Origin of the sequence: Bradyrhizobium sp. (assembly GCF_004799405.1) — a bacterium.
Lineage (GTDB): Bacteria > Pseudomonadota > Alphaproteobacteria > Rhizobiales > Xanthobacteraceae > Bradyrhizobium.
The window spans coordinates 1-56495 of sequence record NZ_SSMW01000042.1; the positions used below are offsets into that span (position 1 = coordinate 1).

59 protein-coding genes (1 of these 59 running past the window's edge) are annotated in these 56495 nt (G+C 61.6%); 52 read left to right on the top strand and 7 right to left on the bottom strand.

Annotation, left to right across the window (positions count from 1 at the left end):
- Positions 1-268 (bottom strand): transposase (locus E7813_RS07460; protein ID WP_291572386.1); only part of this gene is annotated, 268 nt, incomplete at its 3' end.
- 274 nt (positions 269-542) lie between these two features.
- On the opposite strand from E7813_RS07460, the gene E7813_RS07465 reads away from it, so the two are divergent.
- The 3 genes from E7813_RS07465 to E7813_RS07475 all read left to right on the top strand — a co-directional run bounded on the left by E7813_RS07465 (position 543) and on the right by E7813_RS07475 (position 3250).
- Positions 543-980: a hypothetical protein gene (locus E7813_RS07465; RefSeq protein ID WP_291572387.1), complete on the top strand. Its 438-nt coding sequence runs from the start codon at positions 543-545 to the stop codon at positions 978-980.
- A gap of 301 nt (positions 981-1281) precedes the next feature.
- On the top strand, positions 1282-2157 hold the full coding sequence (locus tag E7813_RS07470) for an outer membrane beta-barrel protein (RefSeq protein WP_291572388.1): 876 nt from the start codon (positions 1282-1284) through the stop codon (positions 2155-2157).
- A 349-nt stretch (positions 2158-2506) separates the two neighbouring features.
- Positions 2507-3250 carry an outer membrane beta-barrel protein gene (locus E7813_RS07475; RefSeq protein WP_291572390.1) on the top strand — a complete coding sequence of 248 codons (744 nt, stop codon included), beginning with the start codon at positions 2507-2509 and terminating at the stop codon, positions 3248-3250.
- 90 nt (positions 3251-3340) lie between these two features.
- Here the strand turns inward: E7813_RS07475 and E7813_RS07480 are convergent, their stop codons facing one another.
- Positions 3341-5680, bottom strand: a complete 2340-nt coding sequence (locus E7813_RS07480) for a glycosyltransferase family 41 protein (RefSeq protein WP_291572393.1) — start codon at positions 5678-5680, stop codon at positions 3341-3343.
- Positions 5681-5835: 155 nt separating this feature from the next.
- Between E7813_RS07480 and E7813_RS07485 the strand changes: the two genes are divergently transcribed.
- A complete protein-coding gene (locus E7813_RS07485; protein WP_291572395.1) occupies positions 5836-6630 on the top strand; it encodes a Stf0 family sulfotransferase in 795 nt (264 codons plus the stop codon).
- Between the two features lie 4 nt (positions 6631-6634).
- Here E7813_RS07485 and cysC read toward each other — a convergent pair whose 3' ends face one another.
- The 3 genes from cysC to E7813_RS07500 form a co-directional block, all read right to left on the bottom strand.
- Positions 6635-8524: an adenylyl-sulfate kinase gene (gene cysC, locus E7813_RS07490; RefSeq protein WP_291572397.1), complete on the bottom strand. Its 1890-nt coding sequence runs from the start codon at positions 8522-8524 to the stop codon at positions 6635-6637.
- A complete protein-coding gene (cysD, locus tag E7813_RS07495) occupies positions 8524-9432 on the bottom strand; it encodes a sulfate adenylyltransferase subunit CysD (RefSeq protein WP_291572398.1) in 909 nt (302 codons plus the stop codon). Before cysD ends, cysC begins: the two co-directional genes overlap by 1 nt.
- A gap of 73 nt (positions 9433-9505) precedes the next feature.
- Complete coding sequence (locus E7813_RS07500; protein ID WP_291572399.1) at positions 9506-10375, bottom strand: sulfotransferase domain-containing protein; 870 nt, start codon at positions 10373-10375, stop codon at positions 9506-9508.
- A 201-nt stretch (positions 10376-10576) separates the two neighbouring features.
- Between E7813_RS07500 and E7813_RS07505 the strand changes: the two genes are divergently transcribed.
- The 12 genes from E7813_RS07505 (at position 10577) to E7813_RS07560 (ending at position 28990) form a co-directional block, all read left to right on the top strand.
- Positions 10577-10885, top strand: a complete 309-nt coding sequence (locus E7813_RS07505; RefSeq protein ID WP_291572402.1) for a hypothetical protein — start codon at positions 10577-10579, stop codon at positions 10883-10885.
- A 241-nt stretch (positions 10886-11126) separates the two neighbouring features.
- Positions 11127-11318, top strand: coding sequence for a preprotein translocase subunit SecE (secE, locus tag E7813_RS07510; protein WP_291572404.1), 192 nt, complete (start codon positions 11127-11129; stop codon positions 11316-11318).
- Positions 11319-11341: 23 nt separating this feature from the next.
- Entirely contained in the window at positions 11342-11872 is a 531-nt protein-coding gene (gene nusG / locus E7813_RS07515) for a transcription termination/antitermination protein NusG (protein ID WP_291572530.1), read from the top strand.
- A 99-nt stretch (positions 11873-11971) separates the two neighbouring features.
- Positions 11972-12400 carry a 50S ribosomal protein L11 gene (gene rplK / locus E7813_RS07520; RefSeq protein ID WP_291572405.1) on the top strand — a complete coding sequence of 143 codons (429 nt, stop codon included), beginning with the start codon at positions 11972-11974 and terminating at the stop codon, positions 12398-12400.
- A 5-nt stretch (positions 12401-12405) separates the two neighbouring features.
- Entirely contained in the window at positions 12406-13098 is a 693-nt protein-coding gene (gene rplA, locus E7813_RS07525) for a 50S ribosomal protein L1 (protein WP_291572407.1), read from the top strand.
- Positions 13099-13182: 84 nt separating this feature from the next.
- Complete coding sequence (locus tag E7813_RS07530) at positions 13183-14136, top strand: 2-hydroxyacid dehydrogenase (RefSeq protein ID WP_291572409.1); 954 nt, start codon at positions 13183-13185, stop codon at positions 14134-14136.
- A gap of 570 nt (positions 14137-14706) precedes the next feature.
- Positions 14707-15225: a 50S ribosomal protein L10 gene (rplJ, locus tag E7813_RS07535; protein WP_291572411.1), complete on the top strand. Its 519-nt coding sequence runs from the start codon at positions 14707-14709 to the stop codon at positions 15223-15225.
- A 54-nt stretch (positions 15226-15279) separates the two neighbouring features.
- Entirely contained in the window at positions 15280-15651 is a 372-nt protein-coding gene (rplL, locus tag E7813_RS07540; protein WP_291572413.1) for a 50S ribosomal protein L7/L12, read from the top strand.
- A gap of 493 nt (positions 15652-16144) precedes the next feature.
- The gene (gene rpoB / locus E7813_RS07545; protein WP_291572415.1) at positions 16145-20266 is read left to right on the top strand and encodes a DNA-directed RNA polymerase subunit beta; all 4122 of its coding nucleotides are present in this window, start codon (positions 16145-16147) and stop codon (positions 20264-20266) included.
- Positions 20267-20394: 128 nt separating this feature from the next.
- Positions 20395-24594, top strand: a complete 4200-nt coding sequence (gene rpoC / locus E7813_RS07550) for a DNA-directed RNA polymerase subunit beta' (RefSeq protein WP_291572418.1) — start codon at positions 20395-20397, stop codon at positions 24592-24594.
- A 185-nt stretch (positions 24595-24779) separates the two neighbouring features.
- Complete coding sequence (locus E7813_RS07555) at positions 24780-26837, top strand: FAD-dependent oxidoreductase (RefSeq protein WP_291572420.1); 2058 nt, start codon at positions 24780-24782, stop codon at positions 26835-26837.
- Positions 26838-26968: 131 nt separating this feature from the next.
- On the top strand, positions 26969-28990 hold the full coding sequence (locus E7813_RS07560; protein ID WP_291572422.1) for an ABC transporter ATP-binding protein: 2022 nt from the start codon (positions 26969-26971) through the stop codon (positions 28988-28990).
- Here E7813_RS07560 and E7813_RS07565 read toward each other — a convergent pair.
- A complete protein-coding gene (locus E7813_RS07565) occupies positions 28948-30156 on the bottom strand; it encodes an NAD(P)/FAD-dependent oxidoreductase (protein ID WP_291572424.1) in 1209 nt (402 codons plus the stop codon). The genes E7813_RS07560 and E7813_RS07565 overlap by 43 nt on opposite strands.
- 660 nt (positions 30157-30816) lie before the next feature.
- Here E7813_RS07565 and rpsL point away from each other — a divergent pair.
- The 33 genes from rpsL to E7813_RS07730 all read left to right on the top strand — a co-directional run bounded on the left by rpsL (position 30817) and on the right by E7813_RS07730 (position 52014).
- Positions 30817-31188, top strand: a complete 372-nt coding sequence (gene rpsL / locus E7813_RS07570; protein WP_011473880.1) for a 30S ribosomal protein S12 — start codon at positions 30817-30819, stop codon at positions 31186-31188.
- A gap of 14 nt (positions 31189-31202) precedes the next feature.
- Complete coding sequence (rpsG, locus tag E7813_RS07575) at positions 31203-31673, top strand: 30S ribosomal protein S7 (protein ID WP_291572427.1); 471 nt, start codon at positions 31203-31205, stop codon at positions 31671-31673.
- Positions 31674-31704: 31 nt separating this feature from the next.
- On the top strand, positions 31705-33777 hold the full coding sequence (gene fusA / locus E7813_RS07580; protein WP_291572429.1) for an elongation factor G: 2073 nt from the start codon (positions 31705-31707) through the stop codon (positions 33775-33777).
- 39 nt (positions 33778-33816) lie between these two features.
- Positions 33817-35007 carry an elongation factor Tu gene (gene tuf, locus E7813_RS07585; protein ID WP_291572431.1) on the top strand — a complete coding sequence of 397 codons (1191 nt, stop codon included), beginning with the start codon at positions 33817-33819 and terminating at the stop codon, positions 35005-35007.
- A gap of 132 nt (positions 35008-35139) precedes the next feature.
- Positions 35140-35448: a 30S ribosomal protein S10 gene (rpsJ, locus tag E7813_RS07590; protein WP_011473876.1), complete on the top strand. Its 309-nt coding sequence runs from the start codon at positions 35140-35142 to the stop codon at positions 35446-35448.
- Between the two features lie 58 nt (positions 35449-35506).
- On the top strand, positions 35507-36241 hold the full coding sequence (gene rplC, locus E7813_RS07595) for a 50S ribosomal protein L3 (protein WP_291572434.1): 735 nt from the start codon (positions 35507-35509) through the stop codon (positions 36239-36241).
- A gap of 1 nt (position 36242) precedes the next feature.
- Positions 36243-36863 carry a 50S ribosomal protein L4 gene (gene rplD / locus E7813_RS07600; RefSeq protein ID WP_291572435.1) on the top strand — a complete coding sequence of 207 codons (621 nt, stop codon included), beginning with the start codon at positions 36243-36245 and terminating at the stop codon, positions 36861-36863.
- Positions 36860-37159 (top strand): 50S ribosomal protein L23, encoded by a 300-nt coding sequence (locus tag E7813_RS07605; protein ID WP_079603856.1) that lies wholly within the window; start codon positions 36860-36862, stop codon positions 37157-37159. Before rplD ends, E7813_RS07605 begins: the two co-directional genes overlap by 4 nt.
- A gap of 12 nt (positions 37160-37171) precedes the next feature.
- Positions 37172-38005 (top strand): 50S ribosomal protein L2, encoded by an 834-nt coding sequence (gene rplB, locus E7813_RS07610; RefSeq protein WP_291572439.1) that lies wholly within the window; start codon positions 37172-37174, stop codon positions 38003-38005.
- Positions 38006-38017: 12 nt separating this feature from the next.
- The gene (rpsS, locus tag E7813_RS07615) at positions 38018-38296 is read left to right on the top strand and encodes a 30S ribosomal protein S19 (RefSeq protein ID WP_027536815.1); all 279 of its coding nucleotides are present in this window, start codon (positions 38018-38020) and stop codon (positions 38294-38296) included.
- Between the two features lie 10 nt (positions 38297-38306).
- The gene (gene rplV / locus E7813_RS07620) at positions 38307-38693 is read left to right on the top strand and encodes a 50S ribosomal protein L22 (RefSeq protein WP_291557316.1); all 387 of its coding nucleotides are present in this window, start codon (positions 38307-38309) and stop codon (positions 38691-38693) included.
- A gap of 18 nt (positions 38694-38711) precedes the next feature.
- Positions 38712-39410 (top strand): 30S ribosomal protein S3, encoded by a 699-nt coding sequence (rpsC, locus tag E7813_RS07625; protein WP_291572445.1) that lies wholly within the window; start codon positions 38712-38714, stop codon positions 39408-39410.
- 32 nt (positions 39411-39442) lie between these two features.
- Entirely contained in the window at positions 39443-39856 is a 414-nt protein-coding gene (gene rplP, locus E7813_RS07630) for a 50S ribosomal protein L16 (RefSeq protein ID WP_291572447.1), read from the top strand.
- Positions 39857-39862: 6 nt separating this feature from the next.
- Positions 39863-40069, top strand: a complete 207-nt coding sequence (gene rpmC, locus E7813_RS07635; protein WP_029584556.1) for a 50S ribosomal protein L29 — start codon at positions 39863-39865, stop codon at positions 40067-40069.
- A 9-nt stretch (positions 40070-40078) separates the two neighbouring features.
- Entirely contained in the window at positions 40079-40327 is a 249-nt protein-coding gene (rpsQ, locus tag E7813_RS07640; protein ID WP_079571012.1) for a 30S ribosomal protein S17, read from the top strand.
- An 81-nt stretch (positions 40328-40408) separates the two neighbouring features.
- Positions 40409-40777 carry a 50S ribosomal protein L14 gene (rplN, locus tag E7813_RS07645; RefSeq protein ID WP_011441195.1) on the top strand — a complete coding sequence of 123 codons (369 nt, stop codon included), beginning with the start codon at positions 40409-40411 and terminating at the stop codon, positions 40775-40777.
- Positions 40777-41091, top strand: coding sequence for a 50S ribosomal protein L24 (gene rplX / locus E7813_RS07650; protein ID WP_291572452.1), 315 nt, complete (start codon positions 40777-40779; stop codon positions 41089-41091). Before rplN ends, rplX begins: the two co-directional genes overlap by 1 nt.
- Positions 41084-41641, top strand: a complete 558-nt coding sequence (gene rplE, locus E7813_RS07655) for a 50S ribosomal protein L5 (protein WP_291572453.1) — start codon at positions 41084-41086, stop codon at positions 41639-41641. Before rplX ends, rplE begins: the two co-directional genes overlap by 8 nt.
- Before the next feature lie 44 nt (positions 41642-41685).
- Positions 41686-41991 carry a 30S ribosomal protein S14 gene (rpsN, locus tag E7813_RS07660; RefSeq protein ID WP_291572455.1) on the top strand — a complete coding sequence of 102 codons (306 nt, stop codon included), beginning with the start codon at positions 41686-41688 and terminating at the stop codon, positions 41989-41991.
- Positions 41992-42003: 12 nt separating this feature from the next.
- Positions 42004-42402, top strand: a complete 399-nt coding sequence (rpsH, locus tag E7813_RS07665; protein WP_291572457.1) for a 30S ribosomal protein S8 — start codon at positions 42004-42006, stop codon at positions 42400-42402.
- A gap of 13 nt (positions 42403-42415) precedes the next feature.
- Positions 42416-42949, top strand: coding sequence for a 50S ribosomal protein L6 (gene rplF / locus E7813_RS07670; RefSeq protein ID WP_291572459.1), 534 nt, complete (start codon positions 42416-42418; stop codon positions 42947-42949).
- 11 nt (positions 42950-42960) lie between these two features.
- Positions 42961-43323: a 50S ribosomal protein L18 gene (gene rplR, locus E7813_RS07675; RefSeq protein ID WP_079603846.1), complete on the top strand. Its 363-nt coding sequence runs from the start codon at positions 42961-42963 to the stop codon at positions 43321-43323.
- Between the two features lie 71 nt (positions 43324-43394).
- Positions 43395-43967, top strand: a complete 573-nt coding sequence (gene rpsE / locus E7813_RS07680) for a 30S ribosomal protein S5 (RefSeq protein ID WP_291572462.1) — start codon at positions 43395-43397, stop codon at positions 43965-43967.
- A gap of 34 nt (positions 43968-44001) precedes the next feature.
- The gene (gene rpmD / locus E7813_RS07685; protein WP_291572464.1) at positions 44002-44196 is read left to right on the top strand and encodes a 50S ribosomal protein L30; all 195 of its coding nucleotides are present in this window, start codon (positions 44002-44004) and stop codon (positions 44194-44196) included.
- A gap of 79 nt (positions 44197-44275) precedes the next feature.
- Positions 44276-44773: a 50S ribosomal protein L15 gene (gene rplO, locus E7813_RS07690; RefSeq protein ID WP_291572465.1), complete on the top strand. Its 498-nt coding sequence runs from the start codon at positions 44276-44278 to the stop codon at positions 44771-44773.
- 115 nt (positions 44774-44888) lie between these two features.
- Positions 44889-46220: a preprotein translocase subunit SecY gene (gene secY, locus E7813_RS07695; RefSeq protein ID WP_291572467.1), complete on the top strand. Its 1332-nt coding sequence runs from the start codon at positions 44889-44891 to the stop codon at positions 46218-46220.
- 103 nt (positions 46221-46323) lie between these two features.
- Complete coding sequence (locus tag E7813_RS07700) at positions 46324-47202, top strand: adenylate kinase (RefSeq protein ID WP_291572469.1); 879 nt, start codon at positions 46324-46326, stop codon at positions 47200-47202.
- A 185-nt stretch (positions 47203-47387) separates the two neighbouring features.
- Entirely contained in the window at positions 47388-47756 is a 369-nt protein-coding gene (rpsM, locus tag E7813_RS07705; protein ID WP_291572472.1) for a 30S ribosomal protein S13, read from the top strand.
- 122 nt (positions 47757-47878) lie between these two features.
- Positions 47879-48268: a 30S ribosomal protein S11 gene (rpsK, locus tag E7813_RS07710; RefSeq protein ID WP_072823637.1), complete on the top strand. Its 390-nt coding sequence runs from the start codon at positions 47879-47881 to the stop codon at positions 48266-48268.
- 117 nt (positions 48269-48385) lie between these two features.
- The gene (locus tag E7813_RS07715) at positions 48386-49417 is read left to right on the top strand and encodes a DNA-directed RNA polymerase subunit alpha (RefSeq protein WP_291572476.1); all 1032 of its coding nucleotides are present in this window, start codon (positions 48386-48388) and stop codon (positions 49415-49417) included.
- A 124-nt stretch (positions 49418-49541) separates the two neighbouring features.
- The gene (rplQ, locus tag E7813_RS07720; RefSeq protein WP_291572478.1) at positions 49542-49958 is read left to right on the top strand and encodes a 50S ribosomal protein L17; all 417 of its coding nucleotides are present in this window, start codon (positions 49542-49544) and stop codon (positions 49956-49958) included.
- Positions 49959-50052: 94 nt separating this feature from the next.
- A complete protein-coding gene (locus E7813_RS07725) occupies positions 50053-51066 on the top strand; it encodes an acyltransferase (RefSeq protein WP_291572481.1) in 1014 nt (337 codons plus the stop codon).
- A gap of 153 nt (positions 51067-51219) precedes the next feature.
- Positions 51220-52014, top strand: coding sequence for an SDR family oxidoreductase (locus E7813_RS07730; protein ID WP_291572483.1), 795 nt, complete (start codon positions 51220-51222; stop codon positions 52012-52014).
- A gap of 31 nt (positions 52015-52045) precedes the next feature.
- On the opposite strand, the gene E7813_RS07735 is transcribed toward E7813_RS07730, so the two are convergent.
- Complete coding sequence (locus E7813_RS07735) at positions 52046-53059, bottom strand: zinc-binding alcohol dehydrogenase family protein (protein ID WP_291572485.1); 1014 nt, start codon at positions 53057-53059, stop codon at positions 52046-52048.
- Positions 53060-53270: 211 nt separating this feature from the next.
- Between E7813_RS07735 and E7813_RS07740 the strand changes: the two genes are divergently transcribed.
- From E7813_RS07740 to E7813_RS07750, 3 genes are all read left to right on the top strand, one after another.
- On the top strand, positions 53271-54665 hold the full coding sequence (locus E7813_RS07740; protein WP_291572487.1) for a Do family serine endopeptidase: 1395 nt from the start codon (positions 53271-53273) through the stop codon (positions 54663-54665).
- A complete protein-coding gene (locus E7813_RS07745) occupies positions 54662-55996 on the top strand; it encodes a replication-associated recombination protein A (protein WP_291572489.1) in 1335 nt (444 codons plus the stop codon). The genes E7813_RS07740 and E7813_RS07745 overlap by 4 nt, the downstream gene beginning before the upstream one ends.
- A 68-nt stretch (positions 55997-56064) precedes the next feature.
- Positions 56065-56495, top strand: the 5' portion of a protein-coding gene (locus tag E7813_RS07750; protein ID WP_291572490.1) for an RluA family pseudouridine synthase. The gene runs 739 nt beyond the window's last position; 431 of the gene's 1170 nt are visible here — the first part of the coding sequence; the start codon lies at positions 56065-56067; the stop codon falls past the right edge of the window.

A 56495-nucleotide genomic window follows, 5' to 3' on the forward strand; every position in this document is an offset into this window, starting at 1 on the left:
ATGTGCCGTCATATGTCCACAGATCGAAGTAGTCGTAGACCGAGCTTTTCGGCGGCAGGTCTTTCGGGATCGCGCGCCACTGACAGCCGGTCGAGAGAATGTACATCAGACCGTTCACCACCTCCCGCATAATCACCGTGCGCTTGCCACCGCCACTCTTGCCCGGCGGGATCAGCGGTTCGACCAGTCCCCATTCGTCGTCGGTCAGATCGCTCGGATATCGCAACTTGCTGCGGTCGTAACGGGCGCGGTTATTGCTCGTCCACATCGGTGATCCCTCCTCGAATCAGGCCACCACTCTTGAATCACAGATGATTCATATGATTCGAGCACTCTTCGGACAGACACAAGCGGTTCCGGTGTTGAAATGCCAAAGCGCGTCACGGGGGCTGTCGCCACTTTCAAGGTATTTTCGAACGACAATAGGGGTTCTCATGCCCCGACCTATGTGGTTGTTCCGCGATTGCCGCTCGACCAGACCCGCTACAATACGGAATGGATCGACGCCCGACACGAAATACAAGGGCCAAAACTATTACGTCGTGTTGCGCGCGATGGCGGTCGGGAGCCGTTGCCTTTCGGTGTTTGTGAGGGCGTGCCCGGTCGAACAGGGCGATGCCTCGGTTCACAACACCGATACCCCAGTCGGCGCTGATCTTTGGAATTTTTTCTACCGGACCATTGTGATTCCGCAGATGCCGGCGATTGAATCGCTGTGCGAGAGGATCGCGAACGTCTTCGGGCTTGGGTTTTTTTCGCACGATATTTTGCCGGAACGTGAAACCGGCCGTCTCCTGGTCTGCGAGACCGGATTCAAGTTTGATGACCGTCTGTACAGAACGCATTTGATGCAGCTTGCGGGGCAACTTGCGGCGGACGAGTTTTTGTCTGACCGGTTTCCAGCGCGCTCGGCGGAACTGTTTGCGGATGAGATTAGAACAGCACTCGGGAATATCAGTCCCCGACAGTTAGCCCGGTAAAGCCGTTCGACGGCGAGGGCCGAACTGGTGTCCGGACGGCAAGGGGATTCTCATCAATCTCAAGCCGATGGCGAAAGCCGCGGTCGCTCCGCAGATTGCGAATGCGCCGGGGCTGGAATCAGGCAGCGCCGTTCCGGGCCTCAAGAAGGGCTGACGCCAGGTTAAATGCCGTCAGGGTTTTGTCCGGTATCAGGTAGTCGGCCGGGACACCGCGGGCCGACATGGTGGTTTAGTACCGTCTTTTGTTTCCCAAATGCCACAGTGCCGGGGGAATCGGACGTAAACCCCAGCGAGAATTGCCATGCATCGTTCCCGGCAAGGGAATCGGATGGTAAAGAATCCACACGCGTCAGCGATCGATTTCATTTCCAACTGCGAGGGTGCCATGAGACCTTTATTGCTTGCTTCCGTTTCGATAGCCGCTCTGTTTATCGCCAGCGAAGCGAATGCGGCGGATCTTGCCGTCAAAGCACCCCGGCCGATGATGGTTCCCGCCCCGGTCTATAGCTGGACCGGATGCTATGTCGGCGCCCAGGTCGGTTGGGGTTGGGGCCACAATCAGCACCACCAGCCGGCGCTCGTCGGCGGCAGCGGTAGCGGTGGTTCTATCCGTGACTTCGGCGGCAAGGTCAATTCGAGCGGCGGGTTGTTCGGCGGTCAGGTCGGTTGCAACTACCAGTTCGCCAGCAACTGGGTTATCGGAGCGCAGGGCGACATTGCCGGCACCGACTTCAACGGCCGGAACGACGATCCGCTTGCTCTGTTTTTCGGAACAGGTAATGGCACGATTGCGATCAAGAGCGACTGGCTGGCGAGCGCGACCATGCGGCTCGGTTACACGTTCTACGACAATCGGGCGATGTTCTACGTTAAGGGCGGTGGCGCATGGATCCACAATATTTGGGATCTGCACGATGCGTTCGCCTTCTATTCACCTACAATCCTCGGTGAGACCCGCAGCGGCTGGACCGCGGGCGCCGGCTTCGAATATATGTTGACGCAGAACTGGACGGCCTTTGTCGAAGGCAACTACTACAATTTCGGAAACGGCAAGCTGCTTGAGATCAGTCCAAGCGATCCTGCCGCGTTTTATTCGGGCAAGCAGACAGTTGAAACCGTCAAGATCGGTGTGAACTACAAGTTTGGCGGCGATGCGCCGGTGGTGGCAAAGTACTAAGCCACCTCGCAAATCTGCCTTCATGATATCAGCGCCCCAGTCTTGGTCCGGACTGGGGCGCTGGCTTTTTGGCGTGTTCCCCCAGCCTTTATGGCTTGCAGCAATGGCGACGATTGAACCGAGCGCTTCGCCCAGCCTTACGTTTCCGAACGTTTCCCAAATGCAACAGTGCCGGGAAAATCGGACCTGAACTCCAGCGAGAACTGCAATGTATCATCCCGGGCAGGGGAATCGATGGTAGGTAGTCGAAGGCGTCAGCGTTTCGGTTTTATTAATCCAACTGCGGGGTGTTATGAGACCTTTATTGCTTGCTTCCGTTTCGGTAGCCGCTCTGTTTATAGCGAGCGAAGTGAACGCGGCCGATCTGGCCGTCAAGGCCCCCCGGCCGATGATGGTTCCCGCCCCGGTCTATAGCTGGACCGGATGTTACGTCGGCGTCCACGTCGGTTGGGGTTGGGGCCGCAATCGCCAAAACCAGGCGACGGCCTTCAGCGGCGGCAGCGGTGGTCTTATTACCGGTGCGTCCAGCAGCAAGATCAATTCGAGCGGCGGATTGTTCGGTGCTCAGGTCGGCTGCAACTACCAGTTCGCCAGCAACTGGGTTATCGGCGCGCAGGGCGACATTGCCGGCGCCGACATCAACGGCCGGAACGACGATCCGGGTGTCCCGTTCATAAAAAGATTAATAGGTGGGGCAACGATTGGGATCAAGAGCGACTGGCTGGCAAGCGCGACGGTGCGGCTCGGCTACACCGGCTTCGATAATCGGGCGCTGTTCTACGTGAAAGGCGGCGGCGCATGGATCCACAATGTGTGGGACCTGCACGATACCGTTGTCTTCTATGACCCGACGCAGGTCGCCGAGACCCGCGCCGGCTGGACCGTGGGCGCCGGCATCGAATATGCGCTCACGCAGAACTGGTCTGCCTTTGTCGAAGGCAACTACTACGATTTCGGACACGGCAAACTGCTTGCATTTGGTGACGCGCTTGGTGTCACCACGTTTTCATCGGGCAAGCAGACCGTTGAAACCGTCAAGATTGGCGTGAACTACAAGTTCGGCGGCGACGCGCCGGTGGTGGCAAAGTACTAGGTCGCCTCGCAAATCTGCCTTCGGAATACCAGCGCCTCAGTCTTTGTCCGGACTGGGGCGCTGGCTTTTCCGGCTTATTTCCGCCAGCCTTTATGGCTGCGGCAACGGCGATTTGGAAGATTGAGCCGAGACGTCTGGTTTGACGGCAAAACTGACGGGCGCTTCACCCCGCTGCCAGGCCTCCCACATCCTGACATAGGCGGATTCGATGTTCCGGCGATAAAGATCGCTATCGAATAGCGGCCAGGAGACCTTGTTTCGCTGCAGCCGGTCGCGCAGCTCTTGCAACATCGCCGGCTCGCGCGCGATGCGAAGAATTAAATCCTCGTATTCGCCAAGGCTGCTTGTCACGAGGTCGAGCATGCCGACCGCCCGCAAAAGGCTTGCCGCGACGCGTCCAGCAAAAGACTCGCCCAGACAGCTAACGACGGGCAACCCCATCGACAGGGCGTCGGCAGCCGTCGTATGGGCGTTGTAAGGCAAGGTATCCAGGAACAGGTCCGCCAGCCGGTGCCGGGCGAGATGGTCCTCGAGCGGAACCCGTCTGGCGAAGACCAGCCGTGCCGGGTCGATGCCCCGCGCGGCAGCCTCACGGAGGAGGTTCGCTTCGGCCGACTCCCGGTCGCTCAACAGCCAGAGCACGCTGCCTTCGACCTGCGCAAGCAGTCGCATCCAGACATCGAACACGGGCGGCGTGATCTTGTAAGTGTTGTTGAAACAGCAAAACACGAAACCCTGCTCGGGTAGACCGGACTCCTGGCGCGTGGGCGTTCTGGTGGAAACGGAACGTTTGGTGTCGTTGACGAGGTAAGAATTCGGCAGATGTACGATGCGCTCGGTGTAGAACGGCTGCCTGTCGAACGGCAGCACGGTCGCGTCCGCCAGAATGTAGTCATAAAATTTGGCGCCCAACGTGCCCGGAAAGCCGATATAGTTGACCTGGATGGGAGCGGGCCTGGCGACGAAGATTCCGGGCCTCGCATTGGTTGTATAGCCGCTGCGGTCGACGGCAATATCGACGCGCAAATCGTGCAGGAGTTGCGCGGCCTCCTGATCGGTGTTCGGTTGCACGTCATGGAATTGATCGAACGCGCGAATCAGCCTGGCGCGAATCTCGCTGCCGTCGTCCGGACCCAGCGAAACGCCAATGATTTCGAAACGCGACCGGTCATGGATTTCGAGGAGCTCGGCGGTCAGGTATGCCGTCGGATGTTTGTGGAAACCGCACGAGACATACGCAATCTTTATTCTCTCATTCTTCCATCTCTCGCCGGTCCAAAACGGCGGCCGGCGAACGGTCACCTCTTGAGCGATGAATCGCCTGGCGCATTCGAGCTGCAGGGCGGGGTCGCTGCTGTAGCCGAGAAACCTGAAGGCGTCGAACTGCTTTCCGCTGGCGACATGCGCTGGAACTTCGCGCCACAGCCTTGCGGTTCTGGTCCAATCGCAGCTTGCCAGCGCCGCACCGGCGAGGCCGTCGAATGCGGCATCACAGCTAGGATCGAAATTCAGCGCCGCTTCGTAGGAAGCCAGCGCCTCCTCGTCGCGATTGAGCCGCCGGAGGGCCTGGCCGCGCTTGGTCAGAGCGTTCGCATCGCCGGCTTTGAGGACGAGCACGGCGTCATAGGCCGCGAGCGCCGCTTCATGCTGGTCAAGCGAGCCCAGCGCATCGCCAAGGTTGAGGCGCGCTTCAACATAGTCGGGGTTTAACGCAAGCGCCTTATTGTATTGGAGCACCGCTTCATCGAATTTGCCCAGGTTGGAATATGCGTTGCCGAGGCTGTTGAAGGCTTCGTGATAACGCGGCTTGATGGCGATCGCCTTCTGGTAAAATCCGATCGCATCGTCGAGCCGCCCGACGGCACTAAGCGCGTTACCGAGGTTCCAGTAAGCCTCGGCGTAGTCAGGCCGGATGGCTATCGCCTTCTCGTAGTGGATGATGGCTTCGTCGGACCGCTCCAGCAAATGCAGGGCGTTGCCAAGATTGTTGTAGGCCTCTGGATAGTCCGCCCGGGCCGCAATTGCCTTTTTATAGTGCAGGATGGCTTCGTCATGTCGCCCGAGCACTTGCAGCGCGTAACCGAGGTTATTCCGGGCCTCCGCAAATCTTGGCCGGATCGCAACCGCTTTCGAATAACTGCGGACCGCTTCCTCCAGGCGCCCAAGACCGGTCAGCGCCGATCCGAGAAGCTGGTGAGCTTCCGCGGAACGCTTGTCGACCTTGATGGCGCGGCGTATCAGGCCCTCGGCATCCGCAAAGCGCTGCTGTTGCAGCCGCACCAGACCGAAGCGGCAAAGCGCGTCGAAATGGCGATCGTCTCCCAGCAGGACCATTTGATAGAGTTGTTCGGCCTCCGACAGACGACCGCTGTCATGCAGGGAAACCGCGCGTTCGAATGGCTGCAGAGGAATACCAAAATTGGAGTTCATTCAGGGAAACAATCGTTATCGGACCCAGCGGCCGTTTATCGGCTGCAGCGCTGCCAATATTGACAATTAAAAGCGGTCCATTCAAGGAGTGTACGTTCCAGGCGATTGCCGGCACGACTGGAGCCGGCAATATTCACAAGCAGTACGGGACAAACGTGGCACAGCGACGACCGGACGCGCTCGATCTGATCGGACCCGACTATGACCGGGCGTCGGCGCATCCGGCTGAACGGACGCTCATCATCTGCTCGGCGCCGCGAACCGGCAGCTACGAACTTTGCCGTTTCCTGCTGGCGGCGGGAATTGGCGTACCGCATGAATACTTCAATCCGAGCTACGCGCGGCGGCTCGGCGAGCGCTTGGGATTTTCCCAGAACCCGCTCGAACCGTCGGAGGTTGCGCGATACGTCGCGGCCTTGCGCAGACGCCGCGGGCAGGGCAGCGTTTTCGCCACCAAGCTGCAGTTTCCGCATTTCGATCGAGCTCTTCGCAATAAAGCCGGAAGGGATTTGTTCGACGGAGCCACCGTGGTTCATCTCTTCCGTTCCGACGCTCCCGCGCAATATGCTTCGTATCGCGCGGCCCTGGAAAGCGGCAACTGGGATTTCTCGGGCCGCCCGACCACGACGCCGCTTGCCCGCGACCCGAAAAACTTCGACAGCTTTTTCGGTCAAGCCTTGCAGGAACTCGACATGCTGATGGGGCAGGACGCCGGCTTTCGCTGTCTGTTTACGCTTGCCGGCATCAAGCCCATCTTCGTGCCATCGGCCGAATTGTTCGCCGACCCGCGGGCGATCATCGGGAAAATAGCGGACGCCATGCGGGTACCGGTCAATGAAGGCGAACTCGAACAGGCGCTTGCATTGAGCGCGCGCTACGGCAGTGAAAAGAAAAAGATCCCGAGCAGGCTCGCCGAGCAATTCAAGCGTGTCGCCTTCGGCGGCGCATGAATTGTCAGGCGAGCGAAATGGCGCGCCGCTCCCTCAGGAACTCGATCACCTGGTCGGCCAGTTCATCCGCGGTCTTGTCCGCGGTGGTCAACCTGATTTCCGGATGCTCCGGCGCCTCATAGGGCTGATCGATGCCGGTCATGTTGCTGAGTTCACCCCGATCGGCCTTGGCATATAGCCCCTTGGGATCGCGCTCGCGACAGACCGCTATCGGCGTATCGACAAAAACCTCGATGAATTCGCCGTCCCCGATGAGTTCCCTGGCCTGCCGCCGATCCGCCCGGTAAGGCGAGATCAGGGCAACGATGACGATCAGGCCGGCATCCGCGAACAGCCGCGCCAGTTCGGCCGCGCGCCTGATGTTTTCGACACGGTCCTCTTCGGTAAATCCAAGATCGCGGTTGAGGCCGCCGCGAATGTTGTCGCCGTCGATCAGATAGGTGTGCCGTCCGACGGCATAGAGTTTCTGCTCGACAAGGTTGCCGATGGTCGATTTGCCCGAGCCCGGCAGGCCGGTGAACCAGATCACGACAGGCTCTTGCCCCTTTGCCGAAGCCCTCAAGCGTTTGTCAATCTCGAACCGATGCGGATGAATATTGGTGGCGCGCCGCAGGGCAAACATTACGGTGCCGGCCCCCACCGTGTCGTTGGTCGTTCGGTCGATCAGAATAAAGCAGCCCGTCTCCGGATATTTGTTGAAGCTGTCGAGGCTGATCGGAACGGAGACTGAAAAATTGCACTCCGCGATTTCGTTGAGCCCGAGGAACGTCCGCGCGATGTGCGCGCCGGTATCGACATCGATCTGGTGCTTGATCTTCGTTATCGACACCGGGACCGTGCGGGTTCCGATCTTCAGGAGATAGGAGCGTTCCGGAACCAGATGCTCTTCGCTCATCCACAACAGCCGTCCCGAAAACTGGTCTGCAAACACCGGGCGATCGTCGGGTCCGTGCAGCATGTCACCACGGCTCAGATCGACTTCGTCGGCGAACAGCGCCATGACGCTTTCGCCGGCCACCGCAAACGGCCGGTCCCCGGAAGGGCCGAGCAGCCGAGCGACCCTGGTCTCGATTTTCGTGCCTGAAATTCCGATGAGGTCGCCGACCCGCAGTGTCCCGCTGGCGACCGTTCCGGCGATGGCGCGAGTCCCTTCGGTTCGGCATATCGACTGTACCGGAAGGCGCATCGCGCGAGTCATGCGTTCGCGGGTTATGTCGATCGTATCGAGATACTCGACCAGGGTTGGACCGCGATACCAGGGCGTGCTTCCGGTTCGCTTGACGATGTTCTCTCCCTCGAGCGCTGCGACAGGAATCGACACGACGGACTTGTAGTCAAGACCGCCGGCGTATTGCGCAAACTGCCTTGTGATGGTGTCAAATGCCGGCTCGGAGTAATCGACGGCATCGATCTTGTTCACGATCAAGATGGCGTGCCGTACGCCGAACAGGTTCGCTATCAGCGTATGGCGCCGGGTCTGCGGCAGAATTCCCTTCTGGGCGTCGACCAGAATGATGGCGACATCGGAGACCGACGCGCCACAGGCCATATTGCGCGTGTATTGCTCGTGGCCGGGAGTATCCGCGATGATCAGCTTGCGGGCCGCCGTGCGGATGTAGCGATAGGCAACGTCGATGGTAATGCCCTGTTGCTGCTCCGCTTCCAGACCGTCCAGCAGCAGCGAGAAATCCATCCCCTCGAATGCGAACCGCGTTCGCCTGGTGTCGCGTTCAAGGGCGGTCACCTGATCGTCGGCTACCAGACCGAGATCAAACAGCAGCCGGCCGATCAAGGTGGACTTCCCGGCATCGACGCTGCCGCAAGTCAGGACGCGAACGACCTCGCCATCCCATGTCGAGCCTGCCGGATCGCTCTTCGCGTTGCCCTGATTCATCAAAAATAACCGTCGCGCTTTTTTCGCTCCATTGAAGCGATTTCGTCATTGTCGATCGCGCGGGCTGCCCGTTCCGATTGCCTGGAAGCAGACAGCTCAACGATGATATCGTCGACCGTCGTTGCAGAGGATTCGACGGCGCCCGTGAGCGGGTAGCATCCAAGGGTTCTAAACCGGACGCTGCGCGACACGATCTGTTCGTCGGGGCGCAAACGAATGCGATCATCGTCAACCATGATCAACATGCCGTCCCGCTCGATAACCGGCCGGGCCTTGGCGAAGTAAAGCGGCACGACCGGGATATCCTCGCAGCGGATGTATTCCCAGACATCGAGTTCGGTCCAGTTCGAAAGCGGAAAAACCCTGAGCGACTCGCCGGTTTGAAGCCTGCAATTATACAGCGACCATAGTTCCGGACGTTGCCTGCGGGGATCCCAGCCTTGCTCCGCCGAACGCAGGGAAAAAATACGCTCCTTGGCGCGGGAGCGTTCCTCGTCACGCCGCGCTCCGCCGATTGCCGCGTCGAATCCGTGGAGCCGGAGCGATTGCTTCAAGGCTTCCGTCTTCATGATCTGGGTGTGCAGCGACGATCCTGAGTCGAACGGGTTGATCCCGCGATCGAGTCCATCCCGATTGGTATAGACCAGGAGCTCCAGATCCAGTCGTCTGGCGGTATCGTCGCGAAACGATATCATCTCGCGAAACTTCCAGTTGGTGTCGACGTGCAGCAACGGAAAAGGCGGCTGGGCCGGAAAAAAGGCCTTCAAGGCCAGGTGCAGCAGCACCGAGGAATCCTTGCCTATCGAGTACAGCAATACCGGTTTTGACAGTTCCGCCGCGGTCTCTCTCAGAATGAAAATCGCTTCTGACTCGAGAGCAGCCAGGTGCGAAGGAAGTTTTTGGGACATTTCGGTTCTGGCTTCGCGCTATTACACGTTGCCGGCGTCCAAACGAGACCAGATGGCCCGCAGATGACGTCGGTCAGTTCGGTATTGTTATGCTCGAATTGACGGTAGGCCAATCGGAAACAGAAAGATCGGTGAGTTTGGCAAATTCGAGCACATCAGGCCGGTAGGTGGCGCGAAGGAATTCAACATCGGCGGCGCTCAAGCGGTAATTGACCGGCCGCGTGCGGTGATCGAACCTGGCGGCGACATCGGGCAACGGGTCGATCTGCAGAAAGTCGGTGATGGCACGCAGCGTGCCGCGGTGATCGTTTTTCAAATCGTTCGAACGAAGAAACAAGAGCTGGTCACGAGGAAAGAGTTCGAGAGCCTTCTTGACCTGGCCAGAGAAAAAACCCCGTTCGACGTAGCTGAAGAGCCGCCATGGGCGGTCGAGCTCATGAATGTTTTGCAGCCGCTTGCGTCCCTCGCGGATCGCGAGAGTGAAAGGCAGCGTTTCTCGCCCGCGGGAGATTTCCATTTTCCAGTTGGACCAAGCTCGTTCGATCGGGTCGCGGAACAGGAAAAGCAATTTCATTTCAGGATTGTACGATTTGATGCGCGGCAGCGCCGGGGGCCAGAATATATAGATCGGGGTCGCTTCAAAGGCTTTGCGCTTCTCGTTCACAGGGCCGAACGCGCTATGAAGGATTTGATAATTCGGCCTTTTCCAGTCAACCGACTCGTCGTCAAAAAAGTGAAGCTCTTTCTGCAGGGGCGGCTGCAGCTGAGGGTGGTTCTGCAAGTAACGAAACAAACTCGTTGTTCCACCTTTTTGAACGCCCGCGATGATCGCTTGAACAAGTGGCTTATGCATAATCTGAATCTGACTTTGGCGCGGCGAATTCTGCCAGCATCCCGGAGTATTGCCCTGCCAGTCTTGCCTGCGCAAGACATTGATATTCAACCGCAATCGTCGTATCGGGCGTCAGATGTGAGCATGGTCACAGATGGATTGCCTGCCTCGTTCCGGGACGGCAGCATGATCGATTGAATAGTTGCTGCGAACTGCAAGGGAAAGCATGCGCTGAACCGCATCGGGGGCCCCGAGCAATGGTCATAATTGGCCCGCAATACTCGTGGAACAACCATCCATGGGTGTTGCGTAATGTCGAATCGGCGAAAGGTAACGGCGCTCGCTGCGGGAGCGCTGCTATTGTCGGGCCTCTCGCTTGGCGGCTGTGCGACTTCGAGTGCCGGCTCATCGCCGATGGACGCGCGGGCCCAGGCGCCGGCGGCCCCGAAAGCCGGCGCTTATTCCCCGATACAAGACAAGCCACCGGAGCGCGACGAGCCCACCATGACAACCGACGAACGGTTGAAGCTCAGGAATGAACTGATCGCCGCGCGCGACCGCCAGCCGAAAGCCGCCAAGGTCCAAAAGGCCCCTGCGCAGGCTGAACCCGCGAAGCCCTGAGATTTTCGATGCAATTCTGATTTCAAGTTCCCGCCTGCCTTGACCTTTACCGCCGCCCGCAGTACATAGCCGCCACCTGCTGCCGGCCCGCTTCGACGGATATCCGGCGCGGCTTTGAAATCCCCCGAATAATCGAGCCCGCTTGCCGGCTCATCCTTCAGAAGAGGGCTGGGCGCTAGAGGGCTGTTCGGATTCCTTAAGACAACTGTGCGTTCCACGATGGACGCGGATCGAATAAACGATGGCTCTCAGCCCGTTCAAGTTCCTGCAGGAAGTGCGCCAGGAGACCAACAAGGTCACCTGGCCCACCCGCCGCGAAACCATGATCACCACCATCATGGTGTTCGTCATGGTGGCGCTGGCTTCGATCTTCTTCTTCGCCTCGGATCAACTGATCCGTTATCTCGTCACCTTCCTGCTCGGCATTCACTGATGGCAACCGCCGGAACCGAAACGATGGACAAGCGCTGGTATATCGTCCACGCCTATTCGAACTTCGAAAAGAAGGTCGCGGAATCGATCCGCGAGCAATCGAAGCAGCGCGGGCTTGAAGAACTGTTCGAGCAGGTGCTGGTGCCGACCGAAAAGGTCACCGAAATACGCCGCGGCCGCAAGATCGACGCCGAGCGCAAGTTTTTCCCGGGCTATGTCCTGGTCAAGATGAAACTGACCGATGAGGCCTTCCACCTCATCAAGAATACTCCGAAGGTCACGGGCTTTCTCGGCGCGGAAAACAAGCCGATGCCGATCTCGGAAGCCGAAGCCATGCGGATCCTGCACCAGGTGCAGGAAGGCGTGGAACGCCCCAAGGCTTCGGTCTCGTTCGAGATCGGCGAGAATGTGCGGGTCGCCGATGGGCCGTTCGCGTCGTTCTCCGGGGTGGTCGAGGAAATCGACGAGGCGCGCTCGCGCGTCAAGGTCGCGGTGTCGATCTTCGGACGCGCCACGCCGGTCGAACTGGAATTCGCTCAGGTCGAGAAGGTCTGAGCGGGAAGGCCGTGGGAGGGTAAAAGCGGCGCCAACCGTTTTCATCCGAACCACGAAACCTGAAACAGCCGATTTCGGTCGGCACAACAGGAGTGACAGATGGCAAAGAAAGTGACCGGATACCTGAAATTGCAGGTGCCGGCCGGTGCGGCGAATCCTTCGCCCCCGATCGGACCCGCGCTTGGTCAGCGCGGCCTCAACATCATGGAGTTCTGCAAGGCGTTCAACGCCCAGACGCAGAAGGAAGAGAAGAACACCCCGATTCCGGTGGTGATCACGATCTACGCCGATCGTTCGTTCACCTTCGAGATGAAGACGCCGCCGATGTCTTTCTTCATCAAGAAGGCGGCCAAGCTGACCTCGGGGTCGAAGGCTCCGGGCCGCGACAAGGCCGGCAAGGTGACGAAGGCGCAGGTGCGCGAGATCGCCGAGGCCAAGATGAAAGATCTGAATTGCGACACCATCGAAGCGGCCATGAAGATGGTCGAGGGCTCAGCCCGTTCGATGGGCGTCGAGGTGGCGGGGTAACGGTCATGGCAATTGGAAAACGTTTGAAGAAGGCCCGCGAGGGCGTTGATCGCGAAAAGCTTTATCCGCTCGCCGACGCCATCAAGATGGTCAAGGAACGCGCCAAGTCGAAGTTCGACGAGACCGTCGAGATTGCGATCAATCTCGGCGTCGATCCCCGTCATGCCGATCAGATGGTGCGCGGCGTGGTGATCTTGCCGAACGGCACCGGACGCACCCTGCGGGTCGGGGTGTTTGCGCGCGGCGCCAAGGCTGAAGAGGCCAAGGCGGCGGGTGCGGACGTGGTCGGCGCCGAGGACCTGGTCGAGAAAGTACAGGGCGGCCAGATCGACTTCGATCGCTGCATCGCGACCCCCGACATGATGCCGCTGGTCGGTCGGCTCGGCAAAGTGCTGGGACCGCGCGGCATGATGCCGAACCCGAAGATCGGCACCGTCACCATGGACATCGGCAATGCCGTCAAGGGCGCCAAGGGCGGTTCGGTCGAATTCCGGGTCGAAAAAGCCGGCATCGTGCAGGCCGGCATCGGCAAGGCGTCGTTCTCCGAAGAGAAACTGGTGCAAAACGTCAGGGCGCTTGCGGATGCGGTCGCCAAGGCCAAGCCATCGGGATCGAAAGGCACCTACATCCAGCGCGTCGCGGTTTCCTCCACCATGGGGCCGGGCGTAAAAGTCGAGCCCGGCAGCCTGCTGGGTTAGGGGCGCTACGAAGCGCGCGAGATAACCAGGGCGGAATTGGGCAACCGATTCCGCCCTTTATCTTTAACATCAGGAAATCCGTCGATGCCCGACAAGGTCTTAATCTATTCACGCTTCCCCAAGGCGCTGATGCTGCGCATCGGGCAGCGCTACGATCTGATGGATGCGGCGGGAAAGCCGCCGCGTGACGTCTTCACCGCCGAGCAACTGTCCGGCATCCGCGCGATGATAACGGCCGGCGGCACCCCGCTCGGGGGCGACATGATGGACATGATGCCGTCGCTGCGCGCGATCGTCTGTTACGGCACCGGTTTTGACGGCGTCGACATGGCGGCAGCGGCCAGGCGCGGAATCGCGGTCGGCCACAGCCCCGGCGCCAACGCGTCCGCCGTTGCCGACCTGGCCGTGACCTTGATGCTGGCGGCCACGCGCAGGCTTTTGCCGGCGGACGATTATGTCCGCAGCGGCAACTGGGCGGCGGCAAAACCGTCGCCGCTGATGCGTCCGCAACCCGGCAATCCCGGCCGCCGCGTCGGCGTCTACGGCATGGGCGAGATCGGCCGCAAGATCGCAAGCCGCGTTGCGGCGTTCGAGTGCGAGGTCGGCTATTTCAGCCGCAGCAGACGGGAGGTGCCTTACCAATACCTGCCGAGCCTCGAGGCGCTGGCGGAATGGTGCACCGTCCTGATGATCGCGGTTCGCGCCGGCGAGGACACCAACCATGTCGTCGATGCCGGGATCCTGCAAAAGCTCGGCAAGGACGGCTACGTCGTCAACATCTCCAGAGGCTCGGTGATCGATCAAGAGGCCCTGGTGGCGGCGCTGGCCGACCAGACCATCGCCGGCGCCGGTCTCGACGTGTACCCGAAAGAGCCGCATGCGCCCGATGCGCTGACCGGCCTTCCGAATGTGGTGCTGACCCCGCATATCGGCGGGCATACCCAGGAGTCGCATACGGCGATGCAGAACTGCGTGATCGCCAATCTCGACACCTTTTTCGCCGGCCAGCCGCTGGCCTATCCGGTTCTGACAGCCTGAATCCCCCGATTTCGGGCCGGATTTCAAGGATTCGCCCGCGGGCCGAATTGGCGTGATTTTGCCCTTGGCAAGCCGGAAAAGAGTCGTTAGACAACCGGCTCCGGGCGTGCTGGCTGTTGCTGGCACGTCTGTGCTCGCATTCCGAAAACGTTGGACAGGAGACCATTCCTTTCAGGACATCCGCATGGATTGCTCGAAAGGAAGGAAACCTGTCGCCTTAGCGGAATATGAGCAGGGGTCTTTCGGCGTGCCGGAGGCCTCGATCCTGTCCAAGACTGCGGGCGCCCGCGATGAAACCTCAAGTTTCTTCAACGGCTTAATCGGATGGCCTGCATAGACGGGTGAAGACCGGATTTTGCTGTATGTCGCCTTTATGGCGACGGGCGGCGGATATGGTTCGAACCTCGACACCCCGCGCCATCTGGTTCGGGAGGGCAGGCTTTTCAATGTCGTTCTGCCCCGAGGTGTCCTCAGGACTGAAATGTCCCGAGGTCAGGTTAGGGCGGGACGATGGGTGCAACCCGGCGGTCCTGCCAACAGGCAAAGACCGCCAACCGGAGAGAGCTTGCTGTGGAAAGAGCGGCAAAAAAGGACGCGGTTGAGGCGCTGAATGGTCTTTTCAAGGCTACCAGCGTGGCAGTCGTCGCCCATTATTCCGGCCTCACCGTGGCCCAGATGCAGAAGCTGCGCATGCAGATGAAGCAGGCGGGCGCGTCGGTGAAGGTCTCGAAGAACCGTCTCGCCAAAATTGCTCTTGAAGGCACGGACGTCGTTGCCATCGGCTCCCTGTTGAAGGGGCCGACCGTGATCGCGACTTCAAACGATCCGGTAGCGGCGCCGAAGGTTGCCATCGAATTCGCCAAGACGAACGAGCAGTTCGTCATTCTCGGCGGCTCGATGGGTAAAACCGTCCTGGACATCAACGGCGTTAAGGCGCTCGCCGCCCTGCCGTCGCTCGATGAGTTGCGTGGCAAGATCGTCGGCCTGCTTGTGGCGCCGGCGACCAAGATCGCTCAGCTCACCACTGCGCCCGCCTCAAAACTGGCGCGCGTGGTTCAGGCCTATGCCTCAAAGAGCGAAGCGGCCTGACCCCCTTCGCAAATCAAACCTGGTTCGAACCGATACGCTTAAGGAAACAGATCAATGGCTGACTTAAAGAAGATTGTTGACGACTTGTCGGGACTCACGGTCCTCGAGGCTGCGGAGCTCGCAAAGCTGCTGGAAGAGAAGTGGGGCGTGTCCGCCGCTGCCGCCGTTGCGGTGGCCGGTCCGGCCGCTGCCGCCGCTGCGCCGGCTGAAGAAAAGACCGAGTTCTCGGTCATTCTCACCGCCGCCGGCGAGAAGAAGATTGAGGTCATCAAGGAAGTCCGGGCCATCACCAGCCTCGGCCTCAAGGAAGCCAAGGACCTCGTCGAGGGCGCGCCCAAGCCTGTCAAGGAAGGCGTGAACAAGGACGAAGCCGAGAAGATCAAGGCCCAGCTCGAGAAGGCCGGCGCCAAGGTTGAGCTGAAGTAACCGCAGGCTACGGAAGCGAAATCCCGGACAAGCGAGGCAAAGCCGAGCGCGATCCGGGATCGGAAGCTAACGGAAGACGTGGATGGCCGGGTAATCCCGGTCAGGCAGGCGGGGCAACTCGCCGCACGTTATACACAAAAAAGTGTGGGGATTCGGGAGCTTACCCCTCGAATCTCCACGATTGCCATCCCATATCGGGACGGCAGCACGAAAGCACGGTTGGCAAGGGGAACGGCGTCGTTCCCGACGCAAGCCGTTGGGAGACAGGCAATTTCGGGCTTTTTCGGTCCGTGACTAGGCAGGGTTAGACGGGCGGGTGCGTTCATGCGCCCCGCGCGTCGTTTTGCGTTTTGAAGGTCTGGTGTTCGAGGTCGGGATTAAAAACCGGCATTGGGCTTCGAAGTTTCAGGGCGTGTCGAAATTCAACCCGGGGGCGATGGCAATCGCGCTTCGGAAGGTTCGCCCCTGACGGGCGACGAAATGAGAGGCCACGATGGCGCAGCAGACATTCACCGGTCGCAAACGCGTTCGCAAGTTCTTCGGACACATCAAGGAAGTCGCAGAGATGCCGAACCTCATCGAGGTTCAGAAGGCGTCCTATGACCAGTTCCTGATGGTCGATGAGCCTGTGGGCGGGCGGCTGGACGAAGGCTTGCAGGCGGTGTTCCGGTCGGTGTTTCCGATCTCGGACTTTTCCGGCACCTCGATGCTGGAATTCGTCCGCTACGAATTCGAGCCGCCGAAATACGACGTCGATGAGTGCCGCCAGCGCGGCATGACCTATGCGGCGCCGCTCAAGGTGACGCTGCGCCTGATCGTGTTCGATATCGACGAGGAAACCGGCGCCAAGTCGGTCAAGGACATCAAGGAGCAGGACGTCTACATGGGCGATATCCCGCTCATGACCATGAACGGCACCTTCGTCGTCAACGGCACCGAGCGCGTCATCGTTTCGCAGATGCATCGCTCGCCCGGCGTGTTCTTCGACCACGACAAGGGCAAGACCCATTCGTCGGGCAAGCTGCTGTTCGCCGCGCGCGTGATCCCCTATCGCGGTTCCTGGCTCGATATCGAATTCGACGCCAAGGACATCGTGTTCGCGCGCATCGACCGCCGCCGCAAGATTCCGGTGACCTCGCTGATGTTCGCGCTCGGCCTCGATGGCGAAACCATCCTGTCGACGTTCTACAAGAAGATCAGCTACAAGCGGGCCAAGGATGGCTGGCGCGTGCCGTTCGACGCCACCCGTTTTCGCGGCTACAGCACCATCAACGACCTGATCGATGCCGACAGCGGCAAGGTCGTGCTCGAAGCCGGCAAGAAGCTGACCGTGCGCGCGGCGCGCCAGCTCCAGGAAAAGGGCCTCAAGGCGCTGCGCCTGTCGGATGAGGAACTGGTCGGCAATTACCTGGCCGAGGACCTCGTCAATCCAAAAACCGGCGAAATCTACGCCGAGGCCGGCGAGGAAATCACCGAGAAGTCGCTGAAGGCGCTCAACGAGCACGGCTACAAGGAATTGCCGCTGCTCGACATCGACCATGTCAATGTCGGCGCCTATATCCGCAACACGCTGCATGCCGACAAGAACATGACGCGCGAGGACGCGCTGTTCGACATCTACCGCGTGATGCGTCCCGGCGAGCCGCCGACCATCGACTCGGCCCAGACCATGTTCCAGTCGCTGTTCTTCGACAGCGAGCGCTATGACCTGTCGGCGGTCGGCCGCGTCAAGATGAACATGCGCCTAGAACTCGATGCGCCCGACACCCATCGCACGCTGCGCAAGGAAGACATTCTCGCCGTCATCAAGACGCTGGTCGACCTGCGCGACGGCAAGGGCGAGATCGACGACATCGATCACCTCGGCAACCGGCGCGTGCGCTCGGTCGGCGAGTTGATGGAGAACCAGTACCGCATCGGCCTGTTGCGCATGGAGCGCGCGATCAAGGAGCGCATGTCCAGTGTCGATATCGACACCGTGATGCCGCAGGACCTGATCAACGCCAAGCCGGCGGCCGCCGCGGTGCGCGAGTTCTTCGGCTCGTCGCAACTGTCGCAGTTCATGGACCAGACCAATCCCTTGTCGGAAATCACCCACAAGCGCCGCCTGTCGGCGCTTGGGCCGGGCGGTCTCACCCGTGAGCGCGCCGGCTTCGAGGTGCGCGACGTGCATCCGACCCATTACGGCCGGATCTGTCCGATCGAGACCCCGGAAGGGCCGAATATCGGCCTGATCAATTCGCTCGCGACCTTCGCGCGCGTCAATAAATACGGCTTCGTGGAGACGCCCTACCGCAAGGTCAAGGACGGCCGCGTCACCGACGAGGTGGTCTATCTGTCGGCGATGGAAGAGGGTCGCTACCACGTAGCGCAAGCCAACGTCGCGCTCGACAATCGCGGCCGCTTCACCGACGACCTCGTGGTCTGCCGCCATTCCGGCGACGTGCTGATGATCACGCCTGACAAGGTCGACTACATGGACGTGTCGCCGAAGCAGCTGGTTTCGGTGGCCGCGGCCCTGATTCCGTTCCTCGAGAACGACGACGCCAACCGCGCGCTGATGGGTTCGAACATGCAGCGTCAGGCCGTGCCGCTGGTACGCGCCGAGGCGCCGTTCGTCGGCACCGGCATGGAAGGCGTGGTCGCACGCGACTCCGGTGCGGCGATCGCCGCACGGCGGACCGGCGTGATCGACCAGATCGACGCTACCCGTATCGTGATCCGCGCCACCGACGATCTCGATCCCACCAAGTCGGGTGTCGATATCTACCGGCTCATGAAGTACCAGCGCTCCAACCAGTCGACCTGCATCAACCAGCGTCCGCTGGTGAAGGTGGGCGACCAGGTGACCAAGGGCGACATCATCGCGGACGGTCCTTCGACCGATCTCGGCGAACTGGCGCTCGGCCGCAACGTGCTGGTCGCGTTCATGCCGTGGAATGGCTACAACTTCGAGGACTCGATCCTGCTCTCCGAGCGTATCGTCAAGGACGACGTCTTCACCTCGATCCATATCGAGGAATTCGAGGTGATGGCCCGCGACACCAAGCTCGGCCCTGAGGAAATCACCCGCGACATTCCGAACGTCTCGGAAGAAGCGCTGAAGAACCTCGACGAAGCCGGCATCGTCTATATCGGCGCTGAAGTGCGCGCCGGCGACATCCTGGTCGGCAAGATCACGCCGAAGGGCGAAAGCCCGATGACGCCGGAAGAAAAGCTGCTGCGCGCCATCTTCGGCGAAAAGGCCTCCGACGTTCGCGATACCTCGCTGCGCGTGCCTCCGGGCGTGCAGGGCACCATCGTCGAAGTGCGGGTGTTCAACCGGCACGGCGTCGACAAGGACGAGCGCGCGCTGGCGATCGAACGGGAAGAGATCGAGCGTCTGGCCAAGGACCGCGACGACGAGCAGGCGATTCTCGACCGTAACGTCTACGGCCGTCTGGCGGAGCTATTGGAAAACCGCCAGGGCATCGCCGGTCCGAAGGGCTTCAAGAAGGACACCAAGATCACGCGCGCGGTGCTCGACGAGCATCCGCGGTCGCAATGGTGGATGTTTGCGTCCCCCAACGACAAGCTGATGGCCGAAATCGAGGCCATGCGGAAGCAGTACGACGAATCGAAAAAGGGCCTTGAACAGCGCTTCCTCGACAAGGTCGAGAAACTGCAGCGTGGCGACGAATTGCCGCCCGGCGTGATGAAGATGGTCAAGGTCTTCGTCGCGGTGAAGCGCAAGATTCAGCCCGGCGACAAGATGGCGGGCCGTCACGGCAACAAGGGCGTGGTGTCGAAGATCGTTCCGGTCGAGGACATGCCGTTCCTTGAGGACGGGACGCACGCCGACATCGTGCTCAATCCGCTCGGCGTGCCGAGCCGGATGAACGTCGGCCAAATCCTCGAAACGCATCTTGGCTGGGCCTGCGCCGGCCTCGGCAAGCGCATCGGGCAGGCGGTCGACGCTTATCTTGCCACCGCCAAACAGGACACCAAGCCGCTGAAGGAGACCTTGAAAAAGATCTACGGCGACGATGAAACCATCAAATCGCTCAATGATGCCGAATTGATGGAGCTTGGCGGCAACCTGCGTCACGGCGTGCCGATCGCCACACCGGTGTTCGACGGCGCCAAGGAAGCCGATATCGAGGAGATGCTCAAGCTTGCCGGCCTCGACGCCTCCGGACAATCGACCGTCTATGACGGCCGGACCGGCGACGCGTTCGATCGCAAGGTGACGGTTGGGTACATCTACATGCTCAAGCTGCATCACCTCGTGGACGACAAGATCCACGCCCGTTCGATCGGGCCGTACTCGCTCGTGACCCAGCAGCCGCTGGGTGGCAAGGCGCAGTTCGGCGGCCAGCGTTTCGGCGAAATGGAAGTGTGGGCGCTCGAGGCTTACGGCGCGGCGTACACGCTCCAGGAAATGCTGACCGTGAAATCGGACGACGTCGCCGGCCGTACCAAGGTGTACGAGGCGATCGTGCGCGGCGACGACACGTTCGAAGCGGGTATTCCGGAATCGTTCAACGTGCTGGTCAAGGAAATGCGTTCGCTGGGCCTCAACGTCGACCTGCACAATTCCAAGGTCGGCGGCCCGACGTCCGAGGCGGCGGAGTAACCAAAAGCGTCATGCCCGGCGCCTTGCGCCGGGCATCCCACGCCTCGCTCGGACGTTGAGCAGGGCGCGTGGCTAAAAGAGAATTTCGAATTTGCTGCCGGTGACGATCGGCACGCGAGGAGAGGACCATGAACCAAGAAATTATGAATCTTTTCAATCCGACGACCCCGGCCCAGGTCTTCGACCAGATCCGGATTTCAATCGCGTCTCCGGAAAAGATTCTGTCGTGGTCCTACGGCGAGATCAAGAAGCCGGAGACCATCAACTACCGCACCTTCAAGCCCGAGCGCGACGGCCTGTTCTGCGCGCGCATCTTCGGGCCGATCAAGGATTACGAGTGCCTGTGCGGCAAGTACAAGCGCATGAAGTACAAGGGCATCATCTGCGAAAAGTGCTCGGTCGAAGTGACGCTGTCCCGGGTCCGGCGCGAGCGCATGGGCCATATCGAACTGGCAGCGCCGGTTGCGCATATCTGGTTTTTGAAGTCGCTGCCGTCGCGCATCGGCCTTTTGCTCGACATGACGCTGAAGGATCTCGAGCGGATCCTGTATTTCGAATATTACGTCGTGCTCGAGCCCGGCCTCACCGCGCTCAAGGACCGTCAACTGCTGTCGGAAGACGAGTACCTGAAGGCGCAGGACGAATACGGCCAGGACAGCTTCACCGCCATGATCGGCGCCGAGGCGATCCGCGAATTGCTCAAGGGGCTTGAGCTCGAAAAGCTTGAGGCATCCCTGCGCCTCGAGATGCAGGAGACCGAATCCGACATCAAGCACAAGAAGCTCGCCAAGCGCCTGAAGATCGTCGAGGCGTTCCGCTATTCCGGCAACAAGCCGGAGTGGATGATCCTGACCGTGGTGCCGGTGATTCCGCCGGACCTGCGTCCGCTGGTGCCGCTCGACGGCGGCCGCTTTGCGACCTCGGATCTCAACGATCTCTACCGCCGCGTCATCAACCGCAACAACCGCCTGAAGCGGCTGATGGAGCTGCGCGCGCCCGACATCATCATCCGCAATGAAAAGCGCATGCTGCAGGAGGCGGTCGACGCCCTGTTCGACAACGGCCGCCGCGGCCGCGTCATCACCGGCGCCAACAAGCGTCCGCTGAAATCGCTGGCCGACATGCTCAAGGGCAAGCAGGGCCGCTTCCGGCAGAACCTGCTCGGCAAGCGCGTCGACTATTCCGGCCGTTCGGTGATCGTGGTCGGTCCCGAACTGCGGCTGCACCAGTGCGGCCTGCCGAAGAAGATGGCGCTCGAGCTGTTCAAGCCGTTCATCTATTCGCGGCTCGACGCCAAGGGTCTGTCGACGACGGTCAAGCAGGCCAAGAAGCTGGTCGAAAAAGAGCGTCCCGAGGTCTGGGATATTCTCGACGAGGTGATCCGCGAGCATCCGGTGCTGCTCAACCGCGCGCCGACGCTGCATCGGCTGGGCATCCAGGCGTTCGAGCCGGTGCTGATCGAGGGCAAGGCGATCCAGCTCCATCCTTTAGTGTGCGCGGCGTTCAACGCCGACTTCGACGGCGACCAGATGGCCGTGCACGTGCCGCTGTCGCTGGAAGCGCAGCTCGAAGCGCGCGTGCTGATGATGTCGACCAACAACATCCTGCATCCGGCGAACGGCCAGCCGATCATCGTGCCGTCGCAGGATATCGTGCTCGGGCTGTACTATCTGTCGATCCTGCGCGAAGGCCTGCCCGGCGAGGGCAAGCTCTACGGCGAGATGGCCGAGATCGAGCACGCCTTGCACTCGAAGGTCATCCACCTCCACACCAAGATCAAGTACCGCTGGCAGGGCGTCGACGAGAACAACAAGCCGGTCAGCCGCTGGTACGACACCACGGCCGGCCGCGCCATGCTCGGACAGGTGCTGCCGAAATCGCCGAAGATGCCATTCGAAGTCATCAACAAGCTGATGACCAAGAAGGAGATCTCCGGCGTCATCGACCAGGTCTATCGTCACTGCGGTCAGAAGGAGACCGTGATCTTCTGCGACCGCATCATGGCGCTCGGCTTCTACAATGCGTTCAAGGCCGGTATTTCCTTCGGCAAGGACGACATGGTGGTGCCGGCTTCGAAGTGGAAGATCGTCGAGGACACCCGCACGCTGGCGAAGGAGTTCGAGCAGCAATACAATGACGGCCTGATCACCCACGGCGAGAAGTACAACAAGGTCGTGGACGCCTGGTCGAAGTGCACCAAGAAGATTTCCGAAGACATGATGACGGAAATCTCCGCCGTTAAGAAGAATCCGAAAGGCGGCGAGGCCCAGATCAACTCGATCTTCATGATGTCGAACTCCGGCGCCCGTGGTTCGCAGGACCAGATGCGCCAGCTTGCCGGCATGCGCGGCCTGATGGCCAAGCCGTCGGGCGAGATCATCGAGACGCCGATCATTTCCAACTTCAAGGAAGGCCTGTCGGTGCTCGAATACTTCAACTCAACCCACGGCGCCCGCAAGGGCCTGGCGGACACCGCGTTGAAGACCGCGAACTCCGGCTACCTGACGCGCCGTCTGGTCGACGTGGCGCAGGACTGCATCATCACGGCCGACGATTGCGGCACCAAGCTCGGCATCAAGATGCGCGCCATCATCGATGCCGGTACGGTGGTTGCCTCGCTGGCATCGCGCATTCTCGGCCGTACCAGCGGCGAGGATCTGCGCGACCCCGCGACCAACAAGATCGTGGTCAAGCGCGGCACGCTGATGGAGGAGACTCACGTCGACGCCATCCAACAGGCCGGCATCCAAGAAGTGAAGATCCGTTCGGCGCTGACCTGCGAACTCGTCAACGGCATTTGCGGCAAGTGCTACGGCCGCGATCTAGCTCGCGGCACGCCGGTCAACCACGGCGAAGCCGTCGGCGTCATCGCGGCGCAGTCGATCGGCGAGCCCGGCACGCAGTTGACGATGCGCACCTTCCACATCGGCGGTGCGGCGCAGATCAACGAGCAGTCGTTCATCGAGTCGAATTTCGACGGCAAGGTGACGATCAAGAACAAGGCGATCGCCAAGAACGGCGAAGGCCACCTAGTGGCGATGGTCCGCAACATGGTGGTTGCGGTCACCGACGCCGACGGTACCGAGCGTGCGACGCACCGCATTCAGTACGGTGCGCGGATGCGGGTCGATGAAGGCGACATGGTCAAGCGCGGCCAGCGCATCGCCGAATGGGATCCGTACACCCGGCCGGTGCTGACCGAGGTCGAGGGTGTCATCGGGTTCGAGGACCTGGTCGAGGGCCAGTCGATCTCGGAGACGCTCGACGAATCCACCGGTATAGCGAAGCGCGTCGTCATCGACTGGCGTACGTCGCGGGGCGGGGCGGACTTGCGCCCGGCCATCGTCGTCAAGGGCAAGGATGGAAAGATCCTCAAGCTCGCGCGTGGCGGCGAGGCTCGCTACATGCTTTCGGTCGACGCCATTCTGTCGGTCGATGTCGGCGCCAAGGTCAAGACCGGCGATATCCTGGCGCGTATCTCCACCGAAAGCGCCAAGACTCGCGACATCACCGGCGGTCTGCCGCGGGTGGCGGAATTGTTCGAGGCCCGCAAGCCGAAGGATGCCGCGATCATCGCCGAGATCGCCGGCACCATCCGGTTCGGCCGCGACTACAAGAACAAGCGCCGCATCTCGATCGAGCCAATGGACAAGAACGAGGAGACCCGCGAGTACCTCATTCCAAAGGGCAAGCACATCCATCTGCAGGACGGCGATATCGTCGAAAAGGGCGACTTCATCGTCGAAGGCAATCCAGCGCCGCACGACATCCTGGCGATCAAGGGCATCGAGGAACTCGCCGCCTATCTGGTCAACGAAATCCAGGAGGTCTACCGGTTGCAGGGCGTGCTGATCAACGACAAGCACATCGAGGTGATTGTCCGTCAGATGCTGCAGAAGGTGGAGATCACCGACCAAGGCGAAACCGACATGATCTCGGGCGAGCAGATCGACAAGATCGAGTTCGACCAGATCAACGCCAAGGCCAGGGAAGAGGGCAAGAAGATCGCCACGGGAACGCCGGTGCTGCTCGGCATCACCAAGGCGAGCTTGCAGACCCGCTCGTTCTTCTCGGCGGCCTCGTTCCAGGAGACCACCCGCGTGCTCACCGAAGCCGCCGTCAACGGCAAGGTGGACCCGCTCGAGGGCCTCAAGGAGAATGTCATTGTCGGCCGGCTGATCCCGGCGGGCACCGGCGCCTCGATGGCCAAGATCCGCGAAGTCGCCGTCAAGCGCGACAAGCTGATCCTCGACGAGCGCGAAAAACAGGCAACCATCGTGCCTGCCGCTCCCGAAGTGGAACCCCTGGCGCTGCCGCCGGCGGAATAAAGTCTGAGCGGATTCAGGATGTTATCAAAAGGCCGGCGCAAGCCGGCCTTTTTGCTATTTTTTGGCTATTCTGTTTCTGCTAGCAACATCTGTTCATCTTCCCTTCAGGGTGAAAAGCGCTTCTGGTGAAACGACTTAGACCGCGTGTTTCCGGACAGGGGGCGGCGGGCGACCACGGAAAACACATGCTGGATCTTGCAATCGTTGGCGGCGGCCCCGGCGGGCTGATGAGCGCCTGGTACCTGAAGAAGAAACTGGGCGAGCTTTGCCGCGTCACCATCTATGAGGCGTCCGACCGGGTCGGCGGCAAGATCCTCACGCGCAAATTCGATGCGGCGCCCGCGATGTATGAAGCCGGCGTCGCCGAGATCTACGATTACTCGATGACCGGCCCCGATCCGCTGCGCGAATTGATCCAGCATTTCGGCCTGCAGACCATTCCGATGGATGCCGAGCAGGTCCAGTTCGACGGTGAACTGTTGAACGACGTGCCGGGCATGCGCCGCAAATACGGCGCCAAAACTGCCGACGCGATCGAGGCATTCCGCAAGCGCTGCGCCAACATGGTCTCGCCGATCGAATATTACGAAGGCGTCGGCGCGCACGACAACGAACATCCCTGGGCCTACATCACCTGCGAGGAGTTGCTCGACCGGGAAATCGACGATCCCACCGCCAAGCGTTTTTTCAAGACCATGGCGCGCTCCGATCTGGCCACCGAAAGCCACAACACCAACGGGTTGAATGCGCTGAAGAACTTCGTGATGGATATCGACGGCTATATCGGCCTCTATTCGATCCAGAACGGCAACGAGCAGCTGATCGATTGCCTCAAGTCCGAGGTCGACGCCGAGATCCAGCTCAATCACCGGGTTCTCAAGGTCGGCAAGACCGCGGCCGGCCGTTATCAGCTCAACATGATGAACGGCAAGGGACCCGAGACCAAAGACTTCGATCTCGTGGTGATGTGCCTGCCGCACTCCTGGCTTGCGACCATGCGATGGGACGGCGAGCAACTGCGCAAGTCGATGGTCAGGCACGTCGCCTATTTCGATCGCCCGGCGCATTACTTGCGGGTTTCGATCCTGTTCGACACGCCGTTCTGGGGCGAGAAGATCCCGGGCGCCTGGTTCATGTCGGAAGCGTTCGGCGGCTGCTGCGTTTATAATGAGGGCGCGCGTCACGATGTCGGCAAGCACGGCGTCCTGAACTGGCTGATCGCCGGCTCCGACGCGCTGGCCTTTGCCAATCTCGGCGATCAGGAACTGATCGACGCCGCCCTGAAATCGCTGCCGGCTTCGCTTGGCGACGCGCGCGCGCATTTCATGGAGGGCAAGACGTACCGCTGGCTGTCGTCGGTGAATGCGCTTCCCGGCGGCCTGCCGGCGCGCGATGTCATGACCAATCACCGGCCCGACCCGAAGCAGCATCCGGGGCTGGTGGTGGTCGGCGACTATCTGTTCGATTCGACCCTCAACGGGCTGCTCGATTCCTCCGATGCCGCCACCGACATCATTGTAACCGAGATGATGCGGCTGCGCCGTGCGCGCGGTAACGGCAGCGGCACACCGGTCTCGGACAGGATCGACCGTGACTATTTCGAGAATTATCGCGGGCTAGGTCCCTATCGCGAGGTCTGGAGCCGGTTCACCGACCCGGCCTACCTTGCCGACCTCATCAAAATCGTCTGGAACAGGGCCAAGGGTTACAAGCTGCTGGTGGCAGGATCCGCCAGCGGCGAACTGGTGGGCGCGCTGCGCGCGCGCGGCATCGACGCATGGGGCATCGAGAACAATCGCGCGATCCACGCCAGGACGCCGAAGGCTTTGAAGAAGTACAACAAGCTCGGAACGATCGTCGATATGCCGTTCCGGAACGAAGAATTCGATTTCGTGTTCGAGACCAGCCTGTGCCATGTCACGGAAAAGCAGGTGCCGCGGGCGATTCGCGAATTGAACCGGGTGATGAAGTCCGGCCTGGTGTTCGGGTCGGTGACGTCAGATATGGCGCCGGCGCTGATCGACCGCTACGACCTGTTGCGCGGGGTCAGGAAACTCGGCACCTGGTGGGAATGGTCGGAGCTGTTTTTCAACAACGGCTTCGACCTGTCGATGCACCGCCGCGACACCACTGACGCGCTGTGGGCGGCAACGCTCGCCGCCAACAAGGGGCCGGGGCAGTGGTACGCGGATTCCGACAGCCTGCGCTATTCATTCTTCGACAAGATCGCCTCTGACGATTGAGTGGCCGTCGTTCCCCGCGAAACGCAGGCGCAATGGGAGGGAAGCGGTTGGCAGTTGCTTTGCCGGCCGCGTTCTGATCGCATAAACTTCAATCTTGCGGTCATGCCGGCCGTGCAGCATCGATTGGTTTCATGGCGTCCAAGCCTCCACCGCCGGATCACAAGAACCCCGCCGCCGTAGATGATTCCGCCGCGCCGGAGCTCGACGATGCGCTTGCGGGGCATATTATAAATCGCGCCGTCGGTAGCAAGGCGGCCGCATCGTCTCCGCCCGATGACGAAGGCGATGATGACGACGAGATTGATCTTGACGACGACGAGGACGAGGAGGACCTCGTCGTCTTCACCGCCAAGGAAGCCGCCGGCGCGCTCGCGACCATCTATGCGTTCGTCAAGCCGTATCTGAAGAACTACAAGAAAATACTGACATTGGTCGGCCTCGGCGTCCTGGTCGAGACGCTGTTCAACGTCATCATGCCGCTCAGCCTGAAATTCCTGATCGACGACGCGCTCGGCGAGGAGGATTTCGAGGCGCTGGTGAGGATTCTCTCGGTGCTGGGGGCAGCGGGCATCTTCACCTCGATTGTCGCGGTCTGGTACGAACGATGGGACGCCACGCTCTCGGCGTCGCTGATCTCGGATGTGCGCGCGCGGCTGTTCGAGCATGTCCAGAACCTGCCGTCGGCCTATTTCGCCCGCACCAAGCGCGGCGAGATTCTGTCGCGCTTTTCCATCGACCTTTCGGCCTTCGAAGGCTCGGTCAAGGGCTTTTCCAACAGCGCGGCGTTGCCGTTCGCGGAACTGATCGCCGGCATCGTCCTGATGCTGTTCCTGAACTGGCAGCTCGCCGCGGTGGCGCTACTGGTGTTTCCGATCACGCTGATCGGTCCGCGAATCCTGACGCCGAAGGCGGTGCAGGCGAATTACGAGCAGAAGCTCAACGAATCCGCGCTACTCGGCATGGTGCAGGAAAACGTCGCGGCCCAGGCGGTGGTCAAGGCGTTCAGCCTGCAGCGCCGGACGCTGGGCTGGTTCACGATGCGCAACGACGACGCGCGCCGGAAAATCGCGTCCGCGGGCTTCCTGTCGACCATGGTCGAGCGCACGGTCACGATCTCCGTGCTGTTGCTGCACCTCGTGGTGCTGGCGATCGGCGCCTATCTCGCCACCAAGGGCCAGATCACCATCGGGACCTTCGTGACGTTCGAAAGCGCGTTCTGGGAGGTGTCCTACAACATCGCCCACATCATGCATTTCATCCCGGTGTCGATCCAGTCGGCGGCGGCGGTGCGCCACATCCAGGAACTGCTGGATGAGCCGACCCGCGGCGCCGATCGTCCGGGCGCGCCCGATCTGCCGCGCATCACCAACGACATCACCTTCGACCGCGTGACCTTCCAGTACGAGGGAAGCGCAACGCCGGTGCTCGACAATTTCAGCCTCAAGCTCAACGTCGGCAAGAGCATCGCCATCGTCGGTCCCAGCGGTTCCGGCAAGAGCACGCTGCTCAATCTGATCCTTCGGCTTTATGTGCCGGACGAAGGGCGCGTCACCATCGACGGCGTCGATATTCGCCGCGTCACCCGCGAATCCCTGCGCAAGAGCATGGCGGTGGTGTTCCAGGAGAACATGCTGTTCAACATGTCGATCCGGGAAAACATCCGGCTCGGCAAGGAAGGCGCCACCGACGAAGAAGTCGAGCAGGCGGCGCGCAAGGCCGAAATCCACCGCTACATCATGAGCCTGCCGCTGAAATACGACACCTCGGTCGGCGAGCGCGGCGATACGCTGTCGGGCGGCCAGCGCCAGCGCATTGCGATTGCGCGCGCCATCGTGCGCGATCCGTCGATCCTGCTGCTCGACGAGGCGACCTCGGCGCTCGACCAGACCACGGAAGCTGCGATCAACCGCACGCTTTTGAAAGTCGCCAAGAACCGCACCATGATCTTCTCGACCCACCGCCTGACATCGGTGGTCGAGATGGACGAGATCATCGTGATATCGGGCGGCAAGGCGATCGAGCGCGGCTCGCATGCCAAGCTGCTCGCCGCCAACGGCGTCTATCGCAAGCTCTGGGACGATCAGAGCCACACGCCGCACGCCGCCGCCGATCAGGCGGACGACGACAGCGACGACGATGATGACGAGGACTGAACGCGGAATTTCGGCTCGGCGTGGAGGCGTTCGCGCGCGCGCCGCCAGAGGCCTTCACCGAGCCGCGCCAGGAAACGCGCCCAGCGCAGCGCCCGCCAGTAGATGCCGGTCTCGATCGATACCGAGCGGAAGTTGAAGGCTTTGGCGGCCGACCAGGCGTCGCAGGCCGTCTTGACCGGATCGTCGTAAAACGCAGCGATCTTGCTTTCGTCCATGCCCTCGGCCGCGAGCCAGGCGGGTATGTGGACGTTGCAGAGCCGCTCGACGTCGGTGAAGACCTTGTCGGTGCCGGTCCCGGTCACCGGGCAGGTGGTCTCGAATGCGTCGCCGACCAGGATGACGCCGGGCTGGCGATAGCCCGAACTGACATAGAGATCGACCGGGCGGATCTTGACGTCGCCGGTGACCTCGAAATCGCCGATCACCTTGCGAAGCCTCGGCAGCATGGCGTTCAAGGTCTCGACGGGGGCGTCGCGCATTTGCCGGAGCCACGGATCGTCGATCTGGCGATAGACGAACAGGTTGGCGCGCATGGCGTTTCCGATCGGAAACAGCGTCAGGTAGCCTGACCGGTCGCTCGGCCGTTCCGAGAAGTAGGTCAGCGCCGGAAAGTCGAAGGTGGGGCGGCCGACCGGCGCCATGTAGAATCCGATCGAAATCGAATGGCAGGCGCTGATCAGCCGGCGCTCGATTCCAAGCTGGCGACGCAGGCCGACGTTCAACCCGACGGTCAGCACCACAAGGCGGGCGGAAATCTCTTCGCCGTTCGACAGCACGACTTTTTGCCGATCGGTAGTGGTCGAAATCGACACGGCCTTCGCGTAGATCGAATCGACGCTTGCCGGAATCTCGGCCCGGATGCTGTTGACCAGCGCGTTGTACATGATGCCGTATTGCTGGCTCGGCGTTTTGTCGAGCAGATAGCCGAAGCGCGCGATCCAGTTCTCGCCGTCGTGGGTGGCCCTGCGCAGCGTCGCTTCGGCGACGCCGGTTTTGCGAAAGCGTTCGACCTGAACCTCGCCGCTGAGTTTTTCGACGCGAAAATCCGGCGGATACTGCGGGTACGGGTCGATCAAAACAGCCGAAATGCCGGCGCGCCCGAGCATGGCGGCAGTTGTCGAACCGGCCAGCCCGCCGCCGATGATCGCGACATCCGTGTATTTCATGGACGAGCCCCGGCTTTCGAAGCCCTATCATTGCGCCGCGAAAGGCAAATAAACCTTTAGCTTCAAGGGTGGCATTGGAATGGAAATGGGCTGGCAGGGTTGCCCGCAATAATATCCGGGTAATATCTGGATTTGGCCTGCCGCAACGTCGGTTTGGGGAGCCCGGCGAACCCGCGTGGAGGGCCGATTCTGCAGGCGCCAGAGGGGCTTCTATCGCAGTGGTTTTGCCTTGACTTGGCCACCCTGCGCCGATAGAACCCGCGCACTTAACGACAGGCGGTGAGCGACGCCAGAGTCGGAACGGATCACCCTTTCAATCCCTTAAGGGTTTTGGACGGGCACCAACCTCGACGAATGCCGCTCAAACGCTGTCGATTATAGCTAGGCAATGCCAGGACGATTTTGTTTCTCTTGAGCAAGTTCTCTCGAGATTGATTTCGGATGCATGACCTCGGTTTCAGGCTGATCGGCCGACGCTGATCATCTGCAATTGCGGTCCTCTGTGGCGTCGAAGCGCTTTCCGCTCAGCGATGAGCAGTTGGCGCGATTTCGCTTTGCGCGAGTTCAACTCGCGCGGGGCAACGGAATGGGACGTTGGTCCCGACGGGAATTTGCGGAGCCGTTTCCCGGTTTCGCGCGAATTAAAGGGTGAAGGCTGACATGCCGACGATCAACCAGCTGATCGCAAGTCCGCGCGTTGTGCAGAAGTCGCGCAAGAAGGTGCCGGCGTTGCAGCAGTCGCCGCAGAAGCGCGGTGTTTGCACGCGCGTCTACACCACGACCCCGAAGAAGCCGAACTCGGCGCTCCGCAAGGTCGCCAAGGTGCGCCTGACCAACGGCTTCGAGGTCATCGGCTACATTCCGGGTGAGGGCCACAACCTTCAGGAACACTCCGTGGTCATGATCCGCGGCGGCCGCGTCAAGGATCTGCCCGGCGTGCGCTACCACATTCTCCGCGGCGTCCTCGATACCCAGGGCGTCAAGAACCGCAAGCAGCGCCGTTCGAAGTACGGCGCGAAACGTCCGAAGTAATCGGGAACAGATCGATGTCTCGTCGCCATTCTGCTGAAAAGCGTGAAGTGAACCCGGATCCGAAATTCGGGAACATCATCATCACGAAATTCATGAACTCGGTCATGTACGACGGCAAGAAGTCCGCCGCCGAGAGCATCGTGTATGGCGCGCTCGAAATGATCGAGACCAAGACCAAGCAGGGCCCGCTGCCGGTGTTCGAGCAGGCTTTGGAAAACGTGATGCCGACCATCGAAGTGCGCTCGCGCCGCGTCGGTGGCGCCACCTATCAGGTGCCGGTGGAAGTCCGCTCGGTGCGCCGTCAGGCGCTCGGCATTCGCTGGATCATATCGGCGGCGCGCGAACGCAACGAAAAGACGATGACGGAGCGGCTCTCGGCCGAACTGCTCGACGCGTCGAATGGCAGGGGGAATGCCGTCAAGAAGCGTGAAGATGTGCACCGGATGGCGGAAGCCAACCGCGCCTTCTCGCATTATCGCTGGTAACGGCGAAACAACGGAATCTAAGGAACATCCCATGCCCCGCGTTCATGCCATAGAGGATTACCGCAACTTCGGTATCATGGCGCATATCGATGCCGGCAAGACCACGACCACCGAGCGCATCCTGTATTACACCGGCAAGAGCCACAAAATCGGCGAAGTGCACGAAGGTGCCGCGACGATGGACTGGATGGAGCAGGAGCAGGAGCGTGGCATCACCATCACATCCGCCGCCACCACCGCATTCTGGAATGGCAAGCGTCTCAACATCATCGATACCCCCGGCCACGTCGACTTCACCATCGAAGTCGAGCGTTCGCTGCGCGTGCTCGACGGCGCGGTTTGCGTGCTCGACAGCAACCAGGGCGTTGAGCCGCAGACCGAAACCGTCTGGCGTCAGGGCGACAAGTACAGAGTTCCGCGCATCGTGTTCGCCAACAAGATGGATAAGACCGGCGCCGACTTCTACAAATGCCTGCAGGACATCATTGACCGCCTCGGCGCCAAGCCGATCGCGATTCAACTGCCGATCGGCTCCGAGAACAACTTCAAGGGCCTGGTCGACCTCGTCCGCATGAAGGGCGTGGTCTGGGAAGACGAGGCGCTCGGCGCCAACTTCAAGGACATCGATATCCCCGAGGATATGGTCGAGAAGGCCAAGGAATATCGCGAGAAACTGCTTGAGGCCGCCGTCCTGCTCGACGACGACGTTCTCGCCGCCTATCTCGACGGCAACGAGCCCGATGAACCGACGCTCAAGCGCATGATCCGCAAGGCGGTGCTGACCGGCGCGTTCTTCCCGGTGCTGTGCGGCTCGGCCTTCAAAAACAAGGGCGTGCAGCCGCTGCTCGACGCGGTCGTGGACTATCTGCCGTCGCCGGTCGACGTGCCCGCCATCAAGGGCGTCGATGAAGACGGCAACGAAGTCGTCCGGCTTCCGAACGACAAGGAACCGCTGGCCCTGCTGGCGTTCAAGATCATGGACGACCCGTTCGTCGGCACCATCACCTTCTGCCGCATCTATTCCGGCACGCTGCTGTCGGGCACCGGCGTCGTCAATTCGACCCGCGACCGCAAGGAGCGGATCGGCCGCATGCTGCTGATGCATGCCAACAACCGCGAAGACATCAAGGAAGCCTTTGCCGGCGACATCGTCGCTTTGGCGGGCCTCAAGGAAGCGCGCACCGGCGACACGCTGTGCGATGCGAACAAGCCGGTGATTCTGGAAAGGATGGAATTCCCCGAGCCGGTGATTGAAATCGCGATCGAGCCGAAGTCGAAGGCTGACCAGGAAAAGCTCGGCGTGGCGCTGGCGAAGCTTGCCGCGGAAGATCCGTCGTTCCGGGTCTCGACCGATCAGGAGTCCGGCCAGACCATTCTCAAGGGCATGGGCGAACTCCATCTCGACATCAAGGTCGACATCCTGCGCCGGACCTACAAGGTCGACGCCAATATCGGCGCGCCGCAGGTGGCATTCCGTGAGCGCGTCACCAAGCGCGTGGAGCAGAGCTACGTCCACAAGAAGCAGACCGGCGGTACCGGTCAGTTCGCGGCCGTTACGCTTATCGTCGAACCGAACGAGCCTGGAAAAGGTTACGAGTTCGAGTCCAAGATCGTCGGCGGCACGGTGCCGAAGGAATACATCCCGGGTGTCGAGAAGGGCATCGAGTCGGTGCTGGGCGCGGGCGTGGTCGCCGGCTTCCCGGTGGTGGACGTCAAGGTGCAACTCATCGACGGCAAGTATCATGACGTCGACTCCTCGGCACTGGCCTTCGAAATCGCAACGCGCGCCTGTTTCCGCGAAGCGCTGCAAAAGGGCAAGTCGGTCCTGCTCGAGCCGATCATGAAGGTCGAGGTGGTGACGCCGGAAGACTACACCGGCTCGGTCATCGGCGACCTGAATTCGCGGCGCGGACAGATCCAGGGTCAAGACATGCGCGGCAACGCCAACGTCATCAATGCGATGGTGCCGCTCATGAATATGTTCGGTTACGTGAATAACCTGCGCTCGATGAGCCAGGGCCGCGCGACCTTTACCATGCAGTTCGATCACTACGCGGAAGCGCCGGCAAACGTGTCGGCGGAAGTCCAGAAGAAGTTTGCCTGATTGTCGTTGACGGCAGTTAACGACTGAACGGAGAGTCAAATGGCCAAAGCAAAGTTTGAACGTACTAAACCGCATTGCAACATCGGAACCATCGGTCACGTCGACCACGGCAAGACATCGCTGACAGCGGCGATCACCAAGGTGCTGGCGGAAACCGGCGGCGCGACGTTCACCGCATACGACCAGATCGACAAGGCGCCGGAAGAGAAGGCGCGCGGCATCACGATCTCGACGGCGCACGTCGAATACGAGACCGCGAACCGGCATTACGCCCACGTCGATTGTCCGGGTCACGCGGACTATGTGAAGAACATGATCACCGGCGCGGCGCAGATGGACGGCGGCATCCTGGTGGTGTCGGCGGCCGACGGCCCGATGCCGCAGACCCGCGAACACATCCTGCTGGCCCGTCAGGTCGGCGTTCCCGCGCTCGTGGTGTTCCTCAACAAGTGCGACATGGTCGACGATCCGGAACTGCTCGAGCTGGTTGAGCTCGAAGTCCGCGAATTGCTCTCGAAGTATGAATTTCCGGGCGACACCATCCCGATCATCAAGGGCTCGGCGCTGGCCGCTCTCGAAGGCAAGGACCCCAAGCTCGGCCACGATGCGATCCTGGAACTGATGAAGGCGGTGGACAGCTACATTCCGCAGCCGGAGCGTCCGATTGACCAGCCGTTCCTGATGCCGGTCGAAGACGTGTTCTCGATCTCGGGCCGCGGTACGGTTGTCACCGGCCGCGTCGAGCGCGGCGTCATCAAGGTCGGCGAGGAAATCGAGATCGTCGGCCTGCGCGATACCCAGAAGACCATCGTCACCGGCGTTGAGATGTTCCGCAAGCTGCTCGACCAGGGGCAGGCCGGCGACAACATCGGCGCGCTGCTGCGCGGCACCAAGCGCGAGGAAGTCGAGCGCGGTCAGGTGTTGTGCAAGCCGGGTTCGGTGAAGCCGCACACCAAGTTCAAGGCCGAGGCTTACATCCTGACCAAGGAGGAGGGCGGCCGTCACACCCCGTTCTTCACCAACTACCGGCCGCAGTTCTACTTCCGCACCACCGACGTGACCGGCGTCGTGCATCTGCCCGAAGGCACCGAGATGGTGATGCCGGGCGACAACATCGCGATGGAAGTGCACCTGATCGTGCCGATCGCGATGGAAGAAAAGCTGCGCTTCGCGATCCGTGAAGGCGGCCGCACCGTCGGTGCCGGCGTCGTCGCAAGCATTATTGAGTAAGGACACTATCCGTCGTCATGCCCGGGCTTGACCCGGGCATCCATCTTCTTCGCAGGACTCTTCTGAAGATCGATGGATTGCCGGGTCAAGCCCGGCAATGACGAACAGAAGAGCACAACAGAGATCGACACAATGAACGGCCAGAATATTCGCATCCGTCTCAAGGCGTTCGACCATCGAATCCTCGATTCGTCGACCCGTGAGATCGTGAACACGGCGAAACGTACCGGTGCACAGGTTCGCGGACCGATTCCGCTGCCGACCCGCATCGAGAAGTTCACCGTCAACCGTTCGCCGCATGTCGACAAGAAGAGCCGCGAGCAATTCGAGATGCGCACGCACAAGCGCCTTCTCGATATTGTCGATCCGACCCCGCAGACCGTCGATGCCCTGATGAAGCTCGATCTGGCCGCCGGTGTCGACGTCGAAATCAAGCTCTGAAGACAAAGTTTTGGCTCCCGTCCGACGTTAACGGACAGAAAGAACAGGAAGCACGCCGATGCGCTCCGGAGTGGTCGCACAAAAGGTCGGGATGACGCGGGTCTTTACCGAGACCGGCGAACATATCCCCGTGACCGTGCTGAAGCTTGGCAATTGCCAGGTGCTGGGTCACCGCACGACCGAGAAGAACGGTTACGTCGCTTTGCAGCTCGGTTCGGGCACCCGCAAGACCGTCTATCTGCCGAAGGCAGAGCGCGGCCAGTTCGCGGTGTCCAAGGTCGAGCCGAAACGCAAGGTCACCGAGTTCCGCGTGTCGGAAGACGCGCTGATCCCGGTTGGCGCTGAAATTCAGGCCGACCATTTCGTGGTCGGGCAGTTCGTCGACGTCACCGGCACCTCGGTCGGCAAGGGCTTTGCCGGCGGCATCAAGCGCTGGAATTTCGGCGGCCTTCGCGCTACCCACGGCGTCTCGGTCTCGCATCGTTCGATCGGTTCGACCGGCGGCCGGCAGGATCCCGGCAAGACCTTCAAGAACAAGAAGATGCCGGGCCACATGGGCGTCGACCGCATCACAACGCTCAACCTGCGTGTGGTGCAGACCGATGTCGCCCGCGGCCTGATCCTCGTCGAAGGCGCCGTTCCCGGCTCCAAGGGCGGATGGATCGCGGTGCGCGATGCCGTCAAGAAGCAATTGCCGAAGGACGCGCCGAAGCCTGGCAAGTTCCGCCTGGCCGATGGCGGCGGCGAGCAGGCTGCACCGGCTGAGGCGCCCGCCGAGCAGGGGAGCGCGTGAGATGGAACTGAAAGTCACAACGCTCGAAGGCAAGGCGGCCGGCTCGGTTCAGCTGTCGGATGCCATTTTCGGCCTGGAGCCGCGCAAGGATATCATCCAGCGCTGCGTCAACTGGCAACTCGCCAAGCGTCAGGCCGGCACCCACAAGACCCAGGGCCGCGCCGATGTCTGGCGCACCGGCAAGAAGATGTACAAGCAGAAGGGCACCGGCGGTGCGCGTCACGGCTCGGCCCGGGTGCCGCAGTTTCGCGGCGGCGGCCGTGCGTTCGGCCCGGTGGTGCGCTCGCACGCCTTTGCGCTGCCGAAGAAGGTTCGGGCGCTGGCGCTTCGCCATGCGCTCTCGGCCAAAGCCAGGGATGGCGGCCTGATCGTGATTGAATCGGCGACCCTCGAGGCCGCCAAGACCAAGGCGCTGATCGGGCATTTCTCGGGTCTCGGTCTCACCAACGCGCTGATCATCGACGGCGCCGAGGTCCACAACGGTTTTGCCACCGCGGCCCGCAACATCCCGAACATCGACGTGCTGCCGGTCCAGGGCATCAACGTCTATGACATTCTGCGCCGCCAGAAGCTGGTGCTGACCAAGGCAGCGCTCGATGCGTTGGAGGCGCGCTTCAAATGAAGAATATCGATCCGCGCCATTACGACATCATCGTTGCTCCGGTCGTGACCGAAAAGGCGACGGTTGCCTCCGAGCACAACAAGGTGGTGTTCAAGGTCGCGAGCAAGGCGACCAAGCCGCAAATCAAGGAAGCCGTCGAAAAGCTGTTCGACGTCAAGGTGAAGAGCGTGAACACGCTGGTGCGCAAGGGCAAGACCAAGGTGTTCCGCGGCCAGTTCGGTTCCCAGTCGGACGTGAAGCGCGCGATCGTGACCCTCGAAGAGGGCCACCGCATCGACGTCACCACCGGGCTATAGAGCGAGACCACGATGGCATTGAAAAAATTCAATCCGACGACACCCGGCCAGCGCCAATTGGTGATGGTCGATCGTTCGGCACTCTACAAGGGCAAGCCGGTCAAGGCGTTGACCGAGGGCAAGCAGTCCAGCGGCGGCCGCAACAATACCGGCCGCATGGTCGTGCGCTTTCGCGGCGGCGGTCACAAGCAATCCTACCGCATCGTCGACTTCAAGCGCACCAAGGTCGACATGCCGGCGACCGTCGAGCGCCTCGAATACGATCCGAACCGCACCGCGTTTATCGCCTTGCTGAAATATTCCGACGGCACCCAATCCTACATCCTGGCCCCGCAGCGCCTCGCCGTCGGCGACACCGTGGTCGCCGGAAATTATGTCGACGTGAAGCCGGGCAATGTAATGCCGCTCGGCAACATGCCGATCGGCACCATCATCCACAACGTGGAATTGAAGATCGGCAAGGGCGGCCAGCTGGCGCGTTCCGCCGGCACCTACGCCCAGCTGGTCGGTCGCGACCATGACTACGTGATTATCCGTCTGAACTCCGGCGAGCAGCGCCTGGTTCACGGCCGCTGCACCGGCACCATCGGCGCGGTCTCCAATCCGGATCACATGAACATCTCGATCGGCAAGGCCGGTCGCAATCGCTGGCTCGGCCGCAAGCCTCATAACCGCGGCGTCTCCATGAACCCAGTAGATCATCCGCACGGCGGCGGCGAAGGCCGCACCTCCGGCGGTCGTCATCCGGTGACCCCGTGGGGCAAGCCCACCAAGGGCAAGAAGACCCGCTCCAACAAATCGACCAACAGATTCATTCTCATCAGCCGCCACAAGCGGAAGAAGTAAGGAACGCCGGACATGGTTCGTTCAGTCTGGAAAGGCCCGTTCGTCGAAGGCTCTCTGCTCAAGAAGGCAGATGCCGCGCGCGCGTCCGGCCGTCACGACGTGATCAAGATCTGGAGCCGCCGCTCGACCATCCTGCCGCAGTTCGTCGGTTTGGTGTTCGGCGTCTACAACGGCCAGAAGCATGTGCCGGTATCGGTCAACGAGGAAATGGTGGGTCACAAGTTCGGCGAATTCTCGCCGACCCGTACCTTCCACGGCCATTCTGGCGACAAGAAAGCCAAGAAGGCTTGAGGATCAGGCGATGAGCAAACCAAAGCGCGAACGGAGCCTCCCGGATAACGAGGCCAAGGCGATCGCCCGCATGCTGCGGGTCAGCCCGCAGAAGCTTAATCTTGTCGCGCAACTGATCCGCGGCAGGAAGGCTTCGGCCGCGCTTGCCGATCTGCAGTTTTCGCGCAAGCGGATCGCGGTTGACGTCAAGAAGTGCCTGGAGTCCGCGATTGCCAACGCCGAGAACAATCATGACCTCGATGTCGACGATCTGGTCGTCGCCGAGGCGCATGTCGGCAATGGCATCGTGATGAAGCGTTTCGCACCGCGCGGCCGTGGCCGTTCGGGCCGTGTCTTTAAACCGTTCTCGCAACTGACGATCGTGGTTCGTCAGGTCGAGGCCGAGGCGAGCGCCTGATCGGCGCGGGAGAATACGATGGGTCAGAAAATCAATCCAATCGGACTTCGTCTGGGCATCAACCGGACGTGGGATTCGCGTTGGTTCGCCGGCAAGAACGAATACGGCAAGCTGCTGCACGAGGATGTCAAAATCCGCGAGATGCTGCACAAGGAATTGAAGCAGGCGGCGGTCGCCAGGATCGTGATCGAGCGTCCGCACAAGAAGTGCCGCGTGACGATCCACTCTGCGCGTCCCGGCGTCGTGATCGGCAAGAAGGGCGCCGACATCGACAAGCTGCGCAAGCGCGTCGCCGACATCACCGCTTCCGACGTCGTCATCAACATCGTTGAAATCCGCAAGCCCGAGCTCGACGCCACGCTGGTCGCCGAATCGATCGCGCAGCAGCTCGAGCGCCGCGTCGCGTTCCGCCGCGCCATGAAGCGCGCGGTGCAGTCGGCGATGCGTCTTGGCGCCGAGGGCATTCGCATCAACTGCTCGGGCCGTCTCGGCGGCGCCGAAATCGCGCGCATGGAATGGTATCGCGAAGGGCGCGTGCCGCTGCATACCCTGCGCGCGGATATCGATTACGGCGTGGCCACCGCGTTCACCACGTTCGGCACCTGCGGCGTCAAGGTCTGGATCTTCAAGGGCGAAATCCTCGAGCACGACCCGATGGCGCAGGACAAGAAAATGGCCGAGGGCGACAGTTCACGGCCGCGTCGCGACGCCGCTTGAGCGAAATAGAGAAGGTTTGAAGGCGCAAAGCCATGATGCAACCAAAGAAAACCAAGTTCCGGAAGGCGCATAAGGGCCGTATCCACGGCATTGCGACTTCGGGAGCGACGTTGTCGTTCGGCCAGTTCGGGCTGAAGGCAATGGCGCCGGAGCGGATCACCGCGCGCCAGATCGAAGCCGCGCGCCGCGCGCTGACCCGTCACATGAAGCGTGCCGGGCGGGTCTGGATCCGTATCTTTCCGGATGTGCCGGTATCGAAGAAGCCCGCCGAAGTCCGCATGGGCTCCGGCAAGGGTACGCCTGAACTGTGGGTGGCGCGGGTGAAACCCGGCCGCGTGATTTTCGAAATCGATGGGGTGACCGTGCAGACCGCCAAGGAAGCGCTGTCGCTGGCCGCCGCCAAGTTGCCGATCAAGACGCGCTTCGTCGCGCGTATCGCGGAGTAAGTGGTCATGGCCGAGATGAAAACCGCCGATATCCGCGCCATGAGCCCGGATCAGATGGACGATGCCGTCCTCAATCTGAAGAAGGAGCGCTTCAATCTGCGTTTCCAGCGCGCCACCGGGCAACTTGAAAACACCTCGCGGCTGCGTGAAGCCCGCCGCGATATCGCCCGTATCAAGACCATCGCCGCGCAGCAGCGCGCGAAGAAGAAGTAAGGGGCCGACATGCCAAAACGTACGCTTCAGGGTGTGGTCGTCAGCGACAAGCAGGCCAAGACGGTGGTGGTGCGGGTCGATCGCCGCTTCACCCACCCGATCTACAAGAAGACGATCCGCCGCTCGAAGAACTATCATGCGCACGACGAGAACAACGAGTTCAAGCCGGGCGACCAGGTGTGGATCGAGGAAAGCAAGCCGATCTCGAAGTTGAAGCGCTGGACCGTGGTCCGGGGCGAGCAGAAGAAAACGGCCTGAAGTTCGTTGGGCTTTGCCGAACGAAATTTTGGGAAAATTTAGGCGCAAATTTGCGCATCAGAAAGAGGACGAGGTGCATCAATGATTCAGATGCAGACCAACCTCGACGTGGCCGACAATTCAGGCGCACGCCGTGTCATGTGCATCAAGGTGCTTGGGGGCTCCAAGCGCCGCTATGCCACCGTGGGCGACGTTATTGTCGTGTCGATCAAGGAAGCAATTCCACGCGGCAAGGTGAAGAAGGGCGACGTCATGAAGGCCGTGGTGGTGCGGGTCCGCAAGGACATCCGCCGCCCCGACGGCTCCGTCATCCGCTTCGACCGCAACGCCGCCGTGCTGATCAACAACCAGTCGGAGCCGGTCGGCACCCGCATCTTCGGGCCGGTGCCGCGCGAGCTGCGCGCCAAGAACCACATGAAGATCATTTCGCTTGCGCCGGAGGTGCTGTGATGGCTGCCAAGATCCGCAAGGGCGACAAGGTCATCGTGCTCAACGGCCGCGACAAGGGCCGCACCGGCGAGGTGTTCGAGGTGCGTCCCGCCGACGGCAAGGCGCTGGTGCGCGGGGTCAATCTCGTCAAGCGTCACCAGAAGCAGACCCAGGCGCAGGAGGGCGGCATCATCTCGAAGGAGTCGCCGATCCATTTGTCCAACATTGCGTACGTCGGCAAGGACGGCAAGCCGACCCGCATAGGTTTCAAGATTCAGGCGGATGGCAAAAAGGTACGCGTCGCCAAACGCTCGGGAGCAGAGATCGATGGCTGATACCGCATACGTTCCGCGTTTACGCGAACAGTTCGACAAGGAAATCCGCGGCAAGCTAACCGAGCAATTCGGCTATGCCAACGTCATGCAGGTGCCGCGGCTGGAGAAGGTCGTGCTCAACATGGGCGTCGGCGAGGCCGTCAACGACCGCAAGAAGGCGGAACTGGCCGCCGCCGATCTCGGCTTGATCGCGGGCCAGAAGCCGATCGTGACCTATTCGCGGGTTGCGATCGCGACCTTCAAGCTGCGCGAGAACCAGCCGATCGGCTGCAAGGTCACGCTGCGCAAGACCAAGATGTACGAGTTCATCGACCGGCTGATCAACGTGGCGCTGCCGCGCGTGCGGGATTTCCGCGGCCTCAACCCGAAGAGCTTCGACGGCCGCGGCAACTATTCGCTCGGCATCAAGGAACACATCATTTTCCCCGAGATCGACTTCGACAAGATGGGGGAAACATGGGGCATGGACGTCACGGTTTGCACCACGGCGCAGACCGACGACGAAGCCAGAGCCTTGTTAACCGCATTCAATTTCCCGTTCCGGCAGTGAGACGCCTTTAAAGCCTCTCAAACGCGGAAACCCAGGAGCCAAGCATGGCAAAGAAGAGTTCGATCGAGAAGAACAACCGTCGCAAGCGGATGACCAAGAACGCGGCGCCCAAGCGCGCCAAGCTCAAGGCCATCATCGCCGACAAGAAGAAGCCGATGGAAGAGCGGTTCGCCGCGACGCTGAAGCTCGCCGAGCTGCCGCGCAATTCGTCGGCGACCCGGATTCGCAACCGCTGCGAAATCACCGGCCGTCCGCGCTCGGTCTATCGCAAGAACAAGATGAGCCGCATCGCGATGCGTGAATACGGCTCCAAGGGCCTTATTCCCGGCCTCGTGAAGTCGAGCTGGTAAGGGGGTCGTCAGATGTCAACGCACGATCCGATCAGCGATCTCATCACCCGCATCCGCAACGCGCAGATGCGCGCCAAGCCCAAGGTCTCGACCCCGGGCTCGAAGATGCGCGCCAACGTGCTCGAGGTGCTCAAGACCGAAGGCTACATCCGCGGCTATGCCAGCGTCGAGCATGCCTCGGGGCGCAGCGAGCTTGAGATCGAGTTGAAGTATTTCGACGGCGAGCCGGTTATTCGCGAGATCGAGCGGGTATCGAAGCCGGGGCGGCGGGTTTACGCCTCGGTGAAGAACCTGCCGCGCGTGAACAACGGTCTCGGAATTTCGGTGTTGTCGACCCCGAAGGGAATCATGGCCGACCACGAGGCGCGCGACGCCAATGTGGGCGGCGAAATTCTCTTCACGGTGTTCTGAGGAAGGACCAGTCATGTCACGTATTGGCAAGCGGCCTGTGACGATCCCGTCGGGCGTTACCGCGACCGTCGAGGGACAGACCGTCAAGATGAAGGGTCCGAAGGGCCAGCTTCAGTTTGTCGTGCACGACGATGTCGAAGTGAAGTTCGAGAACGGCGTGGTCAAGGTTGCGCCGCGGGTCGAAACCAACCGCGCCCAGGCTTTGTACGGCACCGCGCGCGCGCAGGTGGCCAACCTGGTCGCCGGCGTCACCAAGGGTTTCGAGAAGAAACTCGAGATCACCGGCGTCGGTTATCGCGCCGCGCTGCAGGGCAAGAACCTGCAGCTCGCACTCGGCTACAGCCACGATGTGGTCTACAAGATTCCGGAAGGCATCGCGATCACGGTGCCGAAGCCGACCGAGATCGTCATCAACGGCAACGATGTCCAGCGCGTCGGCCAGGTCGCCGCCGAGATCCGCAGCTATCGTCCGCCGGAGCCCTACAAGGGCAAGGGCGTAAAGTATGCCGATGAATTTATCTTCCGCAAGGAAGGCAAGAAGAAGTAACGGAGCCGGTCATGTCGAGACTCAAGATTACGAATGCCCGGCGCAAGCAACGCGTGAGGCTGTCGTTGCGCCGCACCGCCAGCGGCCGCCCGCGGTTGTCGGTGTTCCGCTCGTCAAAGCACATCTACGCGCAGGTCATCGACGATCTCAAGGGCGAGACCTTGGCGTCGGCTTCCTCGCTGGAGAAGGCGATGCGCGAGAGCGGCAACACCGGCGCGAATATCGATGCCGCCAAGGCCGTCGGCAAGCTGCTGGCGGAGCGTGCGGTGAAGAACGGCGTCACGGAAGTGGTGTTCGATCGCGGCGGCTATCTCTATCACGGGCGCGTCAAGGCGCTGGCGGATGCGGCGCGCGAAAGCGGGCTCAGCTTCTAGCGAATTTGGAATTGAACGGACACAAGGGTCAGAGGCGCAAGCTTCAAGTCTTTTAAGGATCGGAAAACACCATGGCAGGTGAACGCGAACGCGGTGGCGGCCACAGGGGCGGCCGGGAAGAACGCGACAGCGAGTTCGTCGACAAGCTCGTCCACATCAATCGTGTGGCGAAGGTCGTCAAGGGCGGCAAGCGGTTCGGCTTTGCGGCGCTGGTCGTGATCGGCGACCAGAAGGGCCGGGTCGGGTTCGGCCACGGCAAGGCGCGCGAGGTGCCCGAGGCCATTCGCAAGGCCACCGAGGCGGCCAAGCGCAATCTGACCCGCGTCGCATTGCGCGAAGGCCGCACGCTGCATCACGACATCGCCGGCCGCCATGGCGCGGGCCGGGTTTACCTGCGCTCAGCGCCAGCCGGTACCGGCATCATCGCCGGCGGCCCGATGCGCGCGGTGTTCGAGACCCTCGGCATCCAGGACGTGGTGGCGAAATCGATCGGCTCGTCGAACCCCTACAACATGGTTCGCGCGACGTTCGATGCGTTGAAGCATCAGGATTCGCCGCGTTCGGTGGCGGCGCGCCGCAACATCAAGGTGTCCACCCTCCAGTCGCGCCGCGTCGGCGGCGATGCCGAAGCGGTGGCGGAATAAACACGCGCGTGTCGCGCTTTTCGGAGTTATGACGATGGCCAAGGCCGCAAAGATGATCAAGGTCGAGCAGACCGGCAGCGCGATCCGCCGCCATCACTCGCAGCGCGCGACGCTGATCGGCCTCAAGCTCAACAAGATCGGCCGCGTCACCGAGCTGAAGGACACGCCTGCAATTCGCGGCATGATCGCCAAGGTTCAGCATCTCGTCCGCGTCGTCGGCGAGAAATAAACAGGATGGGAGCATGATCCCGAAAAGCGGGAACCGGTTTTCGGTTTAGATCATGCTCCAAGGATAAAGGAAGCGTACGATGAAGCTCAGCGATATCGCCGACAATGCCGGCTCGCGCAAGAAGCGCATGCGGGTCGGCCGCGGCATCGGTTCCGGCAAGGGCAAGACTGCAGGCCGTGGCGGCAAGGGCCAGACCGCGCGCTCCGGCGTGCGCATCAAGGGCTTCGAAGGTGGCCAGATGCCGCTGCATCGGCGGCTGCCCAAGCGCGGCTTCAACAACATCTTCCGGCTCGAATTCGCCGAGATCAATCTCGACCGCATTCAAGGGGCGATCGACGCCAAAATGCTCGACGCCAAGGGCACCGTCAATGCCGAATCGCTGGTCAAATCCCGCGTTATCAGGCGTTCGAAGGACGGCGTGCGGCTGCTCGGCCGTGGTGAACTCAAGGCCAAGCTGACGATCGAGGTTCACGGTGCGTCGAAATCCGCCATCGCGGCGGTCGAAAAGGCGGGCGGCACGGTAAAAATCCTGGCACCGGCCAGGAAGGAAGAAGACGCCGACAAGAAGGCGTCGTAAAATTCCGTCATGCCCGGCCTTGTGCAGGGCATCCGCGTCTTTACCTCTGTTTTGCCTCTAAAAGACGTGGTTGGCCAGGCGATCCCGGCCATGACGAGTGAAAGGACCGGGACCAATGGTCTCAGCAGCGGAACAACTGGCGGCAAACCTCAATTTCTCGGCGCTCGGAAAAGCCGAAGAACTGAAGAAGCGCATCTGGTTCACACTGGGTGCGTTGCTTGTTTATCGGCTGGGCACCTACATCCCGCTGCCCGGAATCGACCCCAACATCTGGGAACAGGTGTTCCGCACCCAGGCCGGCGGCATTCTCGGCATGTTCAACATGTTCGCCGGCGGCGGCATTCACCGCATGGCGATCTTTGCGCTGAACATCATGCCGTATATTTCGGCATCGATCATCATTCAGCTCCTGACCACGGTGTCGCCGCAGCTCGAAGCGCTGAAAAAGGAAGGCGAGGCCGGCCGCAAGACGCTGAACCAGTACACCCGCTATCTCACCGTCATCCTGGCCGCGTTCCAGTCCTATGGCATTGCGGTCGGGCTTGAAGGCGCCGGCAACGTCGTCAGCGATCCCGGCATGTTCTTCCGGATATCGACCGCGATCACGCTGACCGGCGGCACCATGTTCCTGATGTGGCTCGGCGAGCAAATCACCTCGCGCGGCATCGGCAACGGTATTTCGCTGATCATTCTGTCCGGCATCGTCGCCGAATTGCCTTCCGCGCTCGCCAGCATGCTGGAACTCGGCCGGCAGGGCGCGCTGTCCACCGGCCTGATCCTGATCGTGATCGTGATGGCGGTCGCGGTGATCGCCTTCATCGTGTTCATGGAGCGCGCGCAACGCCGGCTGCTGATCCAGTATCCAAAGCGCCAGGTCGGCAACAAGATGTTCGAGGGCCAGTCCTCGCATCTGCCGCTCAAGCTCAACACCTCGGGCGTGATCCCGCCGATCTTTGCGTCGTCATTGCTGTTGCTGCCGACCACGGTTGCGAATTTCAATGCCGGCAGGGGTCCGGAGTGGTTTCAGTGGATCACCACGCAGCTCGGCCATGGCCGTCCGCTGTTTTTGGTTCTGTATCTGGCGCTGATCGTGTTCTTCGCGTTCTTCTATACCGCAATCGTGTTCAACCCGACCGAGACCGCCGACAATCTCAAGAAACATGGCGGCTTCATTCCGGGCATTCGCCCCGGTGAGCGCACGGCCGAATACATCGACTACGTGCTTTCGCGCATCACGGTGCTGGGCGCGATCTATCTCGCGATCGTGTGCCTGATCCCAGAGATTCTGATTTCCTACGCCTCGGTGCCGTTTTATTTCGGCGGAACGTCGCTGTTGATCGTCGTCAGCGTGACCATGGATACGGTGGCCCAGGTTCAGGGTTACCTGCTGGCCCATCAGTATGAAGGGCTGATCAGGAAGTCGAAGCTGAGGGGGCGTCGCCGCTGACGCCGGATGACGCGTTGCGCTCGGCGCCGATAGCGCTGAGCGGCCGACGGATTTTGAAATGAAGGTGCGCGGTCAAGCGCATCGAGCCGGGGGGCGACGACGGATGAGACTGATTCTTCTCGGGCCGCCCGGGGCGGGCAAGGGTACGCAGGCCCAGCGGCTGGTTCAACGATACGGCATCATTCAGCTTTCGACCGGCGAAATGCTGCGCGCGGCGGTCGCCGCGCAAACCCCTGTCGGCCTCAAGGCCAAGGATATCATGGCCAGCGGCGGGCTGGTGCCGGACGAGATCGTGATCGCGATCATTTCCGATCGCCTCGATCAGCCGGACATGGCGAGGGGCTTTATCCTCGACGGTTTTCCCCGCACGGTGCCGCAGGCAATCGCGCTGGATGACCTCCTGAAGAAGAAGCACATCCGGCTCGATGCGGTGATCGAGCTTCGCGTCAACGAAAGTGCGCTGCTGCAGCGGGTCGAAAGCCGGGTCGCGGAAATGCGCGCGCGGGGCGAGGAGGTACGCATCGACGACACCCCGGAGGTGCTGGCCAAGCGGCTGGCGAGCTACCGTTCCCTGACCGAGCCGCTAATTCACTACTATTCGGAACGGCGCAAGCTGCTGACGGTCGACGGCATGATGACCATCGAGCACGTCACGCGGGAGATTAACCGCATCCTGGCCGCGATCGGGGCTGGTGAAGCCAAGGCGGCCAACAAAACACCCGGCAAAGCGCTCAGAAAGGCAGTTCCGGTCAGGCGACCTGCCAGGGGTTCCAAAACGACCGCCAAAAGCCCCTCCAAAACCGGGGGTAAAGGGACTGGTACCTCCAGGAAAGCCGCGAAGGTGTCCGGGAAAGCCGGCAAAACGACCTTTAGAGGGCCGAAAAGGTCACCCGGCAAGGCCGCTGCGAGCACCAAAGTCAGCGCTGCCGGGAGGGCTCGGAAAGCTGTCAAAAAGGTCACGAAAAAGCGAGCTAAGGCATAGAGACGGTTGACGAAACCAAGTTGAATCCTTTAATAAGCCCCGTATCCAGTCGGATAGTTTTTCAGACGATGCCGGGCCCCGAGACATCCAAGGGGAAGGGCGTCGTGTTCGCGTTTGTGAACACCCGCCCGAGATAGTCAAAACACAGCCGGCCCGCGAAGGGATCGGCGACAGGAGAGAAGTCCGTGGCCCGTATTGCCGGCGTGAATATCCCGACCAACAAGCGCGTCCTGATCGCGCTTCAGTACATCCATGGCATCGGCCAGAAGAACGCGGCCGAGATCATGGAGAAGGTCAAGATTCCTGAAGACCGTCGCGTCAATCAGTTGAGCGATCAGGAAGTGCTGCAAATCCGCGAGGTGATCGACCGCGACTATATGGTCGAAGGCGACCTGCGTCGCGAGACCGGCATGAACATCAAGCGCCTGATGGACCTCGGCTGCTATCGCGGCCTGCGCCATCGCCGCGGATTGCCGGTGCGCGGTCAGCGCACCCATACCAACGCGCGCACGCGCAAGGGGCCGGCCAAGTCGATCGCCGGCAAGAAGAAGTAAGTTTGCGAAGGGCGAACGGGAGGCGGCGAATGGTTCTGTTCGCTCCTTGCTGTCAGCCACTCGCGTTTCAGGTGTAGCCGCTGGCATTACGGCGGCGTTGAGATCGCAAGAAAGGTTTTGGAATGGGCAAGGATGCCACCCGCGTACGCCGCCGTGAACGCAAGAACATCGCCTCCGGCGTGGCGCATGTGAATTCGTCGTTCAACAATACGACCATCACCATCACCGACGCGCAGGGCAACACCATTGCCTGGTCGTCGGCGGGCACGATGGGCTTCAAGGGTTCGCGCAAATCGACCCCCTACGCCGCGCAGGTTGCCGCCGAAGACGTCTCCAAGAAGGCGCAGGAACACGGCATGCGCACGCTGGAAGTCGAAGTTGCAGGTCCCGGCTCGGGCCGCGAATCCGCGCTTCGTGCGCTGCAGGCCGCGGGCTTCACCGTCACATCGATCCGCGACGTGACCACGATCCCGCATAATGGCTGCCGTCCGCGCAAGCGCCGGCGGGTTTGAGTTTCGATATGCGGGCGGCTCTGCCACCTCGCGATGAGTTTTGAAAGAAGTTTGCAAGGCCGCGGACTGATCCGCGATCTCCAACGCCAGTGATTAGAATCGCAAATCGACTGGCCAATGGGTGAAACAGTGACGATCCAGAAAAATTGGCAAGAACTTATTCGGCCGAACAAGCTCCAGATCACGCCGGGCACCGATTCGAACCGGTTCGCGACCCTGGTCGCAGAACCGCTCGAGCGTGGCTTTGGCCAGACGCTGGGCAACGCGCTGCGCCGCATCCTGTTGTCGTCGCTGCAAGGCGCGGCGGTGCAGTCGGTGCACATCGACGGCGTGCTGCACGAATTCTCCTCGATCGCGGGCGTTCGCGAGGACGTCACCGACATCGTGCTGAACATCAAGGATATCTCGATCAAGATGCAGGGCGAGGGCCCCAAGCGCATGGTCGTGAAGAAGCAGGGGCCAGGCGTCGTCACCGCCGGCGACATCCAGACCGTCGGCGATGTCGTGGTGCTCAATCCGGAGCTGCAGATCTGCACCCTCGACGAGGGCGCGGAAATCCGCATGGAATTCACCGTCGCCGCCGGCAAGGGCTACGTCGCCGCCGAGCGCAACCGCCCCGAGGACGCGCCGATCGGCCTGATCCCAGTCGACAGCCTGTTCTCCCCGGTGCGCAAGGTGTCCTACAAGGTCGAGAACACCCGCGAGGGCCAGATCCTCGATTACGACAAGCTGACCATGACCATCGAGACCAACGGCGCGATCAGCCCGGACGATGCGGTGGCCTATGCCGCGCGCATCCTGCAGGACCAGCTCAACGTGTTCGTCAACTTCGAAGAGCCCCGCAAGGAAGTCGCGCAGGAGATCATCCCCGATCTCGCCTTCAACCCGGCGTTCCTCAAGAAGGTCGACGAACTGGAATTGTCGGTGCGTTCGGCCAACTGTCTCAAGAACGACAACATCGTCTACATCGGCGATCTCGTGCAGAAGTCGGAAGCGGAAATGCTCCGCACCCCGAACTTCGGCCGCAAGTCGCTGAACGAGATCAAGGAAGTGCTGGCCCAGATGGGGCTGCATCTCGGCATGGAAGTGCCGGGCTGGCCGCCGGAAAATATCGACGAGTTGGCCAAGCGCTTTGAAGACCACTATTGATTGACAGTTGTGATGGCCGGGCGTCTTCGCTCCGGCCATTGCATTTTGGGCGAACGCAGGCGGCCCACCTGAGCAACGTGTCCGACGAGCCGTCGCGACAAAACAAGGTTCGAAGGAATATATCATGCGTCACGGCAAGGTTCATCGGAAGCTCAACCGCACCGCCGAACATCGGCGCGCGATGTTCGCCAATATGTGCGCGGCGCTGATCAAGCACGAGCAGATCGTCACCACGCTGCCGAAGGCCAAGGAATTGCGCCCGATCGTGGAGAAACTTGTCACGCTGGGCAAGAAGGGCGGTCTTGCCATGCGCCGGCAGGCGATCAGCGAAATGCGCGATCTCGATCAAACCAGGAAACTGTTCGACGTGCTCGCCGCCCGCTACAAGGATCGCCAGGGCGGCTATACCCGCATCATCAAGGCCGGCTTCCGCTACGGCGACAACGCGCCGATGGCGGTGATCGAATTCGTCGACCGCGATGTCGATGCCAAGGGCCTCGATTCCGGCCCGATGCAGGAAAAGCCCGCGGAAGCCGCGTGACGTTCTTTTAAGGCAACCTAACTCGAAGCGGCGCTTTTGCGCCGCTTCTTTTATTGGGCGTGGCATGGGCGAGCGGTCCGCAACGTTCGATCTAATGCGGCTTGCCGCTTCGTTGCTGGTGCTGTGGTCGCATCAGTTCGTACTCACCGGCCTAGTCCAGCCGGAAATACCCTGGATCGGTTCCTACGGCACCTTTGCCGTCCTCGTGTTCTTTGCGATCAGCGGATATCTCAACGCCCAAAGCCTTTTCCGGTCCAGATCCGTCTGCACGTTTTTGATCAGCCGGGTGTTCCGGATCTTTCCGGCGCTGATCGTTTGCGTGGTCTTCTGCATTGCGATGGGCGCGTGCGTGACGACGCAGCAAATTCATCATTACTTCGCGCCCGAGAATACGCGGCTGCTTGAAACCGGCACCCCGCTGTCCTTTTTCATTCGCAATTCCACATTGCTGTGGAACGTGGAATATAAGCTGCCGGGGGTCTTCAAGACCAATAGCTATCCGGACGCCGTGAATGGCTCGCTCTGGACGCTACCCCACGAAGTAAAACTATACCTGCTGTTGGCGGCGGCAGGATTTTGCTGCCACTTCAAGCCTTGGCTCGGGGGCGGGGTCGCCGTGGCGGCGATTGCCGGACTGGCATTGTTTGGCATGTTGCATCCGCTGGGACCGCTCTTGCGGGATCAGTGGCTTGCGACCTTCGCCGTGATTTTCGGCGTCGGCGCTGGCCTGGCGTGGATCGAGGCATGCTGCGGCCTCAAAGTGGCTGTCGTGGTATTTTCCATCCTGTTTGCGGCGTTCGGCCTGTTCGGCAATCCGACGACTGCCGCTTTCGTGGCGATCGCGGTTGGCTGCGTGCTTTTGAATCAGGTTCGGACGCCTGCGTGGTTGGCGCCAAGACTGGATATCTCTTATGGCATCTACCTCTACGCGTTTCCGATCCAGCAATTGACGTCAAACGCGTCGGGCGGCTTCTGGGTCAGGTTCGGTCTCGCCGTCACGCTAACGGTATTCCTGGCGATATTCTCGGCCAAATTCGTCGAGCGGCCGTTGCTGGCTTGGCGGAAAACGTTCCAGAGCGAGCGTGCGCCGTCCATCGTTGGACCTTAATGGGCCGGCGGCCGAATCGGATTGTTGCGCCGTTATTTTTCCGCGAATTCAAAGCACCGCCCTCCAGGCGTGTTTTTTTAAGGGCACCCGTCCGGCGATTGCGCCCGCGCCAACTGCTCCCGATATCTTCGTCATCGATGAAGGAGATGACCCATGAAAATCGACCTCGCGGGAAAGACGGCGCTGATCACCGGCTCCAGCTCTGGAATCGGTCACGCGATCGCCAAGGGCCTGTCTGGCGCCGGGGCTGGCGTGGTGGTCAATGGACGGTCGCAGGACAGGGTCGATGCCGCGGTCGCGGCGATCGCCAAGAGCGTGCCCGGAACGGCGGTCCGGGGTATCGCCGCCGATGTCTCGACGGCGGAGGGGTGCCAAACGCTGCTGGCAGCGCTGCCGGAGGTGGATATCCTCATCAACAATGCCGGGATATTCGAGCCCAGGGGGTTCTTCGAGATTCCCGATGACGACTGGAGCCGTTTCTTTGAGGTCAACGTGATGTCGGGCGAGCGGCTGTCGCGCGGCTACCTGCCGGGCATGCTGAAGCGCAACTGGGGCCGTATCGTCTTCATCTCCTCCGAATCCGCGCTGAATATTCCGAAGGAAATGATCCACTATGGAATGACGAAAACTGCGCAGCTCGCCGTTGCTCGCGGGCTGGCCGAGATGACCCGTGGCAGCGCGGTGACCGTCAATTCGGTGCTGCCGGGCCCGACCATGTCGGAGGGCGTTGAAGCCTTTGTAAAGGATCTCGCTAGGCAAAGCGGTCAGTCGGTGGAGGAGGCGGCGTCCCGCTTCGTCAGGCAATTTCGTCCGACCTCGCTGCTGCAGCGCTTTGCCAGCGTCGAGGAGATCGCGAACATGGTGGTCTATGTCTCCTCGAAGGAGGCGTCGGCGACCAATGGCGCCGCACTGCGCGCCGAGGGCGGTATCGTCCAGACCATTGCGTGAGGTACCGGAGGAGGTGTCGTCGGCCTGGCCGCTACCACCCCTCCAGCACGATCTTGCCGCGCGACTTGCCGGATTCCAGCAGCGCATGCGCCCGTTTCAGGTTGGCGGCATTGATCTTTCCAAAGGTCTGATCGAGCGTGGTGCGAAGCACGCCCTTGTCGATGAGGTCGGCGACATCGTTCAGAAGGTTGTGCTGGGCGATCATGTCGGGCGTCTGGAACAAACTGCGGGTGAACATCGATTCCCAGTGCAGCGAGCAGGCCTTGCCCTTGAGCAGGGAGACGTTCAGCGTCGCCGGATCGTCGATCAGGCCGAACTTGCCTTGCGGCGCGATGATGTCGGCGAGGGCAGGGTAGTGCTGCTCGGTGCCGGTCAGGCTTGCGATCAACGCCACCGGCGGGACTTTCAGCTTTTCGATCTGCTCCTTCATCGGTTTGGCGTGATCGATCACGGCATGCGCGCCGAGATCGAGGCACCATTTGACGGTTTCCGGCCGCGACGCCGTTGCCACGATGGTGAGGCCGGTGAGGCGGCGCGCGAGCTGAATCAGGATCGAGCCGACGCCGCCGGCGCCGCCGACGATCAGCAGCGTGCGCGGGTCCACACTCTTGCCGGGCACGGCGCCGAGGCGATCGAACAGCAATTCCCACGCCGTGATCGAGGTCAGCGGCAGGGCGGCTGCTTGCGCGAATGAAAGGGTTTTCGGCTTGCGCCCGACGATGCGCTCATCCACCAGGTGGAATTCCGAGTTGGTGCCCTGGCGCTGGATCGAGCCGGCATAGAACACCTCGTCGCCGGGCTTGAACAATGTGACGTCGGGGCCGACGGCATCCACCGTGCCCGCGGCATCGTATCCAAGGATCTTGGTTTCGCCTTCCGGCGGAGCGGCGCGCTTGCGCACCTTGTAATCCACCGGATTTGCGGAAATCGCCTTCACGGCGACCCGGATATCGCGGCCGCGTGGTTCCGGTTTCGCGGTCTCAAAATCAACCAGCGCATCCGCAGCATCGATCGGAAGCGACTTCTTGTATCCGACGGCCTTCATGTGGCGTTTCTCCCTGTGTCCGGCGGACGACGGCCGCCCTGTTGCCACAAGGTGCGGTTTCCCCGGGAAATTGCAAGGTTTGGAGGCGGACAAGAGCCGGGCCGCTCGCCCGCGAATCGGGCCTAAACAGCGGTATCGGTGGCTGCCGATCACTTCTATTCGCGCGCCGGCACGTCTATATTCGCAACGTCAATCCCACGGGAATCTTTTCATGACCGTTGTCCGCTTTCTCACGGCGTTGCTGGTTTCACTGGCGGCGACTGCTCCTGCGATGTCCCAGGACCGGCGGGTGCCGGCTTCTCCGGCCGACCTCCGGCTGTCCTACGCGCCGATCGTGCAGCACGTGCAGCCGGCGGTGGTCAACGTCTATGCCGCCAAGATGGTGCAAACCCGCAATCCGCTGCTCGACGATCCGATCTTCCGCCGTTTCTTCGGCGGTGGCGGCCAGCCTCCGGAACAGATGCAGCGCTCGCTGGGGTCGGGCGTGATGGTGGATCCATCCGGCCTGGTCGTGACCAACGTTCACGTCATCGAAGGCGCCGATCAGGTCAAGGTCTCGCTCGCCGACAAGCGCGAATTCGAGGCCGAGATCGTTCTCAAGGACAGCCGCAGCGATCTGGCCGTGCTGCGGCTGAAAGACAGCCACGAGAAATTCCCGACGCTCGATTTTGCCAATTCCGACGAGCTTCAGGTCGGCGACGTGGTGCTGGCGATCGGCAATCCGTTCGGGGTCGGTCAAACCGTCACGCACGGCATTATTTCGGCGCTGGCCCGCACCCAGGTCGGCATCACCGACTACCAGTTCTTTATTCAGACCGACGCCGCGATCAATCCCGGCAATTCCGGCGGCGCGCTGGTCGACATCACCGGCAAGCTGGCCGGCATCAATACCGCCATCTTCTCGCGCTCCGGGGGTTCGCAGGGCATCGGCTTTGCAATCCCGTCCAACATGGTGCGCGTCGTCGTCGCTTCCGCCAAGAGTGGCGGCAAGTCGGTCAAGCGGCCCTGGCTTGGCGCGCGATTGCAGGCGGTGACGCCCGAGATCGCCGAGACGCTCGGACTTCGGCTGCCGACCGGCGCGCTGGTCGCCAGTGTCACGCCGAACAGTCCGGCGGCGCGGGCAGGACTGAAGCTGTCCGACCTGATCGTCGACATCGACGGCCAGGCGGTCGACGATCCCAATGCGTTCGACTACCGCTTCGCCACCCGTCCGCTCGGCGGCACGTCGCAGATCGACGTACAACGCGCCGGCAGGACCGTGAAGCTGGCCGTGCCGCTGGAGCCCGCGCCCGATACCGACCGCGGCGAAGTCGCTTTGACCACGCGTACGCCGTTCCAGGGTGCGACGGTCTCGAACATCTCCCCCGCGGTGGCCGACGAGTTGCATCTGGATTCGAGCACCGAAGGCGTCGTGGTGACGGATCTGGCGGATGACGCAGCAGCCGCCAACGTCGGATTCCAGAAGGGCGATATCATCCTCGCGGTCAACAACCAGAAAATCACGAAAACCAGCGATCTCGTCAAGGCGACACGCGAGTCGGTCCGGGTCTGGCACATCGTCGTGGTGCGCGGCGGCCAGCAGATCAACGTTACGCTCGGCGGATGAGCCCGAAGCGACCACGCGAAACGGCAACCCTGTTCGCGGCCGCAGGCATGGAGCGGGACGCGCCGCATCCGCTGCCGGACAGGCTGCGCCCGCGCACGCTGTCCGACGTCGTTGGGCAGGATCACATCCTCGGGCCCGACGGCGCGCTGACGCGCATGCTCGCGACCCGCACGCTGGGGTCGCTGATCTTCTGGGGACCGCCGGGCACCGGCAAGACCACGGTGGCGCGGTTGCTCGCGGATGCCACCGAGCTGCATTTCGAGCAGCTCTCGGCGGTGTTTTCCGGCGTCGCCGACCTGAAGAAGGCGTTCGACGCCGCGCGTGCCCGGCGCGAGACGGGCAAGGGCACGTTGCTGTTTGTCGACGAGGTGCACCGCTTCAATCGCGCGCAGCAGGATTCGTTTCTGCCGGTGATGGAAGACGGCACCGTGGTGCTGGTCGGGGCCACCACCGAAAATCCTTCGTTCGAGCTCAACGCCGCGTTGTTGTCGCGCGCCCGCGTGCTGGTGTTCCATTCACTCGATGCCTCGGCGATCGAAAAGCTGTTCGCGCATGCGGAAACCATCGAGGGGCGAAAGCTGCCGCTCGACGATCAAGCCCGCGCCGTGCTGGTGCGGATGGCCGACGGCGACGGCCGCGCCGCGCTGACGCTCGCCGAAGAGGTCTGGCGCGCCGCGCGCGAAGGCGAGACCTTCAACGCCACGCAATTGCAGGACATCCTGCAGCGCCGGGCGCCGATCTATGACAAGTCGGCCGACGGCCACTACAATCTGATCTCGGCGCTGCATAAATCGGTGCGCGGCTCCGACCCAGATGCGGCCCTGTATTATCTGGCGCGCATGATGGATGCCGGCGAGGATCCGCTGTTCCTGGCGCGGCGCGTGGTCCGCATGGCGGTCGAGGACATTGGTCTGGCCGATCCGCAGGCGCTGGTGATCTGCAATGCCGCCAAGGACGCCTATAATTTCCTCGGTCATCCCGAGGGCGAACTCGCGATCGCGCAGGCCGTGATCTATCTCGCCACCGCACCGAAATCGAACGCCGCCTACAAGGCGTTCGGTGCTGCGATGCGCGCGGCCAAAGAGGGCGGCTCGCTGTTGCCGCCGAAGCATATATTGAACTCGCCGACCAAATTGATGAAGTCGGAAGGTTATGGCGGCGGCTACCAATACGACCACGACACGCCGGAAGCGTTTTCGGGGCAGGACTATTTTCCGGAAGCGCTGGGACGCCAGACCTTCTACGATCCGCCCGACCGCGGCTTTGAGCGCGAAATCCGCAAGCGGCTGGATTACTGGGCGAAGCTGCGGAAGGAGCGCGGGCCGAAATAGACCCGGTTTTTCCGTGACGGTTCGCTGCTTTTGCGCTACCCAACGGCTTCATTCGGAGCCGTAACCTCATGAGCCGTCGTGTCAAAAGACCCCTGGCGAAACGCTCTTCGGGCGATCGCCCGAGGGGCGCGCATCCCTATCGGGGATCGCAGGCCGAGCGGCAACCGGCGCGGTTTTCATCGCCGCGCGCGGCAAAGCCTTTCATTCCCGAGCCCGAGAAAATCGCCGCAGAGCCGCCGCCGCTGCCGACAAAAGTGCAGACCGTGGTCGTGACTGCGGACGAGAATAACATGCGTGTCGACCGCTTTCTCGAGGCCCGTTTCCCCGGTCTGTCGTTTTCCCACATCCAGCGCATCGTCCGCAAAGGCGAGTTGCGCGTCAACGGCAAGCGCGCCGACAGCAAGGACCGGCTGGAGGAGGGGCAAAGCATCCGCATTCCCCCGCTCAAGCTCGATACGCCCAAGGCCACGACGCATCTGTCGGAAGCCGCGGCGAAAAC

What these genes read in the sequence shown, in the direction of transcription:
- E7813_RS07470 (WP_291572388.1), top strand. Translation starts at nt 1,282, where the DNA reads ATGCATCGTTCCCGGCAAGGGAATCGGATGGTAAAGAATCCACACGCG.
- E7813_RS07480 (WP_291572393.1), bottom strand. Translation starts at nt 5,680, where the DNA reads ATGAACTCCAATTTTGGTATTCCTCTGCAGCCATTCGAACGCGCGGTT.
- cysC (WP_291572397.1), bottom strand. Translation starts at nt 8,524, where the DNA reads ATGAATCAGGGCAACGCGAAGAGCGATCCGGCAGGCTCGACATGGGAT.
- cysD (WP_291572398.1), bottom strand. Translation starts at nt 9,432, where the DNA reads ATGTCCCAAAAACTTCCTTCGCACCTGGCTGCTCTCGAGTCAGAAGCG.
- E7813_RS07505 (WP_291572402.1), top strand. Translation starts at nt 10,577, where the DNA reads ATGTCGAATCGGCGAAAGGTAACGGCGCTCGCTGCGGGAGCGCTGCTA.
- secE (WP_291572404.1), top strand. Translation starts at nt 11,127, where the DNA reads ATGGCTCTCAGCCCGTTCAAGTTCCTGCAGGAAGTGCGCCAGGAGACC.
- nusG (WP_291572530.1), top strand. Translation starts at nt 11,342, where the DNA reads ATGGACAAGCGCTGGTATATCGTCCACGCCTATTCGAACTTCGAAAAG.
- rplK (WP_291572405.1), top strand. Translation starts at nt 11,972, where the DNA reads ATGGCAAAGAAAGTGACCGGATACCTGAAATTGCAGGTGCCGGCCGGT.
- rplA (WP_291572407.1), top strand. Translation starts at nt 12,406, where the DNA reads ATGGCAATTGGAAAACGTTTGAAGAAGGCCCGCGAGGGCGTTGATCGC.
- E7813_RS07530 (WP_291572409.1), top strand. Translation starts at nt 13,183, where the DNA reads ATGCCCGACAAGGTCTTAATCTATTCACGCTTCCCCAAGGCGCTGATG.
- rplL (WP_291572413.1), top strand. Translation starts at nt 15,280, where the DNA reads ATGGCTGACTTAAAGAAGATTGTTGACGACTTGTCGGGACTCACGGTC.
- rpoB (WP_291572415.1), top strand. Translation starts at nt 16,145, where the DNA reads ATGGCGCAGCAGACATTCACCGGTCGCAAACGCGTTCGCAAGTTCTTC.
- rpoC (WP_291572418.1), top strand. Translation starts at nt 20,395, where the DNA reads ATGAACCAAGAAATTATGAATCTTTTCAATCCGACGACCCCGGCCCAG.
- E7813_RS07555 (WP_291572420.1), top strand. Translation starts at nt 24,780, where the DNA reads ATGCTGGATCTTGCAATCGTTGGCGGCGGCCCCGGCGGGCTGATGAGC.
- E7813_RS07560 (WP_291572422.1), top strand. Translation starts at nt 26,969, where the DNA reads ATGGCGTCCAAGCCTCCACCGCCGGATCACAAGAACCCCGCCGCCGTA.
- E7813_RS07565 (WP_291572424.1), bottom strand. Translation starts at nt 30,156, where the DNA reads ATGAAATACACGGATGTCGCGATCATCGGCGGCGGGCTGGCCGGTTCG.
- rpsL (WP_011473880.1), top strand. Translation starts at nt 30,817, where the DNA reads ATGCCGACGATCAACCAGCTGATCGCAAGTCCGCGCGTTGTGCAGAAG.
- rpsG (WP_291572427.1), top strand. Translation starts at nt 31,203, where the DNA reads ATGTCTCGTCGCCATTCTGCTGAAAAGCGTGAAGTGAACCCGGATCCG.
- fusA (WP_291572429.1), top strand. Translation starts at nt 31,705, where the DNA reads ATGCCCCGCGTTCATGCCATAGAGGATTACCGCAACTTCGGTATCATG.
- tuf (WP_291572431.1), top strand. Translation starts at nt 33,817, where the DNA reads ATGGCCAAAGCAAAGTTTGAACGTACTAAACCGCATTGCAACATCGGA.
- rpsJ (WP_011473876.1), top strand. Translation starts at nt 35,140, where the DNA reads ATGAACGGCCAGAATATTCGCATCCGTCTCAAGGCGTTCGACCATCGA.
- rplC (WP_291572434.1), top strand. Translation starts at nt 35,507, where the DNA reads ATGCGCTCCGGAGTGGTCGCACAAAAGGTCGGGATGACGCGGGTCTTT.
- rplD (WP_291572435.1), top strand. Translation starts at nt 36,243, where the DNA reads ATGGAACTGAAAGTCACAACGCTCGAAGGCAAGGCGGCCGGCTCGGTT.
- E7813_RS07605 (WP_079603856.1), top strand. Translation starts at nt 36,860, where the DNA reads ATGAAGAATATCGATCCGCGCCATTACGACATCATCGTTGCTCCGGTC.
- rplB (WP_291572439.1), top strand. Translation starts at nt 37,172, where the DNA reads ATGGCATTGAAAAAATTCAATCCGACGACACCCGGCCAGCGCCAATTG.
- rpsS (WP_027536815.1), top strand. Translation starts at nt 38,018, where the DNA reads ATGGTTCGTTCAGTCTGGAAAGGCCCGTTCGTCGAAGGCTCTCTGCTC.
- rplV (WP_291557316.1), top strand. Translation starts at nt 38,307, where the DNA reads ATGAGCAAACCAAAGCGCGAACGGAGCCTCCCGGATAACGAGGCCAAG.
- rpsC (WP_291572445.1), top strand. Translation starts at nt 38,712, where the DNA reads ATGGGTCAGAAAATCAATCCAATCGGACTTCGTCTGGGCATCAACCGG.
- rplP (WP_291572447.1), top strand. Translation starts at nt 39,443, where the DNA reads ATGATGCAACCAAAGAAAACCAAGTTCCGGAAGGCGCATAAGGGCCGT.
- rpmC (WP_029584556.1), top strand. Translation starts at nt 39,863, where the DNA reads ATGGCCGAGATGAAAACCGCCGATATCCGCGCCATGAGCCCGGATCAG.
- rpsQ (WP_079571012.1), top strand. Translation starts at nt 40,079, where the DNA reads ATGCCAAAACGTACGCTTCAGGGTGTGGTCGTCAGCGACAAGCAGGCC.
- rplN (WP_011441195.1), top strand. Translation starts at nt 40,409, where the DNA reads ATGATTCAGATGCAGACCAACCTCGACGTGGCCGACAATTCAGGCGCA.
- rplX (WP_291572452.1), top strand. Translation starts at nt 40,777, where the DNA reads ATGGCTGCCAAGATCCGCAAGGGCGACAAGGTCATCGTGCTCAACGGC.
- rplE (WP_291572453.1), top strand. Translation starts at nt 41,084, where the DNA reads ATGGCTGATACCGCATACGTTCCGCGTTTACGCGAACAGTTCGACAAG.
- rpsN (WP_291572455.1), top strand. Translation starts at nt 41,686, where the DNA reads ATGGCAAAGAAGAGTTCGATCGAGAAGAACAACCGTCGCAAGCGGATG.
- rpsH (WP_291572457.1), top strand. Translation starts at nt 42,004, where the DNA reads ATGTCAACGCACGATCCGATCAGCGATCTCATCACCCGCATCCGCAAC.
- rplF (WP_291572459.1), top strand. Translation starts at nt 42,416, where the DNA reads ATGTCACGTATTGGCAAGCGGCCTGTGACGATCCCGTCGGGCGTTACC.
- rplR (WP_079603846.1), top strand. Translation starts at nt 42,961, where the DNA reads ATGTCGAGACTCAAGATTACGAATGCCCGGCGCAAGCAACGCGTGAGG.
- rpsE (WP_291572462.1), top strand. Translation starts at nt 43,395, where the DNA reads ATGGCAGGTGAACGCGAACGCGGTGGCGGCCACAGGGGCGGCCGGGAA.
- rpmD (WP_291572464.1), top strand. Translation starts at nt 44,002, where the DNA reads ATGGCCAAGGCCGCAAAGATGATCAAGGTCGAGCAGACCGGCAGCGCG.
- rplO (WP_291572465.1), top strand. Translation starts at nt 44,276, where the DNA reads ATGAAGCTCAGCGATATCGCCGACAATGCCGGCTCGCGCAAGAAGCGC.
- secY (WP_291572467.1), top strand. Translation starts at nt 44,889, where the DNA reads ATGGTCTCAGCAGCGGAACAACTGGCGGCAAACCTCAATTTCTCGGCG.
- E7813_RS07700 (WP_291572469.1), top strand. Translation starts at nt 46,324, where the DNA reads ATGAGACTGATTCTTCTCGGGCCGCCCGGGGCGGGCAAGGGTACGCAG.
- rpsK (WP_072823637.1), top strand. Translation starts at nt 47,879, where the DNA reads ATGGGCAAGGATGCCACCCGCGTACGCCGCCGTGAACGCAAGAACATC.
- E7813_RS07715 (WP_291572476.1), top strand. Translation starts at nt 48,386, where the DNA reads ATGGGTGAAACAGTGACGATCCAGAAAAATTGGCAAGAACTTATTCGG.
- rplQ (WP_291572478.1), top strand. Translation starts at nt 49,542, where the DNA reads ATGCGTCACGGCAAGGTTCATCGGAAGCTCAACCGCACCGCCGAACAT.
- E7813_RS07725 (WP_291572481.1), top strand. Translation starts at nt 50,053, where the DNA reads ATGCGGCTTGCCGCTTCGTTGCTGGTGCTGTGGTCGCATCAGTTCGTA.
- E7813_RS07730 (WP_291572483.1), top strand. Translation starts at nt 51,220, where the DNA reads ATGAAAATCGACCTCGCGGGAAAGACGGCGCTGATCACCGGCTCCAGC.
- E7813_RS07735 (WP_291572485.1), bottom strand. Translation starts at nt 53,059, where the DNA reads ATGAAGGCCGTCGGATACAAGAAGTCGCTTCCGATCGATGCTGCGGAT.
- E7813_RS07740 (WP_291572487.1), top strand. Translation starts at nt 53,271, where the DNA reads ATGACCGTTGTCCGCTTTCTCACGGCGTTGCTGGTTTCACTGGCGGCG.
- E7813_RS07745 (WP_291572489.1), top strand. Translation starts at nt 54,662, where the DNA reads ATGAGCCCGAAGCGACCACGCGAAACGGCAACCCTGTTCGCGGCCGCA.